Annotated in this window: 64 protein-coding genes and 1 tRNA gene (2 of these 65 only partly in view); 29 read left to right on the forward strand and 36 right to left on the reverse strand. The window is 31.9% G+C overall.

Annotated elements, in window-relative coordinates:
• From nspC to H6589_05185, 7 genes are all read left to right on the forward strand, one after another.
• Positions 1–937 carry the 3' portion of a carboxynorspermidine decarboxylase gene (nspC, locus tag H6589_05155; protein MCB9173976.1) on the forward strand. The gene continues 200 nt to the left of window position 1, outside the view, so the window shows 937 of its 1,137 coding nt (coding positions 201–1,137); its start codon lies off the left edge, out of view; it ends in the stop codon at positions 935–937.
• 45 nt (positions 938–982) lie between these two features.
• Positions 983–1,447 carry a small multi-drug export protein gene (locus H6589_05160; GenBank protein MCB9173977.1) on the forward strand — a complete coding sequence of 155 codons (465 nt, stop codon included), beginning with the start codon at positions 983–985 and terminating at the stop codon, positions 1,445–1,447.
• Between the two features lie 10 nt (positions 1,448–1,457).
• Positions 1,458–2,237 (forward strand): tRNA 2-thiocytidine(32) synthetase TtcA, encoded by a 780-nt coding sequence (ttcA, locus tag H6589_05165; GenBank protein ID MCB9173978.1) that lies wholly within the window; start codon positions 1,458–1,460, stop codon positions 2,235–2,237.
• Positions 2,238–2,305: 68 nt separating this feature from the next.
• Complete coding sequence (locus H6589_05170) at positions 2,306–2,899, forward strand: T9SS type A sorting domain-containing protein (GenBank protein ID MCB9173979.1); 594 nt, start codon at positions 2,306–2,308, stop codon at positions 2,897–2,899.
• A 4-nt stretch (positions 2,900–2,903) separates the two neighbouring features.
• A complete protein-coding gene (locus H6589_05175) occupies positions 2,904–3,296 on the forward strand; it encodes a hypothetical protein (protein ID MCB9173980.1) in 393 nt (130 codons plus the stop codon).
• 10 nt (positions 3,297–3,306) lie between these two features.
• Positions 3,307–3,837, forward strand: a complete 531-nt coding sequence (locus tag H6589_05180; GenBank protein MCB9173981.1) for a YceI family protein — start codon at positions 3,307–3,309, stop codon at positions 3,835–3,837.
• A gap of 10 nt (positions 3,838–3,847) precedes the next feature.
• Positions 3,848–4,747 carry a hypothetical protein gene (locus H6589_05185; GenBank protein ID MCB9173982.1) on the forward strand — a complete coding sequence of 300 codons (900 nt, stop codon included), beginning with the start codon at positions 3,848–3,850 and terminating at the stop codon, positions 4,745–4,747.
• 101 nt (positions 4,748–4,848) lie between these two features.
• On the opposite strand, the gene H6589_05190 is transcribed toward H6589_05185, so the two are convergent.
• Positions 4,849–5,538, reverse strand: coding sequence for a DUF2461 domain-containing protein (locus H6589_05190; protein ID MCB9173983.1), 690 nt, complete (start codon positions 5,536–5,538; stop codon positions 4,849–4,851).
• Between the two features lie 99 nt (positions 5,539–5,637).
• Between H6589_05190 and H6589_05195 the strand changes: the two genes are divergently transcribed.
• Positions 5,638–6,900, forward strand: coding sequence for an MFS transporter (locus tag H6589_05195; protein MCB9173984.1), 1,263 nt, complete (start codon positions 5,638–5,640; stop codon positions 6,898–6,900).
• 107 nt (positions 6,901–7,007) lie between these two features.
• Positions 7,008–7,466, forward strand: a complete 459-nt coding sequence (locus tag H6589_05200) for a cold shock domain-containing protein (GenBank protein MCB9173985.1) — start codon at positions 7,008–7,010, stop codon at positions 7,464–7,466.
• Between the two features lie 101 nt (positions 7,467–7,567).
• Here the strand turns inward: H6589_05200 and H6589_05205 are convergent, their stop codons facing one another.
• The 4 genes from H6589_05205 to H6589_05220 all read right to left on the reverse strand — a co-directional run bounded on the left by H6589_05205 (position 7,568) and on the right by H6589_05220 (position 10,188).
• On the reverse strand, positions 7,568–8,350 hold the full coding sequence (locus tag H6589_05205; protein MCB9173986.1) for a peptidylprolyl isomerase: 783 nt from the start codon (positions 8,348–8,350) through the stop codon (positions 7,568–7,570).
• A gap of 139 nt (positions 8,351–8,489) precedes the next feature.
• Entirely contained in the window at positions 8,490–9,167 is a 678-nt protein-coding gene (locus tag H6589_05210; GenBank protein ID MCB9173987.1) for a hypothetical protein, read from the reverse strand.
• Positions 9,168–9,212: 45 nt separating this feature from the next.
• Complete coding sequence (locus tag H6589_05215) at positions 9,213–9,722, reverse strand: methylated-DNA--[protein]-cysteine S-methyltransferase (GenBank protein ID MCB9173988.1); 510 nt, start codon at positions 9,720–9,722, stop codon at positions 9,213–9,215.
• A gap of 133 nt (positions 9,723–9,855) precedes the next feature.
• Positions 9,856–10,188 (reverse strand): hypothetical protein, encoded by a 333-nt coding sequence (locus H6589_05220; GenBank protein MCB9173989.1) that lies wholly within the window; start codon positions 10,186–10,188, stop codon positions 9,856–9,858.
• Between the two features lie 186 nt (positions 10,189–10,374).
• Between H6589_05220 and H6589_05225 the strand changes: the two genes are divergently transcribed.
• Both H6589_05225 and H6589_05230 read left to right on the forward strand, forming a co-directional pair.
• A complete protein-coding gene (locus tag H6589_05225) occupies positions 10,375–11,724 on the forward strand; it encodes a DEAD/DEAH box helicase (protein ID MCB9173990.1) in 1,350 nt (449 codons plus the stop codon).
• A gap of 6 nt (positions 11,725–11,730) precedes the next feature.
• Entirely contained in the window at positions 11,731–12,228 is a 498-nt protein-coding gene (locus H6589_05230; GenBank protein MCB9173991.1) for a hypothetical protein, read from the forward strand.
• Here the strand turns inward: H6589_05230 and xth are convergent.
• From xth to mscL, 3 genes are read right to left on the reverse strand one after another with little or no spacing between them, the layout of a single operon-like run.
• Positions 12,215–12,985 carry an exodeoxyribonuclease III gene (gene xth / locus H6589_05235; protein MCB9173992.1) on the reverse strand — a complete coding sequence of 257 codons (771 nt, stop codon included), beginning with the start codon at positions 12,983–12,985 and terminating at the stop codon, positions 12,215–12,217. The two genes, H6589_05230 and xth, sit on opposite strands and share 14 nt — an antisense overlap.
• 4 nt (positions 12,986–12,989) lie before the next feature.
• Positions 12,990–13,952: a DUF3078 domain-containing protein gene (locus H6589_05240; GenBank protein MCB9173993.1), complete on the reverse strand. Its 963-nt coding sequence runs from the start codon at positions 13,950–13,952 to the stop codon at positions 12,990–12,992.
• A 21-nt stretch (positions 13,953–13,973) separates the two neighbouring features.
• Complete coding sequence (mscL, locus tag H6589_05245) at positions 13,974–14,402, reverse strand: large-conductance mechanosensitive channel protein MscL (protein MCB9173994.1); 429 nt, start codon at positions 14,400–14,402, stop codon at positions 13,974–13,976.
• Between the two features lie 190 nt (positions 14,403–14,592).
• On the opposite strand from mscL, the gene H6589_05250 reads away from it, so the two are divergent.
• Both H6589_05250 and H6589_05255 read left to right on the forward strand, forming a co-directional pair.
• The gene (locus H6589_05250; protein ID MCB9173995.1) at positions 14,593–15,051 is read left to right on the forward strand and encodes a DUF4268 domain-containing protein; all 459 of its coding nucleotides are present in this window, start codon (positions 14,593–14,595) and stop codon (positions 15,049–15,051) included.
• Positions 15,051–15,815, forward strand: a complete 765-nt coding sequence (locus tag H6589_05255; protein MCB9173996.1) for a hypothetical protein — start codon at positions 15,051–15,053, stop codon at positions 15,813–15,815. Before H6589_05250 ends, H6589_05255 begins: the two co-directional genes overlap by 1 nt.
• A 168-nt stretch (positions 15,816–15,983) precedes the next feature.
• On the opposite strand, the gene H6589_05260 is transcribed toward H6589_05255, so the two are convergent.
• Together H6589_05260 and H6589_05265 are read right to left on the reverse strand one after the other, a co-directional pair.
• A complete protein-coding gene (locus H6589_05260; protein ID MCB9173997.1) occupies positions 15,984–16,700 on the reverse strand; it encodes a hypothetical protein in 717 nt (238 codons plus the stop codon).
• Positions 16,701–16,788: 88 nt separating this feature from the next.
• A complete protein-coding gene (locus tag H6589_05265) occupies positions 16,789–18,009 on the reverse strand; it encodes an NAD(P)/FAD-dependent oxidoreductase (GenBank protein MCB9173998.1) in 1,221 nt (406 codons plus the stop codon).
• A 225-nt stretch (positions 18,010–18,234) separates the two neighbouring features.
• Between H6589_05265 and H6589_05270 the strand changes: the two genes are divergently transcribed.
• Positions 18,235–19,428, forward strand: coding sequence for an aminotransferase class I/II-fold pyridoxal phosphate-dependent enzyme (locus H6589_05270; GenBank protein ID MCB9173999.1), 1,194 nt, complete (start codon positions 18,235–18,237; stop codon positions 19,426–19,428).
• A gap of 85 nt (positions 19,429–19,513) precedes the next feature.
• On the opposite strand, the gene H6589_05275 is transcribed toward H6589_05270, so the two are convergent.
• The 5 genes from H6589_05275 to H6589_05295 all read right to left on the reverse strand — a co-directional run bounded on the left by H6589_05275 (position 19,514) and on the right by H6589_05295 (position 25,525).
• A complete protein-coding gene (locus H6589_05275) occupies positions 19,514–20,377 on the reverse strand; it encodes a hypothetical protein (GenBank protein MCB9174000.1) in 864 nt (287 codons plus the stop codon).
• A gap of 27 nt (positions 20,378–20,404) precedes the next feature.
• On the reverse strand, positions 20,405–20,692 hold the full coding sequence (locus H6589_05280) for a hypothetical protein (GenBank protein MCB9174001.1): 288 nt from the start codon (positions 20,690–20,692) through the stop codon (positions 20,405–20,407).
• Between the two features lie 96 nt (positions 20,693–20,788).
• Positions 20,789–22,165 (reverse strand): HAMP domain-containing histidine kinase, encoded by a 1,377-nt coding sequence (locus H6589_05285; protein MCB9174002.1) that lies wholly within the window; start codon positions 22,163–22,165, stop codon positions 20,789–20,791.
• Positions 22,162–22,860: a response regulator transcription factor gene (locus tag H6589_05290; GenBank protein ID MCB9174003.1), complete on the reverse strand. Its 699-nt coding sequence runs from the start codon at positions 22,858–22,860 to the stop codon at positions 22,162–22,164. Before H6589_05290 ends, H6589_05285 begins: the two co-directional genes overlap by 4 nt.
• Positions 22,861–22,969: 109 nt before the next feature.
• Positions 22,970–25,525 carry an ATP-dependent Clp protease ATP-binding subunit gene (locus H6589_05295; GenBank protein MCB9174004.1) on the reverse strand — a complete coding sequence of 852 codons (2,556 nt, stop codon included), beginning with the start codon at positions 25,523–25,525 and terminating at the stop codon, positions 22,970–22,972.
• Between the two features lie 223 nt (positions 25,526–25,748).
• Here H6589_05295 and gyrA point away from each other — a divergent pair, with 223 nt between their 5' ends.
• Positions 25,749–28,325 carry a DNA gyrase subunit A gene (gene gyrA, locus H6589_05300; GenBank protein ID MCB9174005.1) on the forward strand — a complete coding sequence of 859 codons (2,577 nt, stop codon included), beginning with the start codon at positions 25,749–25,751 and terminating at the stop codon, positions 28,323–28,325.
• 11 nt (positions 28,326–28,336) lie between these two features.
• Complete coding sequence (locus H6589_05305) at positions 28,337–29,617, forward strand: tetratricopeptide repeat protein (protein ID MCB9174006.1); 1,281 nt, start codon at positions 28,337–28,339, stop codon at positions 29,615–29,617.
• 68 nt (positions 29,618–29,685) lie between these two features.
• Here H6589_05305 and H6589_05310 read toward each other — a convergent pair whose 3' ends face one another.
• Positions 29,686–30,300, reverse strand: a complete 615-nt coding sequence (locus H6589_05310) for a LysE family transporter (GenBank protein ID MCB9174007.1) — start codon at positions 30,298–30,300, stop codon at positions 29,686–29,688.
• A gap of 73 nt (positions 30,301–30,373) precedes the next feature.
• On the opposite strand from H6589_05310, the gene H6589_05315 reads away from it, so the two are divergent.
• Positions 30,374–31,555: a hypothetical protein gene (locus tag H6589_05315; protein ID MCB9174008.1), complete on the forward strand. Its 1,182-nt coding sequence runs from the start codon at positions 30,374–30,376 to the stop codon at positions 31,553–31,555.
• Between the two features lie 3 nt (positions 31,556–31,558).
• Complete coding sequence (locus H6589_05320) at positions 31,559–32,566, forward strand: metal-dependent hydrolase (protein ID MCB9174009.1); 1,008 nt, start codon at positions 31,559–31,561, stop codon at positions 32,564–32,566.
• Positions 32,567–32,610: 44 nt separating this feature from the next.
• On the opposite strand, the gene H6589_05325 is transcribed toward H6589_05320, so the two are convergent.
• The 9 genes from H6589_05325 to H6589_05365 form a co-directional block, all read right to left on the reverse strand.
• On the reverse strand, positions 32,611–33,111 hold the full coding sequence (locus H6589_05325) for a DUF1761 domain-containing protein (GenBank protein ID MCB9174010.1): 501 nt from the start codon (positions 33,109–33,111) through the stop codon (positions 32,611–32,613).
• A 30-nt stretch (positions 33,112–33,141) separates the two neighbouring features.
• Positions 33,142–33,456, reverse strand: a complete 315-nt coding sequence (locus H6589_05330) for a hypothetical protein (GenBank protein MCB9174011.1) — start codon at positions 33,454–33,456, stop codon at positions 33,142–33,144.
• Positions 33,457–33,514: 58 nt separating this feature from the next.
• Positions 33,515–33,880: an RNA-binding S4 domain-containing protein gene (locus H6589_05335; GenBank protein MCB9174012.1), complete on the reverse strand. Its 366-nt coding sequence runs from the start codon at positions 33,878–33,880 to the stop codon at positions 33,515–33,517.
• A complete protein-coding gene (locus H6589_05340) occupies positions 33,870–34,598 on the reverse strand; it encodes a pseudouridine synthase (protein ID MCB9174013.1) in 729 nt (242 codons plus the stop codon). The genes H6589_05335 and H6589_05340 overlap by 11 nt, the downstream gene beginning before the upstream one ends.
• Before the next feature lie 812 nt (positions 34,599–35,410).
• Positions 35,411–35,797: a hypothetical protein gene (locus tag H6589_05345; GenBank protein MCB9174014.1), complete on the reverse strand. Its 387-nt coding sequence runs from the start codon at positions 35,795–35,797 to the stop codon at positions 35,411–35,413.
• 44 nt (positions 35,798–35,841) lie between these two features.
• Complete coding sequence (locus H6589_05350) at positions 35,842–36,423, reverse strand: hypothetical protein (protein MCB9174015.1); 582 nt, start codon at positions 36,421–36,423, stop codon at positions 35,842–35,844.
• A gap of 79 nt (positions 36,424–36,502) precedes the next feature.
• Positions 36,503–37,345 carry a hypothetical protein gene (locus H6589_05355; GenBank protein ID MCB9174016.1) on the reverse strand — a complete coding sequence of 281 codons (843 nt, stop codon included), beginning with the start codon at positions 37,343–37,345 and terminating at the stop codon, positions 36,503–36,505.
• A gap of 50 nt (positions 37,346–37,395) precedes the next feature.
• Positions 37,396–37,941, reverse strand: a complete 546-nt coding sequence (locus H6589_05360; GenBank protein ID MCB9174017.1) for a hypothetical protein — start codon at positions 37,939–37,941, stop codon at positions 37,396–37,398.
• 600 nt (positions 37,942–38,541) lie between these two features.
• Positions 38,542–38,745, reverse strand: a complete 204-nt coding sequence (locus H6589_05365; protein ID MCB9174018.1) for a hypothetical protein — start codon at positions 38,743–38,745, stop codon at positions 38,542–38,544.
• Between the two features lie 465 nt (positions 38,746–39,210).
• Here H6589_05365 and H6589_05370 point away from each other — a divergent pair, with 465 nt between their 5' ends.
• Entirely contained in the window at positions 39,211–39,636 is a 426-nt protein-coding gene (locus H6589_05370; protein MCB9174019.1) for a TerB family tellurite resistance protein, read from the forward strand.
• A 55-nt stretch (positions 39,637–39,691) separates the two neighbouring features.
• Here H6589_05370 and H6589_05375 read toward each other — a convergent pair whose 3' ends face one another.
• Positions 39,692–40,480 (reverse strand): helix-turn-helix domain-containing protein, encoded by a 789-nt coding sequence (locus H6589_05375; GenBank protein ID MCB9174020.1) that lies wholly within the window; start codon positions 40,478–40,480, stop codon positions 39,692–39,694.
• A gap of 69 nt (positions 40,481–40,549) precedes the next feature.
• Here H6589_05375 and H6589_05380 point away from each other — a divergent pair, with 69 nt between their 5' ends.
• A complete protein-coding gene (locus tag H6589_05380; GenBank protein MCB9174021.1) occupies positions 40,550–41,602 on the forward strand; it encodes a PA0069 family radical SAM protein in 1,053 nt (350 codons plus the stop codon).
• Here the strand turns inward: H6589_05380 and H6589_05385 are convergent.
• A complete protein-coding gene (locus H6589_05385; protein ID MCB9174022.1) occupies positions 41,599–42,045 on the reverse strand; it encodes a hypothetical protein in 447 nt (148 codons plus the stop codon). The genes H6589_05380 and H6589_05385 overlap by 4 nt on opposite strands.
• Positions 42,046–42,175: 130 nt before the next feature.
• Between H6589_05385 and H6589_05390 the strand changes: the two genes are divergently transcribed.
• From H6589_05390 to H6589_05400, 3 genes are read left to right on the forward strand one after another with little or no spacing between them, the layout of a single operon-like run.
• Positions 42,176–43,126, forward strand: a complete 951-nt coding sequence (locus H6589_05390; GenBank protein ID MCB9174023.1) for a tRNA-dihydrouridine synthase family protein — start codon at positions 42,176–42,178, stop codon at positions 43,124–43,126.
• A gap of 21 nt (positions 43,127–43,147) precedes the next feature.
• On the forward strand, positions 43,148–43,525 hold the full coding sequence (locus H6589_05395; protein MCB9174024.1) for a lactoylglutathione lyase: 378 nt from the start codon (positions 43,148–43,150) through the stop codon (positions 43,523–43,525).
• A gap of 14 nt (positions 43,526–43,539) precedes the next feature.
• Complete coding sequence (locus H6589_05400; protein ID MCB9174025.1) at positions 43,540–44,121, forward strand: tRNA-(ms[2]io[6]A)-hydroxylase; 582 nt, start codon at positions 43,540–43,542, stop codon at positions 44,119–44,121.
• A 4-nt stretch (positions 44,122–44,125) separates the two neighbouring features.
• Here H6589_05400 and H6589_05405 read toward each other — a convergent pair whose 3' ends face one another.
• The gene (locus tag H6589_05405) at positions 44,126–45,520 is read right to left on the reverse strand and encodes a DUF4403 family protein (GenBank protein MCB9174026.1); all 1,395 of its coding nucleotides are present in this window, start codon (positions 45,518–45,520) and stop codon (positions 44,126–44,128) included.
• A gap of 116 nt (positions 45,521–45,636) precedes the next feature.
• On the opposite strand from H6589_05405, the gene H6589_05410 reads away from it, so the two are divergent.
• Complete coding sequence (locus H6589_05410; GenBank protein ID MCB9174027.1) at positions 45,637–47,502, forward strand: U32 family peptidase; 1,866 nt, start codon at positions 45,637–45,639, stop codon at positions 47,500–47,502.
• A 42-nt stretch (positions 47,503–47,544) separates the two neighbouring features.
• On the opposite strand, the gene H6589_05415 is transcribed toward H6589_05410, so the two are convergent.
• Positions 47,545–47,632, reverse strand: a tRNA-Ser gene (locus H6589_05415).
• A 164-nt stretch (positions 47,633–47,796) separates the two neighbouring features.
• On the opposite strand from H6589_05415, the gene H6589_05420 reads away from it, so the two are divergent.
• The 3 genes from H6589_05420 (at position 47,797) to H6589_05430 (ending at position 50,549) form a co-directional block, all read left to right on the forward strand.
• Positions 47,797–49,245 carry a GWxTD domain-containing protein gene (locus H6589_05420; protein ID MCB9174028.1) on the forward strand — a complete coding sequence of 483 codons (1,449 nt, stop codon included), beginning with the start codon at positions 47,797–47,799 and terminating at the stop codon, positions 49,243–49,245.
• A gap of 8 nt (positions 49,246–49,253) precedes the next feature.
• On the forward strand, positions 49,254–50,261 hold the full coding sequence (locus H6589_05425; GenBank protein ID MCB9174029.1) for a glycosyltransferase family 2 protein: 1,008 nt from the start codon (positions 49,254–49,256) through the stop codon (positions 50,259–50,261).
• Positions 50,262–50,351: 90 nt separating this feature from the next.
• Positions 50,352–50,549, forward strand: coding sequence for a hypothetical protein (locus H6589_05430; protein MCB9174030.1), 198 nt, complete (start codon positions 50,352–50,354; stop codon positions 50,547–50,549).
• On the opposite strand, the gene dacB is transcribed toward H6589_05430, so the two are convergent.
• Together dacB and H6589_05440 are read right to left on the reverse strand one after the other, a co-directional pair.
• Positions 50,550–52,010: a D-alanyl-D-alanine carboxypeptidase/D-alanyl-D-alanine-endopeptidase gene (gene dacB, locus H6589_05435; protein ID MCB9174031.1), complete on the reverse strand. Its 1,461-nt coding sequence runs from the start codon at positions 52,008–52,010 to the stop codon at positions 50,550–50,552.
• Positions 52,010–52,486 (reverse strand): hypothetical protein, encoded by a 477-nt coding sequence (locus H6589_05440; GenBank protein MCB9174032.1) that lies wholly within the window; start codon positions 52,484–52,486, stop codon positions 52,010–52,012. The genes dacB and H6589_05440 overlap by 1 nt, the downstream gene beginning before the upstream one ends.
• A gap of 87 nt (positions 52,487–52,573) precedes the next feature.
• On the opposite strand from H6589_05440, the gene H6589_05445 reads away from it, so the two are divergent.
• Positions 52,574–54,229, forward strand: a complete 1,656-nt coding sequence (locus H6589_05445) for a mucoidy inhibitor MuiA family protein (protein ID MCB9174033.1) — start codon at positions 52,574–52,576, stop codon at positions 54,227–54,229.
• Between the two features lie 38 nt (positions 54,230–54,267).
• On the opposite strand, the gene H6589_05450 is transcribed toward H6589_05445, so the two are convergent.
• From H6589_05450 to H6589_05470, 5 genes are read right to left on the reverse strand one after another with little or no spacing between them, the layout of a single operon-like run.
• Complete coding sequence (locus H6589_05450; protein ID MCB9174034.1) at positions 54,268–54,705, reverse strand: hypothetical protein; 438 nt, start codon at positions 54,703–54,705, stop codon at positions 54,268–54,270.
• An 18-nt stretch (positions 54,706–54,723) separates the two neighbouring features.
• Complete coding sequence (locus tag H6589_05455; protein MCB9174035.1) at positions 54,724–55,125, reverse strand: arsenate reductase ArsC; 402 nt, start codon at positions 55,123–55,125, stop codon at positions 54,724–54,726.
• Positions 55,126–55,129: 4 nt separating this feature from the next.
• Complete coding sequence (locus H6589_05460; GenBank protein ID MCB9174036.1) at positions 55,130–55,792, reverse strand: aquaporin; 663 nt, start codon at positions 55,790–55,792, stop codon at positions 55,130–55,132.
• A gap of 13 nt (positions 55,793–55,805) precedes the next feature.
• On the reverse strand, positions 55,806–56,639 hold the full coding sequence (locus tag H6589_05465; GenBank protein MCB9174037.1) for an arsenite methyltransferase: 834 nt from the start codon (positions 56,637–56,639) through the stop codon (positions 55,806–55,808).
• 11 nt (positions 56,640–56,650) lie between these two features.
• Positions 56,651–56,980 (reverse strand): winged helix-turn-helix transcriptional regulator, encoded by a 330-nt coding sequence (locus H6589_05470; GenBank protein ID MCB9174038.1) that lies wholly within the window; start codon positions 56,978–56,980, stop codon positions 56,651–56,653.
• 124 nt (positions 56,981–57,104) lie between these two features.
• Here H6589_05470 and H6589_05475 point away from each other — a divergent pair, with 124 nt between their 5' ends.
• Positions 57,105–57,206 carry the beginning of a septum formation initiator family protein gene (locus H6589_05475; protein MCB9174039.1) on the forward strand. It continues 192 nt past the right edge of the window, so 102 of the gene's 294 nt are visible here — the first part of the coding sequence; its start codon is at positions 57,105–57,107; its stop codon lies beyond the right edge, outside the window.

Raw genomic sequence — 57,206 nt, forward strand, 5'->3', positions numbered from 1 at the left:
TGAGGCAAGGTTATGTTTTGAAGAAATGAAAACCAAAGCGCATTCGTATGTTGTGGCTATTGCACCAAACGAAATCGACGAGTTGTTGGATTATTCAGAAGTTCTGACGTTTAATTCTTTAACGCAATTTGAGCAATATAAAAGTAAATGTATAGCTAAAGGTGTGGGGATTGGAATTAGGGTAAACCCTGAATATTCTGAAGTAACTACTGAATTGTACAATCCTTGTTCTCCAAACTCTCGTCTAGGTGTTACTTCCGAGCATTTTGGAGATAAATTACCTGAAGGCATTGACGGACTTCATTTTCATGCATTGTGTGAGAACGATTCTTATACTTTGGAAAAAACATTAGAAGCTTTTGAAAAAAAGTTTGGACACCTAATAAAACAGGCCAAATGGGTGAACTTTGGTGGTGGACATTTGATGACACGAAAAGATTATAATGTTGAGCATTTAATTAGTGTATTAAAAGCTTTTAAAGTTCGTTACCCAAATGTTCATGTTATTCTTGAACCAGGCTCAGCTTTCGCGTGGCAAACAGGTTATTTGGTTTCTCAAGTGTTAGATGTAGTTGAAAACAATGGAGTAAAAACTGCCATGTTAGATGTTTCATTTACTGCTCACATGCCCGATTGTTTAGAAATGCCTTATCGTCCAAAAATATGGGGAGCAACTGATCCTGTTAAAGGAAAACCAACGTATCGAATTGGTGGAACAAGTTGTTTATCTGGTGATTACATGTTTGAATATTCGTTTGAAAACGAGCTAAAAATAGGCAACCGAATGGTTTTTGACGATATGATTCATTATACCATGGTAAAATCAAACATGTTTAATGGAGTTTCACACCCTTCAATTGCAATTTGGACGAAAGAAAATAAGTATCAGTTAGTAAAAAAGTTCACTTACGTCGATTATAAGTCAAGATTATCTTAATGTGAAGGAAAAGTTATTAAATTTACTCTCCTTATATATTGTTTAATGTTTGCCGATATTTTATTTACTTTCTTATTAAGTTTATCACCTTTAGGCGAAGGAAGAGTAGGTATTCCTTATGGAATAATCAATGATTTAAATCCGTATTTAGCTTTAACAGTAGGTGTTATTGGTAACTTATTAGTTTTCCCTTTATTACTTGCTTTAATTACTTATTCCAACAAAAAATTGTGGAGTGTTCATTTTTATCGAAGATATGTGGTGAAATTGGCTCGTCGTTCTAAAAGATTAATGGGAGATAACATAAAAAAGTATGGTATTTGGGGGTTAATGATTTTTGTAATGATTCCGCTGCCCGGTACTGGTGCTTACATGGGCACTATTGCTGCATCTATTTTAAACTTAAATCGTCGACAGTCTTTTATAGCAGTTAGTACAGGTGTAATTATATCTTCAATAATTATTGCTACAGGTACTCATTTTAGTATGTTAGGAATAAAAATGTTCTAAATTTGCATATATGCAAACATTAGAAACAATCGACTATCAAAAACTTACCAAAAAACTTCGAGCAGCAACATGGAATGCCATTGTAGATTATTCTATGCTACAAAATGGTGACCGTATAATGGTTTGCTTATCGGGAGGAAAAGATAGTTACACCTTGTTAGATGTATTGATGCACTACCAAAAAACAAGCGATATTCAATTTGATTTGGTAGCAGTTAATCTTGATCAAAAACAACCCGGTTTCCCTGAAGAAGTACTGCCTAACTATTTATCTAAATTAGGTGTTGAATATAAAATAGTTGAACAAGATACTTACTCGGTAGTTAAAGAAAAAATAGCCGAAGGAAAAACAACATGTAGTTTATGTTCTCGTTTAAGAAGAGGTAGGTTATACACTACAGCTCAAGAACTTAATTGCAATAAATTGGCTTTGGGTCATCATAGAGAAGACATTATAGAAACCTTTTTGTTGAACTTATTTTTTGGAGGAAAAATAGAAGCCATGCCGCCAAAATATACAACCGATGATGGTAGGTTTGAAGTAATTAGGCCTTTGGCTTATTGTAAAGAAAATGACATTGAAATTTTTAGCAATTACAAAGAGTTTCCAATAATACCTTGTAATTTGTGTGGGTCGCAACCAAAATTACAGCGGCAAGAAGTAAAAAAAATGTTAAAAGAATGGGAAGAAAAATACCCTGATCGATCTTCGATTATTCTAACCAGTTTAAAAAATGTATCTCCTTCTCATTTGTTAGATGTTTCGCTTTACGAAAACTTTCACAAATAAAATATGACGGCTATCATATTTTAGCTATTTTTGATTAATAAGTTATTATTAATCAAAATCAATTAACCATGAATAAAAATACATTTTTCGCTTTAATCACATTAAGTTTAATCATCGCTTCTACCAGTGTTAAAGCACAGGTAAAATACACTGTTGTTGCTTCAGGTATGACGTTTACACCTCCAACTCTAAATATAAATCCAGGAGATACGGTTCAATGGAACAATATTTCTGGATTTCATAATGTAAATGGAACTCAAGCAACATACCCATCAAACCCTGAAAACTTTGGTAATGGTGCAGCTGGTGCTCCATGGACTTATACTCACGTATTTAATACAGTTGGTTCATATAATTATCATTGCGATGTGCATGGTACTGGAATGTCAGGAACTATAAATGTCCAAACAGGTACGGCAATAAATGAATTGAATGATGATAAAATGGTAAGTGTTTTTCCGAATCCTTCGCGTGAATACTTTACTGTTAGCTCAAAAAAATCTTACCAAAATGTAATGTTATACAGCGTTACGGGCGAATTAGTTAAAACATTTAAACCTGCTGAAAAATATTTTATTAATGATTTATCAAAAGGTATTTATATCTTATCAGTTGAAATTGATGCAAACAATACGTTTGAAGATAAATTAATAATTGAATAATTCGATGAGATATTTGAAATTAACATTGTGTATAATCTTATTTTCGTTTTTTACTAGTTGTGTTTACAATACCTTAGAAGAGGCAGAATTACAGAAGACGCAAATAACTCCAACAAACACTGTAAATCAGAAACATACGGTTACTGCATCTGGAATGGTGTTTACTCCAGCTTCTTTAACCATAAATCAAGGAGACACTGTTCTTTGGGATAATATTGCTGGTTTTCATAATGTTAATGGAACACAGGCTACTTATCCAAGTAATCCTGTTAGTTTTGGTAATTCGCCTGCTGCAGCTCCTTGGAATTATTCATTTGTTTTCAATACACCTGGTAATTATTCTTATGTCTGCGATGTCCACGGTATAAGTATGTCGGGTACAATTGTTGTTAACTAAAAAAACAATCATGAAAAATTTATTTTTACTTCTGCTTGTATTACTTGGTATTGAGTTATCGGCACAAGTTATAAAATCTTCTCAAACAGAAATAGCTTTTTTTTCGGCAACTCCTGTTGAAGATATCAAAGCTGTAAATAACGATGCTAAAGCATTAATTAATATCAAAACAAACGAATTTGCTTTTGTAGTTCCAATTGTTGGTTTTAAATTTGAAAAAGAATTGATGGAAGTTCATTTTAATGAAAACTATATGGAAAGTGACAAGTATAAAACGGCTTATTTTAAAGGAACTGTAAAAGGAGTTGTTGATTACTTAAAAGACGGAACTTACAATGTTATTGCATCTGGAATTTTAAATATACACGGAGTAGATCAACCAAGAGATATTGATGTTGAATTGATTGTAAAAAATGGGATTGTTAGTGTTAAATCAACATTTAAGGTAAAACTAAATGACCACAAGGTGAAAATACCTAAAGTAGTTATAAAAAATATAGCAGAAGAAGTAGAAGTAACTGTTTCATCTACACTAAACTAAAAATATTACGATGAAATTAATTCTAACAACACTATCAATGTTCATGAGCTTCACATTATTTGCTCAGGCTGATTTGATGGACCAATTAAATAGTGAATTTTCTAACGATAAGCCAGAAAAGATTCAAACTACTTTTAAAGGTATTAAATTGATTAATGCAAACACGATAGAAACAACCAAAAAGAAAACTTTAGAGTTTAGAATTACACACCGTTTTGGCAACATGGAAATTGGTAACCCAGTGGGCGACCATACACTGTATGGATTAGATAATGCGTCAAACATTCGTTTTTCGTTTGACTATGGTTTAACTGATAAAATAAGTATTGGAATAGGTAGAAGCAAAACATTAGAACACATTGATGGAAACATTAAGTATCGATTTTTGGAGCAAAAAACAAGTGGAATGCCTATTTCTGCTGCTTATTATGGTTGTGCCGCTGTTACTCCAATACAAAACATTCCACAAGATAAATTTGTAAATAGGTTTTCGTTTACTCATCAGTTAATTATAGCTAGTAAAATCAGTAATGCCATTTCGTTAGAAGTTCTTCCAACTTTTGTTCACCGAAACTTTGTAGATAAAACTAAATTGCACCCTGAAAATAAATCTACAGATAAAAATGACTTGTTTGCTTTAGGTTTTGGAGGTAGGTTTAAAATTACTAAACGAACATCTTTTGTTATTGACTACTTTTTACCCTTTGATGAGTTTAGAGATAGTAAAAACAATTATTACGATGCTCTAGGTGTTGGTTTTGAATTTGAAACAGGAGGTCATGTTTTTCATGTAAACATTACAAATTCGGCTGGAATTATAGAAAACGATTTTATTCCAAATACCAATTCATCATGGGATAAAGGAGAATACAAGTTAGGATTTAATATTTCAAGAGTATTTAATTTCTAGTGTTTCTATTGTCATCCTGAGCCTGTCGAAGGATAGAAGAAACGATTTGTTTTCGATATAAAAATCTTACAGATTTTCACTCAAAATGACATTGTTAGCGTCTACAAATCACTCAACAGCTCACCGTTTTCGTTAGTCGTTAATGCAGTACTCATAAAGTCCAAAAACGGACGCATGGCTTTAAACGTTTCGTTCACTTTTAAATAAAAGTCTGGCGATGTAGCTTCTTTATCGGTAAATGATTTGGAGATTAAAAATTGTTTGAATTGAAGCAGATCTAACGCTTTATCTTCTTTGTCAAATCCTTTCGGAACGGTTTTAAGTTTTTCGCCTTGCAACTCACCAAAAATGCTTTTAAACGATTTATTGGTAATGATTTTTCTAAATTCTGCCGAGTTCATCGATATTTCTTGTCTTATTCTAAGTAAATCGGCAGGGTTAGGTGCCCAAAATCCACCTCCAACAAAACAAGCACCAGGCTCAATATGAAAATAATAACCACCTCTCAACATTTTTGTCGCACGTTTAAATCCGCCTCCCCAGTTGTTTTTGTAAGGTGATTTATCTTTCGAAAAACGAATATCACGATAAATACGCATCAAGCTTTTTTTACCGTTCATGGTTTCAATGTTGTCGTGTTTTTGCATTTCTGCTAAAACAGCATCAGCAAATTGAATGGTTTCAGCATGATGTTTTTCGTACTCTTTCTTGTTTTCATTAAACCAATCGCGGTTGTTGTTTTTCTTTAAATTTTGTAAAAACGCTAGGTTGGATGTAGAGATTGCTGTCATAAGTTGAAATTGTTGTTAAAAACCGAAGTTACTGAATTATTTTTTATTTTTTGAAACACTTAATTCTGCTATTACCGTTAATACAATTACCTTTGGCTCATGGCAAAAAAAGACCCATATGCAGCACTTCGGTTTAGAGAGTTTAATATTTTCTTGATTGTTCGGTTTGCGTTGGTTTTTGCTTGGAGCATGCAATTCATCGTTATAGAGTGGGAGGTGTATAGTTTAACCAAAGACCCTCTATCTTTAGGATTAATTGGTTTGATGGAAGTTATTCCAGCCGTTTCTTTTGCTTTGTTAGCTGGTCATATAGTCGACCAAAAAGAAAAACGTGGCATGTTGATGTGGTGTATTTTAGGTTTTATAATGGTTTGTTTAGGAATGTTTTTAATTACCAACGCTACTATCCAGCAACTTTTTGAGCAGAATACTATTGTTTGGATTATTTATTTTTTGGTATTTTTTGGTGGCTTGGTGCGTTCGTTCATTAGCCCAACGGTGTTTTCGTTGTTTGCTCAAGTCATTCCAAAAAATGTTTACTCCAATGCAGCAACATGGAGTAGCTCGGTTTGGCAAATTGGTTCTGTTTTAGGTCCCATGATAGCTGGTTTTTCCATACTTTGGTTAGGAGTTAATTGGTCGATGTTTGTTGTGTTTGTTTTTGCCCTTATTGCATTAATAGGCTTAACACAAATTGAAAAGAAGCCGATTTTAAACACCAAAATTGGAGAACCCATTGGTAAGAGTTTAAAAGAAGGAATTAAGTTTGTTTACAATACCAAAGAAATATTAGGAGCTATAACTCTAGATATGGTGGCTGTTTTGTTTGGTGGAGCAATTGCTTTACTGCCTATTTATGCACAAGATATTTTACAAGTGGGTTCTAAAGGTTTTGGTGTTTTACGAGCAGCACCAGCAGTAGGCTCATTTTTAACGATTATAACGGTAGCTTATTTCCCGCTTACAAAACAAGCTGGTATTAAATTGTTGGTTTCCATTTTTGGATTTGGGTTAAGCATTATTCTTTTTGGTGTTTCTACCATTTTTTGGATTTCGTTAATTGCATTGTTTTTAAGCGGTGTATTTGATGGTGTTTCGGTGGTTATTCGTCAAACCATACTACAATTAAAAACTCCCGATAATATGCGTGGTAGAGTAGCAGCAGTAAATTCTATGTTTGTAGGTTCGTCAAACGAGCTGGGTGCTTTTGAAAGTGGAGTAGCAGCAAAGTTGCTCGGAACGGTTCGCTCGGTGGTGTTTGGTGGCACCATGACTATTTTAATTGTTGTTTCAACGGGTATATTTTCTCCAAAATTGCGTAAGCTCGATTTAACAGAGGAAGAGGAAGAATCAATCAATTAACTGCATTAGTAAATCTGATTAATAAAACGTAACTTTGCACCGGTAAATATTCAACTACGACTGTTCTACTTGTTTTTTTGCCACTTATACTAATACTAAACTTATTTATGGCAAAATCGCAACAAACCTGGAACAAAAAAGAAAAAGAGAAAAAAAGACAAAAAAAGAAAGAAGATAAAGCCTTGAAAAAAGAAGAAAGAAAATCTAATTCTTCTAGCTTATCAAATTTAGATAGTATGATTGCCTATGTTGATGAATTTGGCAATATTACCGACACTCCACCAGATCCAAACAAGAAAAAGAAAGTTGTTGATGTTGATTCCATTCAGTTGGGAGCAGCAAAACGTGAAGATATGGACGATGACAATCCGATTAAAAGAGGTACGGTTACGTTCTTCGACGAATCAAAAGGTTATGGTTTTATCAAACAGAAAGATAGTCAAGACAGTTACTTTACTCACATTAACCGACACATTGACCCTATTAAAGAAGGTAATGTGGTTACTTTTAGCTTAGAAGCAGGACAAAAAGGACCTGTTGCTGTTGATGTAAAACTGGATAAATAAGTTTATAACTCTGAATTCACTCCCTCTAGCCTCTGCCAGTGGTCGGACAGGCGTCTCTAGAGGGGGTGTTAAACTTCTGCCTTCCGGCTTCGGTCTTCTGACTATTTTATCACAACCACTTTTTCAATTAAAATATCATCGTGAGGCCAATCACGACTATCGGTTCTAACATGGGTTAGTTTTGGAACTACATTAAACCCTTCAATAATTTCGCCAAAAATGGTATGCTCACCATCAATATGAGCAGCACCTTTGTTGGTTTTGTAATAATCGCGCTGTGTTTGGGTAAATGTATACTTGTTTTCGTATTCGTAATGGTCTAAAGCAGCATCGGTGTAAGTGGTGCCTTCTACCAAATAAAACGCATAAGGGTCGGAACGTTTATCGGGGTTGCTTAAATAACTGCGTGCAGCACCCAAAGCTCCTTTTTTATGGAAACGATTTTTACTAATTTCGTTAGGAACGGTATAATGCCCAATTTGTTTTTTTACTTCAACTTGTTCGTCGTTGTATGTTCCGCCACCTTGAGCCATAAAATCTTTAACCACACGAGTAAAAACAGAGCCTTCAAAAAAACCTTTTTTTGCCATCATTACAAAATTTGCTCGGTGTAGGGGAGTATCTTCAAAAAGGCGAACAGTAATTTTACCTTTTGTAGTGTATATTTCTAGTATGGTTTCAGGGTTTTCTTTACCGTAAGCCAATAATTTTTCGGTAACGTTTTCATCGGTTATCAGTTCTGGTGCTGCTTCAATTGCTGGTTGTGTAGTGGTTACTTTTTTAGCGGTATCTATTTGGGGAATAGCTTGTTCTATGCTTTTATCTGTTACCGAATTACAAGCTGAAATAATTAAAATAAAGAAGGCTAAAACAAATTTATACATGCGGTAAAGTTAACCGTTTTTGAGAAATTAAGTTGTTGTAAAAACTGTTTCAAGTATTCGCTTGGAACTTTAGTACAAAATCACAAGCGGATGCTTGCGATAGAAATGGTAATATAAAATTTGTTAGTATTAGTTTTCATTATTCAAAGTCAATAATATGTCCTAAACTAGTAATGTAGTGAGTAACAATTTTCTTTGTCTCGGCTTCTATTTTTAATATTTCTATTTCTCCCCAACATCTTCCTTCTTTGTCAATTTCATGACATTTTTCTTTAGAAACATTCCAAATGTAAGTTTGCCTTTTTTCGTCGAAGCTTAAATTCATAAAGAGCGAATCTGTTCCAAATTTGAGACCTTCCTTTTCTACTATTTTTTTTATTTCTGATTTCGATAATATTTTACAACTATCATCAGTAAAATAAGTTTCAGGAATGAATTTAAGTTTTGGTTTCTCAATGATGTTTAACTTATTATCAAATATGATATGAAATCGTCCAAAAATAGTATCTAAGGCTAGGCACTTAGAGTAGGGTATTCTCAAATATCCGCATAATTTTGCAGATATGACTTTGATTTTTTTTGAAGGGAGTTTTAAATCTTCTAGTTTGTTAACCCATTCAAACCTAGGTTCACTTTGTCTTAACTTATACCAAACACCTATTTTACTATCAATAGAAGCATATGTAATTAGATTAGAGTCTATTAACTCAGCTTTTAAATTTTCAATACCAAATAATCTTACTTTATCTAAATCAAAATCTTGTGATAGAGCATTTACCACAATTAAAAAAAAAATAGATGATAAAGTGAGTTTCATATTTTTTCTATTAATGCTAACAAACAAATATACCCTTTTTACCAATCAAAACATTTTGGTTTGAATAGATTCTAACTCCAATAATTGTTGTTTACGCCAAATACCGCCTCCATAACCGGTTAAACTACTATCAGAGCCTATAATTCTGTGGCAAGGTATTACTATAGAAATTCTGTTTTCACCATTTGCTGTAGCTACAGCTCTAATTGCTTTTAAATTACCAATGGCTAATGCTTGTTCTTTGTAACTTCTGGTAACACCAAAAGGTACTTTTAGTAATTCGTTCCATACATTGATTTGGAAATCTGTCCCCACCAAATCTAATGGCAATTTAAACGTAGTTCTTTTGCCATTAAAATATTCGTCGAGTTGAAGTTTTGTTGTTGTGGTTGTTTTGGTTTCTTTCTCCTTCAAATCAAATTCCCAATACTTGTTAAATTGTTTAAAATGCCCATCTATTCTTTTTTCATCATCAAACTCTAATAAACACAAACCTTTTGTGGTAGAAGCTAAATAAATAGTACCAAGCGGAGAATCAAACGAAGTAGTGAATATTTTTACTTTCAAAGTTGTTGTTTTTGTAAGAAAATTTGCTTTCTCGATATATCCCGCGTAATTCGGGGGCACTCGAATTGACAAATTTTCTAATAAAGGTAAATAAAAAAGCCGCTTTTCAGCGGCTTCGTTATTAGTTTTCTTTAATCTCTTCTTTTTTTATAATCTTCTTTTCCACTTTCATGGCTTTTTTACCATTTGCTTCAGTTACAATGGTTTTTGTTGTACCCGATTTTTCTGCGTCCAACTCTTTAAGTTTAGCATCTGCTTCAGCGCCTTTGTAAACTTCGTTGGTAGTTTTACCATTCTCTGTTGTTGCAATGGTTAATACTTTTTCTCCGTTTTTTTCTTCAACATTAACTTCTTTGGTTACTTTCATTTTTGTTGCAGAAGATTGTGCTGATGCTGTTCCGCTAAAAATAGCTAATAATGCTATTGCAGAAATAAGTGTAGTTGTTTTTTTCATGGTCTTATATTTTTAATATTCAATGTAAAGGTAAAAGTTCTAATTATTGATTAATAAAGGGTTACTGTTAAAAAAGGTTAATATATGTTAATTGAAAATTACTCATTTTAAAGTTGTTAAGCAAAACATCATCAAATAAAACGGTTAGATTATATATCTTAACTTTGCAATAAATATACTGAACCAATGAATACTTTCAACAACCTAAATTTATCTAAACAGTTAATTCGTGCTATCGACGATTTAGGGTTTAAAGCTCCAACACCAGTTCAAGAAGAAGCTTTTCCTGTAATACTTTCTGGTAAAGATGTAGTAGGTATTTCTCAGACTGGAACGGGTAAAACATTGGCGTTTGTATTACCACTGTTGCAAGAGTTGAAATTTTCAAAACAAATTCATCCTCGTATTTTAATTTTGGTGCCAACCATTGAATTGGTTACTCAAACGGTAGAGAAAATAGAAAGCTATGCGAAATTCGTAAATGTTCGAGTGTTGGGTATTCATGGTGGAGATAACATCAATACACAAAAAATACAAGCCGCAGAGGGGACTGATATTGTGGTTGCTACCCCTGGTCGATTGTACGATTTATCATTAAACAGTTCTCTACAACTAAAATCGATTAAAAAATTGGTAATTGATGAAGTAGATATTATGTTGGACTTGGGTTTTCGATTTCAATTGACCAATATTTTTGAGTTGTTGCCAGAGCGTCGTCAAAATATTATGTTTTCGGCAACCATGACTGAGGAAGTGGATGAACTAATCAACGATTTTTTTATTGCTCCAGCTAAAATTTCGATAGCTGTAAGCGGTACGCCGTTAAACAATATATCACAACAGTGCTATTCGGTAAAAAACTTCTTTACCAAGGTAAATTTATTGAAACACATTTTGAGTAACGAAGAGGAGTTTACCAAAGTGTTGGTGTTTGTGTCAAGTAAAAAACATGCCGATAGAGTTTTTGAACTTTTGAGCGAAGAGTTTGGTTCGAGCATAAGTGTAATGCACTCCAATAAAACGCAAAATTATAGAGCAAAAGCCGTTGAGCAATTTGATAGCGGAAAAAGTAGAATTTTAGTGGCTACCGATGTTATTGCACGTGGATTAGATTTAAATGAAATAACCCATGTAATTAATTTTGATGTGCCTATTTATGCCGAAAATTACATGCACCGAATTGGTAGAACAGGTAGAGCAGAGAAGAAAGGAAACACTATATTGTTTTACACCGAAAAAGAAAAACCGTTAAAGGATGCGATTGAAACCTTGATGTCGTATAAAATTCCTGAAACGCAATTTCCGAAAGAGGTAGAAATTACCAATCAACTATTGGCAGAAGAGGAACCAAAAAGCAAAGAAAACCACAATAAAAACCTAAAGTTAGCTGAGCATGGCGAAGGTTTTCATGAAAAGAAAGAGAAAAACAAAAAGGTAAATTTAGGCGGTTCGTACCGAAGAACATTGGCTAAAAAATACAAAAAGCCAAAAACCAAAGGTGATAAAAACTACAACAAAAAGAAACGAAGAATGTAATATTCTATGAGTAAAAGGGATTTAAAGGTTTATTTAAAAGAGCTCAAAAAAAAGCAGTTAGAAGAACAAATACTCGATTTGTATGACCGCTTTAATGAGGTGAAAACCTTTTACAACTTTGTGTTTAAACCCAAAGAAGATAAGTTGTTGGAAGACGCCAGGTTTAAAATCTCCAAAGAATATTTTCCTGTAAACAATCGTAAACCTAAAACAAGACGTTCGGTAGCTCAAAACATTATCAAACATTTTATGCAATTGGGTGTTGATGCTTATATTGTTGCTGATGTAATGCTTTTTAATATTGAAGTTGCACAACGATTTTCGGCACAAAAAGAAATTAAACAAGAATCGTTTTATAAAAGCATGCTCAAAAGCTTTGAACAAGCTGTCGAATTCATTGATGAAAACAAGTTAAGAGCAGAGTTTAACGACCGCATTTTAAACATCATTACAACTACAAAACAACAAAATTGGATGAATTTTGAGGAGTTTATCCAATTGTAATTTCTATACTAACAGGACAGTGGTCAGAACCCTCTTCTTCGGGTAAAATAGCTGCCGATTTCACATTTTTAATAAACGATTGGCTCACTAAAAAATAATCAATTCTCCAGCCTACGTTTCGCTCTCTTGCTCCACCACGGTAACTCCACCAGCTGTAAGCACGTTCTTTAGTAGGGTAAAAGTGTCTAAACGTATCTACTAAACCAGCATTAATAAAGTTTGTCATACCATCAATTTCTTCTTGCATGTAACCAGCAGATTTGTTGTAGTTAGGTTTTGGATTAGCTAAATCAATAGGAGTATGGGCTACATTCAAATCACCACATACCACAACTGGTTTTTTCTCTTCTAATTTTTTTAAGAACTTTAAAAAATCGGCATCCCAAGTTTGTCGGTAATCCAATCGTTTTAACTCACTACCAGAGTTGGGAACATACACCACGGTTAAATAAAAATCATCAAACTCGGCGGTCAATACTCGTCCTTCATCATCGTGTTCTGCCATGCCAATATCAGGAAACACATTAAGTGGTTTAATTTTAGTAATGATTGCAGTACCCGAATATCCTTTTTTAGTTGCTGAATTGGAATAAATATGATAACCACTTAATTCTTGTAAAGTTTCTTTCACTTGGTCGTCTTGCGCTTTGGTTTCTTGCAGACAAAGCACATCTGGGTTTAAGCGTTTTATTTGTTCAAAAAAGTCTTTTTTTGCAACAGCTCTAATGCCGTTTACGTTCCAAGAAATGATTTTCATATTATTAAAATTTATAGTTTAATCCAATTCCTAGAACTTCTTTAAATTGTGTTCTTGGACCAACTCTATCAACAATACCATCATTATTTGAGTCAACCGCAATATCTACATCATGGTCATATATTAATTGTGTAGATATGGTTGCAGAAATATATTTGTTTACTTTCATTGCTATTAAAACTTCCCAGTTAACATCAATATGAGTAGGTTCTTCAGCATAATTAGAGAATAATTCTAATTTGGTTTGGAAATTTATATTTTCCATGATGTCTTTTTTAAATATACCTCTTAAATAACCACCATATTCTGACCGAATGTTTTTACCTTTCTTTAAAATGTTACCTAAATTATCATATTCAGCTTTTTCTACTCCATATGCACCAGCATTTGCTAATGTTTGCACATTTACTATGGTTGTTTTCATAGTTAATGGGGCTAAAAACAAAGTAAAATTATCATTAGGTTTAAAATCCATACCAATAGCACTCAAAACATACGCTGGAGCTAAAAAATTTGAAATTTCAGTCGAATCATCAGGATAATTATAACCAGCAGCAAATTGAGATTTAAAGTTTACTAAGCCAGCATAATACCAATGTTTAGTAGCTTTTTGTCCATATTTAGACATAAAATCTATTTTATCATCAGTTTTTCTCACGTTATCACTTCCTTGTTTTACTATTCCATATCCTAAATCTAAAGAATTATCCCAAGTAGAATTTCCTTTTTTTAAGTTGGCAAACAAACTCATTATTCCATTTACAGAAATAGAATTTTGACCACCACCTGCCCAGTTGGTTAAGCTTACTTGAGTAATATTCAAGGAAAACACACCTCCAGTTTTCCAACCATCTAATGAATCTTTGCTTTGTTTTTTTAAATCATCTTCTAGTTCAGTAGTTTGTGCCTTTATTACATTATTTGAAATAGAAAAGAGTAATAATAATATTAATATTTTTTTTAACATACTTGTACAGTAAATTCTTGATTATTTTTTTAATAAATCTCTAATTTCAGTTAAAAGAATTTCTTCTTTTGTTGGTGCGGGAGGAGCTGCTGGAGCTACTTCCTCTTTCTTAATTGCTTTTTCTTTCATTTTATTGTATGCTTTTACTACCATAAATATGGCAAAAGCAACAATAATAAAAGTAATAACAGTATTTATAAAAGCACCGTATTTTATTGCAACTTCTGCCACAGCATCACCTGCACCTTCAGAAGTTTCTGTCATTTCATCTTGTATTACAATTTTTAATTGAGAAAAATCAACTCCACCAAGTAGCTTTCCGATAGGTGGCATTAAAATATCATCAACTAGTGATTTTACAATTGAACCAAAATAGGTAGCCATAATTAAACCTACAGCCAAATCTATAACATTTCCTTTACTTATAAAGTCTTTAAATTCTTTAAACATGATATTAAATTTAAGTTTGTATTTGTTTTCGCGAAAATATTAATAAAAAAAGATAAAATTAAATTTACTCGTCAAACCATAATTTTATCTCGATGAATAAATATAAATACAGATTCTATTTGCTGTTTAAAATCAATGATTATTATGGTATTTTTGTTTGAAGTCTATTAAGGATATTTAGTCGAATTATATGTACACCAAGGAAGAGAAAAAAAACATAAAAGTAGAGTTCTGGACCAACTTTGGTTTTTACATGAAAAAACACATTAGAAAGCACGGTAATGTGCATTGGACGAACTACAAAACCAAAATAAAGGACTTGTATTTTCGGTTAGAATTTAATGAAAAAGAAGCCGTTTTTTCTATTGAACTTCAACACCCAGATAGTATTCGAGAACTTTTTTACGAGCAATTCTGCGAGCTCAAAACCATCTTAGAAGACACATTAAATACAAAACTCATTTGGGAAGAGTTGTATGTTAACGAATTTGACAAAGCCATTTCAAGAATTTACATTGTATTGCCAAATGTAAACTTGTTTAACAAAAATGATTGGCAAAAAGTGTTTGTGTTTTTTGATTCTAAAATGGTAAAGCTTCATTCTTTTTGGATAGAATACAAAGAGATTTTTAAAAACCTCGAAAGCTGATGAATCAAGATTTTATTGATGAATTAGAACTATTAACCCACCAAAAATTAGTTGCTAAACCCACCGAATTGGGTTTTTTGGTAGAATTAACAGCATCCTTAACCCTTCATTTTATATTGTTGGACAACATTAAAACCAACCTTAATTTATTAGAATGGAAGGCTCAACACCAATTACATGATGCTATTACCATTTTTGAAGATGAATGGTTAAATAAAAAAGCATTTGTTTTGTCTCGAATTAAATCGAAATTAGGATTAAACACCACTGTTTTTGCGAGAAAAACAACAATAAAAAAACTAAATAGGAGCGAGGCTTACGATTTTCTGTTAGCCAACCACATTAACGATGCATTAAAAGCTAAATACAATTTTGGCTTAATGTTAAACAATCAAATTGTTGCAATAGCTTGTTTTGGACCAATCATGCACAAAAAAACTGAAGGGAAAGGTGACATGTCGGGCGAATTGATTCGTTTTTGCAACAAACTTGACATTACGGTAGTTGGCGGTTTGAGTAAACTCTTAACTCATTTTATTAAAACCTACCAAGTAGATGATGTAATGACTTACATTGATAGGGATTGGTCGGATGGAAAAAGCTTTATACAATTAGGGTTTGAAATTGTCGGTGAAAACACCCGTTTTACACATCATTTAAATGTAAAAACCAATCAATTTGAACTTGTTGATGATTTAAGTGAAAACCAGTTAATTATTTGTAAGTCAGGCTCTTTAAAACTGTTGTTTAAAGTGAAAAAATAATTGAATTCCTGTTTCCGCTTCGCTACACAGGAATGACGATTTCACAAACTTCCCCTTTCTTTTCGTCACCTTCCTGCTTTCTCTACGTCATTCCTGCGTAGGCAGGAACACGAAGTCTCATCAATTCAATTATTTTAAATAAAAAAGCATTGATAATCTAGTTTAATATTACTCACCAGCGGACGCTGGCGAGAGATTTAATTTAAATTTATATTTAGTAGAAATTTGATTTATTACTTTTCCATGTTCGTAAGATACAGTTAGGAATAAGTTGCTATCATTATCAAACCATTTCCAAGTCCCAGTCTCTTTTCCATCTAAATATTGACCATTAACCCAAATGGTTTTTCCTGTTGAGTCTAAAAGGTGTTCTATAGTTTGACCAGAATATTTACCTTCTACATAATTGTATATCACCCACTTTTTTTTATTGTAAAAACGTTTCCATTTACCTATTCTTGTTCCATTTTTGTAATTTCCAATTAATATAGTATCACCATCATTATCCCATATAGTTTCTAACCCATTTTTAACACCTTCATTCATATTACTTTCTTTACTCAAAACTCCATTGTCAAACCAGCATTTTATAATACCATGTTCTTTCCCATTCTTCATATACCATTCTGCTGTTTGAACACCATTTTCATTCCATGATTTGAAGAGTCCATCTTTTACCTGGTTTTTTATAAAACCAATACTTCCAATTTGTCCGTTTTCAAAATAATAAGTTTTAATATAGGTTGTTGTATCTGAGCAATCTGGATATTTATAAACAACTTCTTTTTTACCATTTTCATACTGACTGATAATCTTTTCACATTCTTGATTACAAGAAGTAAAGATTGTCAATAAGGTTAATATTAGAATTATCGTTTGTTTCATGCTTAAAAAGCTCAACAGCCTAACAAAGAACCCTAGTATTCTTTGTGTTCGTACTATATGTTTATCAAAAATACAACAAAAAATTAATTTATCTTGCAACCTCCTGAGCAACAATCCATGCACCCGTCCAAGCAGCTTGAAAGTTAAAACCACCAGTTAAAGCGTCAATATCCAGCACTTCACCAGCAAAATACAAACCAGGTACTTTTTTGCTTTCTAGTGTTTTAAAATTTACTTCGTTAAGTTTTACGCCACCACAGCTAACAAACTCACTTTTAAAAGTGGTTTTACCTTTAGAATGGTAAGTGTCCCTAATTAAAGCTTCAACCAACTTATTCAGTTGCTTTTTTGAAACATCAGCCCATTTTTCTTCATCAGTAATACCAGCTTTATTAATTAAATACAAGGCTAGTTTCTTAGGTAATCCAAAATCGAACTGATTAATCACTTTTTTGCTTCCAAACTGCTGTTTATTTTGATTAAAAATTTCGTGCAACGCCTCATCTTTCTTATCCATTAACCAATCTACCATAAAATCAAACTCATAATTTTTTTCAGCCAAGTGTCTGGATGCCCAAGCCGAAAGCTTTAAAATTACTGGTCCGCTCATTCCCCAATGCGTAATAAGCAGTGGCCCTTGCTCTTCAAATTTGGTTCCTAACAATTTTACTTTTGCAGGAGTAGCAATACCTTGTAGTTCAATAATGGGGTTGTTGGGTAGGTTAAAGGTAAATAATGATGGAGTAGGAGGTTCAATTTCAATTCCTAGGTCGGCGATAAACTGATAGTTTTCTATTTTGTTAAATCCACCAGTAGTAATAAGCAGTTTTTTAGAAGTGAAATTGGCTCTGTTGGTGGTTAACTCAAATCCATTATCAACAATTTTAATGGTTTCTACTTTGGTGCTATAAACAATTTCAATGTTGTATTTACTGAGTTCTCCCACAAAACAATCAATAATGGTTTGGGAACTGTCGGTTGTCGGAAACATTCGTCCATCCGCTTCTGTTTTTAATTCAACTCCTCGCTCTTTAAACCATGCAATGGTATCGGTAGGCTGAAATTGATAAAAAGCACTCAACAATTCTTTGTTTCCACGAGGATAAAATTTTACCAACTCTTTTGGGTCGAAACAAGCATGAGTTACATTGCATCGACCACCACCAGAAACCTTTACTTTCGAAAGCAATTGCATGGTTTTTTCAACAATAGCAATTTTTAAAGCAGGGTTGTTTTTAGCTGCATTAATTGCAGCAAAAACACCAGCAGCACCACCACCAATTATTAAAACATCAAAGCTTTTGTTCATAAAGGCAAAACTACATAAAATATTTACCCACTATCTAAGCCAAATCATTTGAAAATGTAGTTTCGCTTTGACCAATATAATTACAATATACAACCTCAAAGGAAATATAATATCAAAAATAGGGTTGTTGCCCTAAATATTCAAAACAATATTTTTAGCATATAATTAGATTATTATTCTTTAAATACTAAACTTTGTAAAATATTATTCTTTAAAATAAAACAAATGAGCAATTTTAATCCAGCAAACAATATTCAAGATTTACAATTTTTTGGTGAATTTGGAGGAGTAAACCCTTCAATAACAGATTCTTCTACCTACACCTTTTTACAAGCAGGTAAAATGGAAGAAATTTTTGAGAAAGAAATTGAAGGTTGTTATCTGTATTCTCGTCATTGGAACCCCATGAACAAATTTTTGTCGCAAGCTCTCGCACAAATGGAAGGAACAGAAAGTGCTTCGGTAACAGGTTCAGGTATGGCAGCTATAACCAATGTTATTTTACAAATTTGTTCGGCTGGCGATGAAATTGTTTCGAGTAGAACCATTTATGGAGGAACGTATGCTTTCTTTAAAAATTTCTTACCAAAATTTGGTATTAAAGTAAGGTTTGTAGATTCAACTGATATTGAAAAAGTAAATGCAGCAATTACATCTAAAACTAAAATTATCTATTGCGAATCCATTAGTAACCCCATGTTGGAAGTAGCCGATATGCCAATGCTAGCAAAATTGGCAAAAGCCAACAATTGTAAGTTGGTGGTCGATAATACTTTTTCACCATTAATTTTTTCTCCAGCTAAATTGGGTGCCGATGTTGTAGTGCACAGTATGACCAAATTTATCAATGGAATGAGCGATTGTGTTGCTGGTGCTATTTGCGGAAACAAAGAGTTTATTGATTCGCTTTCGGATGTAAATTCGGGTGCTAGTATGCTTTTAGGACCTGTTTTAGATAGTTTTCGTTCGGCAAGTATTCTTAAAAACTTGAGAACTTTACCTATTAGAATGAAACAGCATAGTGCTAATGCTTTGCATATAACTAAAAAACTGAGTGGTGATGGTTTAAAAGTAACTTATCCTGGTTTGGTTAAACATCCGCAACATCAATTAATGCAAAACACATGGAACGAAGGTTTTGGTTTTGGAGGCTTGTTTGTGTTGGATATGCAAACAAAAGAAAGAGCCAACAAATTAATGGAATTGATGCAAAACAATAATGTTGGCTATTTAGCGGTAAGTTTAGGAAATTATAAAACCTTGTTTAGCGCACCAGGAGGAAGTACTTCATCAGAAATTCCTGAACAAGAACGTTTAGAACTTGGTTTAACCGAAGGTTTGGTTAGAATAAGTATTGGATTGGATAACGACCCCGAACGAACTTATCAAACTATAAAAATGTGTTTAGCACAATTATAAAAACAAAAAAACTCCGATTTTCATCGGAGTTTTTTGTTGATGGTCAACTACTCCATCAACGGCAACCTAACCTAATCTAAAATAATTAACGTAATTTAACATTGCAAGAACCTATATATCTGTCTTTGTTGTATATTTCAACCTTGTATATACCAGATTTTAATCTTTCTTTTGGCTCATAAGTCATTTCTATTCGTTTAGAAACTTTTATTTCACTTTTCCCTAAACTAGCGTACAAAACATCGTTATTGTTAGAAATATTAACCGCTATTTCTTTACTGTTTCCTTCTATGATATTACCGTCAGGTTTAATCACTTTAAATGAAATGGTTTCTACCATATTTTCTGGCACTTTAAAGTTAACACCTAGTTTTTTTGTTCTTTTTGCAACAACAGTTAACTTTCCTTTTTTTCTGGTAGTCTCCATTAAATAATTATCAGCAGTAATAGAGCTTAACAATTCCAAATTTGCCGCCAGTTGTTTATTTTCTTCTGTTAATGAGGCTAAAGACTGGTTTAAAAAGTTATTATCATTATTTAATTTATCTATGGTTTCTTTTAGTGCTAAAATTTTAGTCTCCTGTTCTTTTTTTAACTTGTTAAGTTCTGCTAATTGTTTTTTTAGCTGGTTTACTTTACCATTTTCTTTATTTAACCTTGAAATTTCAATTTCTTTAGCAGAAATAGCCTTATTAATTTGCGAGATGTTTTGTTCTAACTCTCCATTAAGTTTCTTTAAAGCATTATTGTTAAAAGCATAATCTTCAATATCTTTAAATAGTGCTAGTTTTTCTGACAACATTAATTCATTGGCAATTTTTTGCTCATTTAAATTACTTTGCAACTCATTATTGTTTAAATATAAAGTAGAAGTAGAGATAATTGATGCGGCTAAAACAATACCTAATCCTAGTGTAATTGCTTTTTGTTTTTGTGTTAAATTTTCCATTTTATTAAAATTTAATGTGGTAAGTAATTAAAGGGTATTTATAACAACATCTTCAATTGCTGATATTGGAATAATTGTTCCTCCTTTTATTTGGATGTATGCTTCAGAAACAAACCAAACTGTGGTGTACACCATCCAAGAACCTTCGATGGAATGAAACATTATTTTAAGCTTGTGCTTGTACGAGTTTCCTAAAATTTCTCCTTGTTTCAGCAAATCATACCTCAAATGAATTTTATCGGATTCATTTAAAACATCTGATTTTTTAAATTTCAGGTTTTTGATTTCCTCTTTTTGAATTAATGTTGTTTCCATAGTTTCTAGTATTAATTATGAAACAAATTTTGGAAACCTAAATTAAAAGGACATTAATTACAAATTAAAAAGCTATTAAAAAAAAAGGTTGTTGATTTAATTAGAAATTGGAATGATCATTTTAACTGTTGTACCATTATTGATTTTGGAGACAATATCTAATTGTCCACCATGAATTTCCATTATTTTTTTAGTTAAAGGTAATCCTAAGCCACTTCCAGAAATATTTTTGGCATTTTGAGCCCTATAAAATGGTTGGAAAACCTTCTCCAATTCGTCAGGTTCGATACCAATACCATTATCTATAAATTCTATAGTAAACAACTTATCAATTACAGAAAGATTAATACTAACAGAATTATCAGCCGAATACTTACAAGCATTGTCCATTAAATTAAAAATGGCGGTTTTGAGGAGGTGCTCATTTCCATTAATGGTAAGCAAGCTCTCATCATCTATTGAAGTAATAAATTGAATAGCAATCTTATATTCTTTTTTTCTGTTTAATAATTCCGTTCTTGCAGACCATAATAATTCATCAATCCGAACTTTTTGTTTAGTAATTGCAGATATGTCTGAACTGGCTTTTGCTAAATCAAGCAACCCATTAGAAATTTCATTTAAGTTTTTTATATCATCTAAAATAGATTTAAGAATATCTTTATACTCACCCTGACTTCTGGCTTTCATTAGTGTAACCTCAATTTGTCCTGTTATAGCCGTTAAAGGAGTTCTTAATTCATGTGAGGCGTTAGAAACAAAGCTTTTCTGCATACCAAAAGCAGATTCTAATTGTTCTAACATTCGATTAAATGTGATGGCTAATTGAGATATTTCATCTGTCCCATTTCCTTCATCAACCCTTAAATTTAAACTAGAAATGGTTATCTTTTCTACTTGATTTACAACCTCCGACATTGGTTTTAATGCTCTTGCAGCAAACATTTTACCTAAAAACACTATAATACCTATACTCAATAAAAAACCAAGAATAAGCACCCATTTTAAGTTGTTTAGTTTGTTTCTACCATAAATATCTAAAGCAGAAGCAATCACAACAAACCTATCAAATTTATCAGTGTATAATAGACCTAAAACCTCATGGTTTTTATAAACTAATCGAACTTCATTTTCAAGTCTTATTTGATTAAGCAATTCTTCTGTAACAAATAAATTGTTTTCATCAGAACTGTTGTAGATTAATTTATTCTTGTAATCAAAAATCATTACCTTTTCATCATACAAAGAAACATTGGTGTTTTTATCAATAATTTTCAATAAATCATGATCAACTTCTTGAACATCTACAAGAAGTCTGGCTGTGCTGATAGCTTTGTTTTCAAGTCGTGAATAGAACTCAGATACTCGATAAGTTGCAGAAAAATAATAGACGCTAACTGAAAACAATATAAGAATTAGCGATACTATTAAGGTAAACTGAAGGGTTAACTTGGTTTTAATGTTTAAATTCATTCTTTACCTTCTTTTAACACATATCCAATACCTGTTTGAGTATGAATAAGTTTAGGAGAGAAATCTTTATCTATTTTTTTACGTAAAAAATTCACGTAAACATCTATAACATTTGTTCCTGTATCGAACGAAATATCCCATACTTTTTCAGCAATATCCAATCGAGTTAACACTCTACCTTTATTTCGTAATAAGTATTCTAACAATGCAAATTCTTTCTGGGTTAAATCAATTTTAATTCCATCTCTTTTTACCTCATAAGTATCTAAATTCATTTCTAGATTTAAAAAAGTGATTAGATTACTACCATTTTCTATGTTTGAATTACGCTTTAGTAATGATTTTATTCTTGCCAACAGTTCCCTAAATTCAAATGGTTTAATCAAATAATCATCAGCTCCAGCATCAAACCCAGTTAATTTATCCTCAGTTGTACCCAAAGCTGTTAACATTAAAATAGGCACTTTAATGTTTTTATGTCTTATTTCTTTACAGAGTTCTACTCCGTTTTTTAAAGGCATGTTCACATCTAGTATAATTAGATTGTAATTTTTAGAATCAAACATTCTTTTACCAATATTGCCATCGTAGGCAATATCAACAACAAAACCATTTTCTTCTAATCCTAACTTTATAAAAGAAGCTACTTTTGGTTCATCTTCAACGACTAGAATGTTAATTTCTTTTTGTATCATCTTTTTGATTTATAAGTGCAAAGTAATGTTATAATTAAATGCAGGTAAATTAAAATACCATTAATTTTTACTTCATAAAAAAGCCCCACCATATTGCGGGGCTTTTTTTTTATTCTTTTTCTGATTCAGAACTATTTTTTTTCTTTTTTGCTTTCTGAACAGAAATAACAAGTTCTTCCTTGTTTTCGTGCAAATCAACCATTATGGTGTCTCCTTCAGTTAATTTAGACTGAATAATTTCTTCTGCTAAAGGATCTTCCAAGTATTTTTGAATAGCACGTTTTAATGGGCGAGCACCAAATGCAGAGTCATAACCTTTATCCGCAATAAAATCTTTAGCGGGTTCGGTTAAATTAATTTGGTAACCCAATTCAATGATTCTCTTGTACAAACTTTGTAATTCAATATCAATAATTTTATGAATGTCTTCTTGTGTTAAATGATTAAACATTACCACATCATCAATTCTATTTAAGAATTCGGGAGCAAAAGCTTTTTTAAGTGCATTTTGTATTACAGATGCCGAATGTTCATCAGCACTTTCTTTTTTAGCTGCTGTAGAAAAACCAACGCCTTGTCCAAAATCTTTTAATTGACGAGCCCCAATGTTAGAGGTCATGATAATGATAGTGTTTTTGAAGTTTATTTTTCTTCCTAAACTATCTGTCAACTGACCATCATCTAACGCTTGTAATAAAATATTGAACACATCTGGATGAGCTTTTTCAACTTCATCTAATAAAACAATAGAGTAGGGCTTTCTTCTCACTTTTTCTGTTAATTGTCCGCCTTCTTCATAACCAACATACCCTGGAGGTGCGCCAACTAAACGAGAAACAGCAAATTTTTCCATGTACTCACTCATGTCAATACGAATTAATGCATCTTCTGAGTCGAACATTGTTCTAGCCAATACTTTAGCTAACTGTGTTTTACCAACACCTGTCGGACCTAAAAATATAAACGAACCAATTGGTTTGTTTGGGTCTTTTAATCCAGCACGGTTTCTTTGAATAGCTTTAACTACTTTTTTTACTGCTTCATCCTGACCAATAACTTTACCCATCATGAGTTCACTCATTTTGAATAATTTATCTCCTTCAGCTTGAGCAATACGTTGAGTAGGTATTCCAGTCATCATACCTACAACTTCTGCAACATTATCTTCAGTAACAGTTTCTTTGTGGTTTTTCGTTTCTTCGTCCCACGCATTTTTAGCGTTATCTAAATCTCTTAATAGGTTTCGCTCTGTATCTCTTAATTGAGCTGCTTCTTCATATTTCTGACTTCTTACAACTTGGTTTTTCTTCTCTTTAATGTCTTCAATTTTCTTTTCAATATCCAAGATGTTTTTTGGAACTTTTATGTTGGTTATGTGAACACGAGAACCAGCTTCATCTAAAGCATCCAAAGCCTTATCAGGCAAATGCCTATCGGTTATGTATCTATCGGTTAATTTCACACAAGCTTCAATAGCTTCAGGCGTGTAAATTACGTTGTGATGGGTTTCGTATTTTTCTTTTACATTATTTAATATGATAATAGTCTCCTCAACTGAAGTTGGCTCAATCATTACTTTTTGGAAACGACGCTCTAGAGCTCCATCTTTTTCTATGTACTGACGGTATTCATCTAAAGTAGTAGCACCAATACATTGTATTTCACCTCTTGCCAATGCAGGTTTAAACATATTAGAAGCATCTAATGAACCTGATGCTCCACCAGCCCCAATAATGGTATGAATTTCATCAATAAAAAGGATAATGTCAGGAGATTTTTCCAACTCGTTCATTACCGCTTTCATTCGTTCCTCAAACTGACCTCTGTATTTTGTTCCTGCAACCAACGAAGCCAAATCAAGTGTTACAATTCGTTTTCCGAATAAAACCCTTGAAACCTTTTTTTGAATAATTCTTAAAGCCAATCCTTCAGCTATAGCAGATTTACCAACACCAGGTTCACCAAGCAAAATAGGATTGTTCTTTTTTCTACGTGATAATATTTGAGAAACACGTTCTATTTCTTTCTCACGACCAACAATAGGGTCTAATTTACCTTCTTCGGCATATTTGGTTAAATCTCTACCAAAATTATCTAATACAGGAGTTTTTGATTTCGCATCTGTCGATTTTGCAGCGCCAGAACCCGAACTACCCATAAAACCCTTTCCGTCATCGTCATCTTCATTATCAGATGGAAATTCTGCTTTTGGAAGTTGATCCTCTTCAACTAAATTTAATATCATAATTTCTTCTTTAACATCGTTATAATTTACATTCAATAAGTTTAAAACTTTTGAAGCAACACTATTTTCTTCTTTTAATATCGATAACAAAAGGTGTTCAGTACCAATAATGTTATTTTTAAACATCTTTGCCTCTAAATAAGTTATCTTTAATACCTTTTCGGCTTGTTTAATCAAAGGTATATTAGCCATTGTATGTGTTGCAGCATCGCCAGCCTTAGTTGATTCTTCAAGTTTTAATCGAAGCTCTTTAATATCAACCCCCAGCGATTTTAATATTTTAATGGCTAAACCATTTCCTTCTCTTATAATACCTAATAAAAGATGTTCTACACCAATGTAGTCATGACCTAAACGTAAAGCTTCTTCTTTACTGTAAGTGATAACATCTTTAACTTTTACTGAAAAATTCGCATCCATAAATTTAGTTTTTAGACTCAACTCGATTAATAAAGTTAAGACTTATTGGCTTAATTCAAAAGTAAATATATATCAAATATTTAACCGTTTATGAAGATGTTCATTTTTCAACAAAAATTTGTTAGTAAGTAAGTCTTTTTTTTAAGGGGAAAACCTTTTTTTAATGTGTATTTTCGAAGGTCTAAAAAAAAGGTATTTTATTGAGTTTAAATAAGGAAAAATTATGGCTGAAGGAGAAAAAATAATTCAGATAAATATTGATGATGAAATGAGATCAGCGTACATCGATTATTCGATGTCGGTTATTGTTTCTCGTGCTTTACCTGATGTGAGAGATGGTTTAAAACCAGTACACAGAAGAATTTTGTACGGTATGATGGATTTAGGTGTACGTTCAAATAGTGCACATAAAAAATCAGCAAGAATTGTAGGTGAGGTTTTAGGTAAGTATCACCCGCATGGCGATACTGCAGTTTACGACTCTATGGTGCGTATGGCACAAGAATGGTCGTTACGATACATGTTGGTTGACGGACAAGGTAACTTTGGATCTGTTGATGGTGATAGTCCTGCTGCAATGCGTTACACAGAGGCTAGGTTAAGAAAGATTGCCGAAGACATGTTGGCAGATATCGACAAAGAAACGGTTGATTTTAAATTAAACTTTGATGATTCGTTGGAAGAACCAACGGTATTACCAACAAGAATACCTGCTTTGTTAATAAATGGAGCGTCGGGTATTGCTGTAGGTATGGCAACTAATATGGCCCCTCATAACTTAACAGAGGTTATTGATGGTATTGTTGCTTACATTAATAATAAAGATATCGATGTTGAAGGCTTGATGCAACACATCAAAGCTCCTGATTTCCCAACAGGTGGTATTATTTATGGTTACGGAGGTGTTAAGGAAGCATTTGAAACTGGTAGAGGACGTATTGTAATGCGTGCAAAAGCGGAGATTGAAGAAGTAGGATCGGGTAGAATGCAAATTATTGTTTCAGAAATACCTTATCAAACCAACAAGGCTGAAATGATTAAGAAAACAGCCGATTTAATCAACGATAAAAAAATCGAAGGGATTTCTGATATTAGAGATGAGTCGGATAGAAATGGTATGCGAATTGTTTACGAATTAAAACGTGAAGCAATTGCGAATGTAGTATTAAATAATTTATTTAAATATACAGGGTTACAAACCTCATTTAGTGTAAATAACATTGCTTTAGTTAAAGGAAGACCTGTAATGTTAAACCTAAAAGATATTATTGTTGAGTTTGTTGAATTTAGACATGAGGTTGTAGTAAAAAGAGCTCAATACGATTTAAGAAAAGCAGAAGAAAGAGCTCATATTTTAGAAGGTTTAATTATTGCTTCTGATAACATTGACGAAGTAATAAAAATAATTAGAGCATCAAATAGCCCAGATGAAGCAAGAGAAAGCTTAATGGAGCGATTTAATTTATCTGACCTACAGTCGAGAGCGATTGTTGAAATGAGATTAAGACAATTAACAGGACTGGAGCAAGATAAGTTAAGAGCTGAATTCGAACAAATCATGAATTTAATTAAAGATTTGCAAGATATTTTAGCAAATGAAGAACGAAGAATGCAAATTATTATTGATGAGTTATTAGAAGTTAAAGCTAAATATGGCGACGAGCGTAGAAGTGTTATCGAATACGCTGGTGGTGACTTTAGTATCGAAGACATGATTCCTGATGAAGAGGTGGTAGTTACTATTTCTCATTTGGGTTACATGAAACGTACTTCTTTATCGGAATACAAATTACAAAATAGAGGAGGAGTAGGCTCAAAAGGAACGGCAACTCGTGATGAAGATTTCTTAGAACACTTATTTGTAGCAACTACACACAACTATTTGCTAGTGTTTACTGAAAAAGGTAAGTGTTATTGGATGCGAGTATTTGAAATTCCAGAAGGTACAAAACAATCGAAAGGTAGAGCTATTCAAAACCTAATCAATATTGAGCCTGATGATAAAATTTTAACATACATCAATGTTAAAGATTTAAAAGATGATGATTACATTAACAACAACTACATTGTAATGTGTACCAAAAAAGGAATCATCAAGAAAACTACTTTAGAAGCCTATTCTCGTCCAAGAGCCAATGGTATTAATGCCATTACAGTTAGAGAAGGAGATTTATTGTTAGAAGCAAAATTAACTTCAGGTAAGGACGAAATTATTATGGCGATTAAATCAGGACGTGCAATTCGTTTTAACGAAGAAAAAGTTCGTCCAATGGGTAGAAACGCTTCAGGTGTAAGAGGAGTTACCATTCCTGAAAATGGCGAAGTAATTGGTATGATTACCATTACTGACCCAGAATCGCAACATATTTTAGTAGTTTCAGAAAATGGTTACGGTAAACGTTCTGATGTTGAAGATTATAGAGTTACTAACAGAGGTGGTAAAGGTGTTAAAACCATTAATGTTACCGATAAAACAGGTAATTTAATTGCAATTAAATGTGTTACTGACGAGGATGATTTAATGATTATCAACAAATCCGGTATCGTTATTCGTTTAGCTGTAAAAGATTTACGCGTAATGGGTAGAGCTACTCAAGGTGTTCGTTTAATAAACTTACGTAACGGCGATTCTATTGCTGCAGTAACTCGAGTTGAACACAATGAAGATGAGGAGACAGATCAAATAGATGAAGAAGGAAATGTTGTTGCAAAACAAGTTTCTGATGCTGATGTAGCTGACGAAACTGATAGTGGCAAGGATATTGATAATACAGAAGAAGATTTAAACAACGAAGAATAAAATTAAAATTTATGAAAAAAACAGTTTTAACAATAACCACTATTGTTGTAGCTTCCTTAGGATTTGCTCAAAAAGCTAAAGTGGTGAGTGCTTACAATTACAATAAAGCATTCGAACGTTCATTAAAATGTAGCGAATTAGTTGATGGTTTAGCTGCAATTAATGAAGCAATTAATGATGCTGAAGCTCAAACATGGGCAAAAACGTGGTATTACAGAGGTAACCTTTACTTTAATGTTTTAGCAAGTAAAACAAGCAAAGAATCGTGTGTGAGTTTAGATGCAGATGCTCTAGAAAAATGTACTGATTCGTATATGAAAGCTATGGTATTAAATTTTCAAGACCCAGAACTTAAAAAACTTGACTTAGAAAAAGATGAAGATGTAATGAAGTTTATGATGGCCATTAAAGAGGCATTTGAAGGTAAAATCAAAGTTGATGATGAAACATACAATATGGATATCATTAGCAGAAAAATACCTGGTTTATCTGGAGAATATGGTAATAAAGGTATTGGTCAATTCCAAAATAAAGATTACAAAGGCGCTCAAGAAAGTTTTGGTAAATCATTAATGTTGGGTCAATTTACAGGAAAGATGGATACCATGATGATGTACAATACTGCTTTAGCATCTGAATTAGCTGGTGATAACGCTACTGCAAAACAAGTTTACGAAGGTTTAATTATGTTAAAGTACAATGTTGATGGTAACGGACCAAACCTTTACATGTCTTTATCAAAAATCTACAAAAAAGAAGGCGATACTGCAAAAGCTGATGAAATTGTAAAAAAAGGTAGAAAAGCTTATCCTAACGATTATAATTTAATTGTTACTGAATTAGATGGTTATTTAGCATCAGGAAAGCACCAAGAAGCTTTAACTAATTTAGATTTAGCGATTACTAATAATCCTAAAAACGAAGTGTTATATTTTGCTAGAGGTACAGTTTACGAAAACTTAAAAAACGAAGATAAAGCTGTAGCGGATTATAAAAAAGCGATTGAAATCAAACCTGATTATTACGATGCACACTTTAACTTAGGAGCTTATTTCTTTAATAAAGGTGCAGAAAAAATTAACGAAGCAAATGCTTTGCCTTACAACGAAACCAAAAAGTTTGAGGCAATGAAATTAGAGGCTAAAAAATTGTTTGAAACATCAATACCATCAATAGAAAAAGCTAATGAGCTTAATCCAAAAGATGTAGATACGGCTAACATGCTTATTAAAGTATATACTCAAACAGAGCAATACGATAAAGCAAAAGCAATTAAAGCAAAATATCAATAATTGATAGGTACTCGTAATCAAAAAAAAAGGGAAGATAAATTATCTTCCCTTTTTTTGTTTTCCATCATTTATTTAAAACAATAAACAATTGCCCAAATACCAAATACAAGGAGGATTAAACCAAAAACTCGATAAATGTTAATTAAATGTTTTGGACTTAAAAATTTTTTAATTCGATGTGCAGTAAGCACTTTTAATAAATCGGTAGAAAAAATACCCAGCAATGCTGCACCTAAAAACATAAACAAATCGTTGGTATTAGGATACTCTGCTTTAGCCACACCAATTACTCCAATCCACACCACAAAAACAAAAGGATTGATAAAATTGATTAAAAAACCCTGAGTAAAAAAGGCAACATAATTGGCTTTCGATAATGTTATTTTTTTTGCAGCCACCTCAGTGTTTATTTGAGGTTTAAAAATAAATTTTAGCCCTAACGCTAATAAAATTAACCCTCCAACTATACCTATCCAAAACTGATTTTTAGAGTTTTCAAAAAAAGCTATTGCACCCAACGAGCAAATAATAATACATACTAAATCGGCAAAAACAATACCTAAAGCTACTGATAACCCAGAGAAGAAACCTCCATCGAGGGTAGATTTTAGTAAATAGAAAAACACAGGACCCAAGAAGATCACAAAACCTAACCCTAACAAATAACCATGCAACAGTGCCATTTATACAAAATTAACAAATTGATAAGATTTTGAACAGTTTAAAAACTTAAATTTAACCTCTAATCAAATTTAAATGAACCAAACCAATAAAAGTAAAGCCGAACACCAACTTTCTTACAGTTTTTACGACTCCATTTATGCTGTAAACGATAAACATTGGAATGAAATAAACAACAATATTTATTTATCAATCAACTATTTAGGAGCATTAGAAAGTGCTTTAAAATTTCAACTTAAATTTAAATATATACAGTTTTATAAAAACAACAAACCCGTTGCAATTGCTTCTGTTCAACTTGTAAAGTTTATCGATAAAGGCTCACCTTATCAAGAACAGTTGTGTATATTAACCAATCACATTAAAAACAAGTTAATCCAATCGCTCGAAGTAGGGTTAATGGTTTGTGGCAATGTATTTTGCTGTGGCGAAAATGGTTTTATTTATTCAAATGAGCTAACCAATGAAGAAGCATACATTGGCTTGAATAACGCCTTAAAAGAATTGCGTAAACAAGAAGAATCTACATGGAAATCATCAGTAATATTATTAAAAGAGTTTTGGCCCGATAATTTTAATAAAAGCGACCAGCTTAAAAAAGATGATTTCAGGGATTTTATGATTGATGTCAACATGATTTTACAAATACATCCTTCATGGAATAATTTAGACGATTACTTAATGAGTATGACCACTAAATTTAGAACTAAAGCAAAAAGTGTGGTTAAGAAATCGGCTGATATTGTTCAGCGAAATTTAACTGATGAGGAAATTTTAATACATCAAAACCGCATTGAAGAACTGTATCGTAATGTATTAGATAAATCAGATTATTCTTTAGGAGAACTAAACGGACAAGCATTTGTTAACTTTAAACGAGAATTGAAAACTCAATTTATTGTAACCGGTTATTTTCTAGAAAATAAATTAATTGGATTTAGTTCAGCTTTTTGGTTTAACAATGTTTTAGATGCCAATTATGTTGGTATTGACTACGATTACAATATTGAGTATGCCCTTTACCAACGTATGTTGTACGATTTAGTGGCAGTTGCCATTCAGAAAAAAACAACAGAAGTACGCTTTGGAAGAACTGCTGAAGAAATTAAAAGTTGTTTAGGTGCTGTTCCTACCAATATGAAATTATATGTAAAACATAAAAATTCGGTAAAAAACAAACTCATCAAACCCATACTAAAAACCATAACACCAAGTGAGTTTGAATTAAGGAAACCATTTAAAGCCAATTTTGTTTAAACGATGGATTCCTTAACCCAGATAGTTTTAGGCTCGGCTGTTGGTGAAGCAGCTATTGGGAAAAAAGTAGGAAATTGGGCTATTTTATGGGGTGCTGTTGCAGGTACTACCCCTGATTTGGATGTGTTTGCAAAACATTTTACCGACAATGTTACGGCACTAGAAATACATCGTGGTTTTTCTCATTCTATATTGTTTAGTGTCATTTTCGCACCCATTTTGGGTTGGATTGTCAGTAAAATTCATCGTAAACTTAATGCTACTTGGAAAGATTGGACGTGGTTAATGTTTTTAAGTTTAATTACTCATCCCTTATTAGATGCTCATACTACCTGGGGAACACAACTTTTTTGGCCTCACGAATACCGTGTTGCTTATAAAAACATATTTGTTGCCGACCCTTTATATACCTTACCTTTTATAGCTTTTTTAATTGCAGCAATGTGCTACAAAAAAGGCACCGTAAAACGCAAAACATTAAATAACTTAGGATTAATAGTTAGTAGCTTTTACATGGTATTAACACTGGGCTTCAAATGGATAAGCTATCCTAAATTTATTGCATCGTTAGAGAAACAACACATTGAATATATTGAAGTTAAAACTCGTCCAACACCTTTAAATTCGATATTATGGAGCGCCAATGTAATGTTAGACGATGGTTTTTTGGTGGGTTATTATTCCTTGTTAGACAAACAAGATGTAGCATATTCGGAGATGATTCCCAAAAACCATCATTTGTTGGGTAACATGATAAACGAAAAGAAGATTAAACAACTAATAAAAATATCGGAAGGATGGTTTACTATTGAAGAACGTGATGGTAAATTGTTGTTTAACGATTTACGATTCGGACAAAATGGAATAGATGCTAAAAATTCGGAGTTTATTTTTAGTTTTGAATTGATGTACGATGAACATGGAGAATTTCAAGCTATTGAACGACCACGTACTTTTAAAGAGGGTGGTAAATTAATTGGTTCGCTTTGGGAGAGAATTAAAGGAATATAAAAAAAGCAGCCAATGGCTGCTTTTTTATTTAATGATGATATGTGTTAAGCCCACTGACAAATGATTCCGCCCATTAAACCAATGGTGATAATCCAATATCCACCGTTAATGGCAATGTATTTAAATCCTTTTCTTTCAAACATGGCATTGGTGGCTAAAATTGGTAAAGCAAAAACAATTCCGTCTAATATACCATGAAATAAACCGTGCTTAAATGTTCTAAAGTTTTGACCATATTTAGTCATAAAATCTTGAGCAAAAGTCCAAGCTTCTCCAGTTTGATCTTGCATACCTGGCTCGTTCATTAAAGCCGAAAAAATGTGTGCTTGATGTACAACAATGAAATATACAGCTAAAGCTAACATTAAGCTAAATACATAACTTAATCCGAAAATTAAGCCCATATTAGCTCCTTTCATTTTTTCTTCGGTTACATCTGCAGCTTTCATCCAAGCATTACCTAAGGTTTTCGGATTGTACCAGATAAAACCCATTACCATTGGTACTAATGCTGCTGCTAATAAAATTAAAAAATTTGGTCCCATATTATTGTTGTTTTAAAGTCAATTAATTCATTATTTTTTTTCATCAATCTCTACTTCAATAACCTTTTTAACTACTTTATCACCATCTTCCGATGTCCACTCCATAGTTTTCGTGCCTTTTTCACATGATGATTTAGCACATTTTTTTTCTTTTCCACATTTTGATTTACCAGAACAAGCTGATTCCGATTTGCAAGAAGAAGACTGTTCGCAATGCGATTTTGCTTTTGAGCATGATGATTTTCCACCACAATTACCACAACACAGGTGCATAATTACCGCCACAATTAACATTGTTGCTAGTGTTGTTATTACTGATACAATGATTGTTTTTTTAGTTTCCATTTTTTGTTCTTTTATTGGTTAGGTATCTGTAAATATAACGATTTTATAAAAGATTTAATTAATCGGTTAATTTATCTAAATCTCTACGGTCTTTTTTAGTTGGACGACCTTTTATTCCAAGTACTTTGTTTTGATGATTTTGCAATTGAATTTGTTCTAGTTGAACCAAATCTGCTTCAAGAGTAGTTTCTACAATGTATTGACTAACTAATTTTGCGCCAACTCTCGATTTTGGTAAGTCTAATACCTTAAAAGTTCGCCAAATAGGTATCACTTTTAAAGCTATTTCATCGCTAATACTAACTACTTTACTCGGTTTTACGAAAGCTCCATTAAGTTTTACTTTTTCGCCATCGCAAGCTTTTGCTGCTAATGTTCTGGTTTTAAACAAACGTACCGCCCAAATAAATTTGTCAATTCTCATTAATGTTCCAATTAAAAACGTTAAAAATAAGCATCCAATCTAAAGGAAACTCGGCTGTTAAACTTATTTTTTTAAGGGTTAGGGGGTGAGTAAACTCAATTTTATAAGCGTGCAAAAAAAGATAGTTGCAGTTAAACTGTGTTTCGAACATACGGTTATGAAACCGATCGCCGTATTTATAATCACCAACAATTGGATGATTAATTTTGTTCATGTGTTTACGCAATTGATGCATACGACCAGTTTCAGGTAATAATTTTATTAAACTGTAACGCGATTTATCGTAAGGTGTAACTGGAATGTCTAATTCTATACTGCAAATGGTTTGGTAATTGGTTAACGCATCTTTATAAACACCCGTATCGTCATTTTTTACTGGAGTATCAATTTTACCCGTATTTGGCGAAAAACCACGAACAATAGCAAAATATGTTTTGTGAATATCGTTTTGATTAAACAGTTCTTGAAACGGAGCTACAAATTCTTTTTGTTTAGCTAAAAGTATAATTCCAGAGGTTTTACGGTCTAAACGATGTATAGGGTAATATTCAGTACCTAATTGATTGGTTAACTGTTCTAACAATGTTGGTTCTTCAATATTTCTGGCATAATGTGAGTGGTGTACCAAAAAGTTATTGGGTTTATTTACAGCAATAATATAATCGTCTTCAAAAACAATTTCTATAGCCTCAATTTTCGGTTGGATGGAAGTGTTCATTTATATTACAATGATACGATATAATTAGGTGTAAAAAATATTCTATTTAACATAATATTAATTATAGGACAAAACGCTATTCTTATTTTTTTAAGTCTTTAACGCGTTTGTCAACTATAATGGATATTATGTCTGCGTTCGTTCCTCACTTGCTTTGCTTATGGCAGCAAAGTAAATAGAACACACATTCCAACGCTTCTTTAAATTCTCGTATTCAAAGTAATTCTCCGTAAATTTAAAAATATTCGATTATTCGTGAGTTGTTTATTTTTTTAATGGAACTCATGAACTCCATTTCATTCCGTTTCTCAGGAAGTTTAGATTTTAAGCGGTATATCATTTTACTCATTCTTTTTTATTTTAAATTAATGTATTCGTGAATTCCGTTTCCCTCCATTTGTCCTATAATTAGCCATTATGTGTAAATAGCCGCACATGCCTTTCTTTTTTAAAAAATTTATTCTTTTGCCATCGCTCAAAAAAATTATGTGGTAGTTCACTTGCATACAAAAAATGCTATTTGCCTTAATAAGGCTTTTTTTCGCATTTTTCTATGCTGCGTCACTGAGTTGGTTTGATTTATTCTTTTTTCTTGATAAAAAAGAACCAAAAAATCAAGAAAGAAATATGCTTCAACGCTCTCTGTACAAATGCAAGTAATTCTATTAAAGTAAGTTCCCCGCTAAGGCGGGAAAAACGTAAACGCCTTTAATGTATTACTAAGCATTTGTCCATTCACGCCAAACGCTTGCCCGCATTTCTTTCCTGCCAACGCTCTTTAAATCCTGCTAATAATTATGTTAAATAGAAAACTATAAACTTTGTAACATATTATCTAAAGCAAACTTGCTCAACTCTGGAATTGCCTTGGTAAATACCTTTATTTCCCAATTTGACAAGTGTTTGAAGCGTTCGCCTTGGTCGTTATTGATAAATATGTAATCATCGGGCTTTGCGAGTTGTGTTGATGGTATTAAATACAATACCGGTTCAATGTCTTTCATAAACAGCACCAACGCCACCCAAAGGTTGTCTTTTGGTTCTCCTAAAACGGTTTTTGTGATTTTAACGCTTCTTTCTATTTCTAAGTTGATGGGCTGCAAATACAATTCGTGATAATTACCTGATTTGGTTTTAACAATAAAATCTACTCCCTCTCTCCCACTTTCATTTTGGAATACTTCTAACCGAGCTTTCATTAGTTCGAGCTTGGTAAAATGCTGGGCATATTTGTAGAGTTTACTCATCCTTTGTCAGGTCTAATTATGTGTTTCTTGTTTTTAAAGATTAATTTTTCATTTATGCTTCTAACTTCATTTTCAATAAATTGAACTTCATATAATTTAATTCCTGCTTCAATATATCTACTTAACACTAAGTCTTCTGTGGCATTTTCTAATGTATAACCCTTAGGTATTTTTTGTCGTAAGCCAATTTTATTAATCTTATCATCTTCTTCCTTTGTAACAATTGCAGCAAATTCATAATTATTTATTACCTCTAGAATTAACTCGGGTGTAGGTTGTTTTAAACTTTCTATGCTATTTCTAATTAAATTTTTAGGTATTAAATGTTCATGTCTTAAACCTTTATTAATATCAACTTTATCTTTGATATTCTTATTTCTTTTCTTTATTGCTTTTTCTGTCCAATATAATTTTTTGTATTTAATATCGTCAACCTTACCATTATATGAATCTGTAGTTACAGACCATAAAAGGGTATTAATTAATCTTTTGTAAATATTTATTGGGTAATCTTTTAATCGTAAATCGCAAATTAAATTTGCAATTGCTATTCTGTTTTCTGGGTTATCTATTTTCATAATATAAATATTGTTATAAACCTTTTATACTATTTGTTAGAAGTAGCGTTTTCTATTTTAAGGTAGTAATTATAAAAAACTAATCTATTCCACTAATTTTTCCTGCAGCTAGCGCTGCTGTAGATGCTTTCATGCAGTTAACAAAAATTGATTTTTCTATAGCACCTAAGCTCTCGTATGACTTCATGACTTCATCATAAGATTCATTGTGTTCCTTTTTCTGCAGGATAGTATTCCATTTCTTAATCTCTAGAAATTCATGTTTATCACTTTCATTACTTAGTGCTAAACATTTACTATTAATCATATTTGTATTATCTACTTGATTGGAGTAAAAATAAGCAGCTTCAATTAAAGCAGATTTACCTTCTGAATTCGATGTTTCAACAATTCTTGATGGTAATTCCATTGTGTATTGCTTTTTACAGTAATGACATTGAAGAATAGAATGGAGTTTATTAATGGAATAAACAATATAACTTGGAGTGTTATCCGTTTTACTACTAGTATTTAATGCGTTTGTAAAACCAGTAAAATTGAATCCTGCACAGATATCTATGACTTGGTCTGAATTCTCTATTATGTATAACAGATTTTTTCCACCATCTAAGATCTTTACATAAATTGTATATTCATTAGGTGTGCCAATTTCAATCACGTTCCATTTATGCATTTTTGCACCTTTAAATTCTGATGGCACTACTCCGTAATATTTAACTATTCGAAAGTTAAGAATACCAACTGTTATTTTATTCTCATTTATATTAAAAGTAATAGGTTGCACTCCATCTTTCCAACTAGACCATGTTGTTTCACCAGGCTCTCTTATACTATATGAAATATGTTCGGTTTTTATTATTTGTGCATTTAAACTAAATGGGAAAAATATAAAGATGATAATGAATTTTCTAATTAGCTTCATAACATTATTATTATACACTCCTAACATATGTCTAATATAAGAATTAATAATCAATCAAATACAATGGTATTAAAAATATTATAACCATCTTTAGATTCTACAGTAGCGATACCTGTTAACTTGTACCTTGGATGTAATAATAATTCTCTATGTCCTTTTGAGCTTAAATATAGATTTACTATAGTTTTAGAAAAAAACTTATAAATTTCAAATTCAGTTTCATTTCTAAAAGGTATGAAATATCCATTTTTCTTATACCCATATCCTGTTTGTAAACAAATTTCTGATTTTAAATTTGTTTTAAAATATTTTTCTCTATCTATTAAGGTTTTTAAAATGGTATCTACCTCTACTTTAATTCCATTATAATATGGATATTGTTCATGTTCTGCTTTATTAATCTCATAGATGTAATTTACTTGGTGTTTTGCAGCTTTAATTAAATTACTATCTTGTTTTAAGACATTAACAATGACAGTATCTTTTGCTAATGTATCTGTTTTATAATAACCATATTTCTTAAATAATGGTTTCACCCACCTTTCTTTTGTTTTATATTTATTCTTGGCGTTTAAAGAATCTCTTACATGATTCATATAATTAAGTATATAATTATTTAATGTGTCAACATTTAATTTTTCAAATAGTATCTCTTGTGAATAGCAATTTGAAATGCTGAATAGAATTATACAACTAATTAAATATTTCATTTTTAAGTAAATACATTGAGATTAATACCTAAACGAAAAATATAGAATATTTATTGTTATGGATTTAAGGCAAAGTTGAATTTTTAGGGCGTACCCTAAAGGTCGGGCTATCCGCTTATACGCCTCGCTTCGCTGTGGGGTATCGCTTCTATCCCTCACGCAGCTAAAAAATAAGTAAAGCTAAAAAGGCTTTACCCATTTTTTGCTAAAAGAAAGAGGTAGGTAAGAGTTTAAAATTTGCTTTAATTGGAGTAAAACGGAAATCATGAACTCCTATTTAAAAAAATAGAAAAGTGTGAATAACTGAACCGCAAATTTTAAACCCTTACTTGATTTTGTTTTAATAATTTTTTTTTTGCCCTTTTAAAAGAATTAATTCTTTAAAAACCTAAGCTATATTAACATAACGCAATACATTATAGGACAAAATTATGAGTGTTACTAAAAAAATAAGAACATTAAGAAAAAGAGCCTTGCAGTTTGGCTTTATTGACGATTTTGTCGAAGCAAAGAAATCTCTTCGTTAATATCTTTTAGAATTTGATTCTCAGATTCTAATTTTCTAAATATTAACTCATACTCATTAAATATATTTTCATCAACTTTTTTTAGAGCCTCAGCTAATGCTCTAAACTTAATACTATGTATTGTTAATAGCTTTGTAGTTTCTAAATGTTCTATTTTTTCCATTTGTTATAATTTTTTCCTATAATTAGTCGTTATGTTAAATAACCGCACGGGCAACGCTTTAACAATTAATTTCCACTACTAAAAAAACACCGTTCGTTCCTCACATTTTTTTATTAGTGGTCGTTTAAAATCTTCCAACAAATTTTAACAATGTTTTCCGCTTTTGAAAAACAAAGCTACTTAAAACATATAAAATTTGTTGGAAGATTTTAAACTAAATTAATTATTAACCAAAGTTATGTTAACATAACGCAATACATTATAAGACAAATAAATAAGTCATATAATTTGACATTATGCTAAATAACCGCACGGTAGTAAATACTTGATTTGGTTCATGTTTCAAAGATAAATTTTAATTGTTTTTATTTCGAATTAAAAATGCAAATAAATTGAAAGTATATAGTTCTTAATTAGTAATAAATTGAGTTATTTTGCGAAAAATTAATTTAAAGAAAAAACATTATGTCAATTATAGATTTATACGAATCAAGTGAACATAGAAACAATTTAGCACATTTTGCAGCTATCGTAAACTTGGCTTATGCTGATGGTAATTTTAATTCAGACGAAGAACAAATTGTTAAAAAATTTGCTCATAGATTAGGAATTACAGCTGATGAGTATGTTCAAATTGTTGAAAACAGAAAAAACTACCCGTTGATACCACCTGTTCGTTCAGAGGTTAGATTGGAAAGAATTTATGACTTTTTTAAGATGATGGCTGCCGACCATAATTTGGATGAAAAACAAATTCAATTAATTGAGCGTTATGCTATTGGATTGGGCTATCCTGATGCACAAGCTAGAACTATTATTGACAAATCAATGAAACTATTTGGTGGTAAAATTGATTTTGATGATTATGAGTTGTTAATCAACAAAAAATAGTTTCGTATAATCGTAATAAATTAAAAAGACACTTCATTTGAAGTGTCTTTTTTTTTTATTCTTCTAGCCTCCCTACTCTACTTTTTAAATCCTTTAATTCAATTCCAACACTTCTCATTAAATTTAAAATGCTGGCAGGATTTAACTCGTCTTCTTGGTATTGTCCTATACACAAGTTGAGTTTAAATTGCCAAATTTCTAACACATCGGATAAATGCAACAAATAAGGTTGGTACATTTTATTGTCAGACGAAAGAGTTAAATATCCCTCCTCTATTTTATCTGTAAAAACACGCTTATACACCAAACCATCATTTTTAGTTAAAATAATGTAACAGTAGCTGTTTTTAACTTGATGAATACTTTCTAAATATTCACAAACCACCACATCTCCATCCTTAACCCAAGGATGCATGGAATCTCCTTTTATTGGAAATGCACGATGTTTCCCTGTTGGTAAAAAATTTAAACTCATGATTGGCAGATTGGCAACAAATTCGGTGTCGGTATAACCTTGCAAGTAACCAGCTGAGGCTTCTTTGGTAACCACCTCTATTACATTATCATTGTTCTCATCCACTCTTATCGGAAATAACACCCGTTGATTCCCAATATCAATAAACGTATCGGTTGAACTTAAACTCAAATCATTTTTAACCAATGCATCAATAGGTAATTTAAAATAAGTTGAAAATTCAATTAATGTGTCTATTAATGGTTCTGACCTACCCTCTTCGTATGAGCCTATTCTCGATTTAGTAATATTTAATTCAATAGCTAACTGTTCTTGAGTTAACCCTTTTAAAGTTCTTAAATGCTTAATGTTTTTAGCTAATTTTCCCATAACTACAAATATAAGTCAAATAAACCAATAATTGTAGCTAACTTTATAAAATATTAAATCCATAATACTATGATACAACAATCCATAAAAGGCAGAGGAAGTCAAATCCAAGTAAACAACCGATTTTTTAAAACTCAATATGTAAATGAACACCTTGAGGGAATAGATGTTCCTTTTTTGGAAAACACAAAAACACAGTATATAGCAGAACATCCTAAAAAGATAGTAAACAAGGTTTATAGTCCTACTGTTCCTTTTATGTATTCAATGAATCCCTATCAAGGTTGTGAACACGGCTGCGTGTATTGTTATGCTAGAGAAAGCCATCAGTATTGGGGTTATGGTGCAGGGTTAGATTTTGAACGTAAAATTATTTACAAACCCGAAGCTCCTAAGTTATTAGAAAAACAATTCAATACTAAAAAATGGATAGTTAGCCCAATTATGTTGTCTGGAAATACCGATTGCTACCAACCCATTGAACGAAAGTTACAAATTACGAGAGAATTGTTAAAGGTTTGTTTAAAATACCAACATCCTGTAAGTATTATTACCAAAAATTCTTTAATTCAACGAGATATCGATTTATTGATACCATTGGCTAAACTTAACCTGGTGCATGTAAGTTTAAGCATCACCTCGTTTGATAATGAATTAAGAAGTGTATTAGAACCAAGAACAGCTTCTGTTCAAAAAAAATTGGAAACCTTAGAAATGCTTGCCGCCAACAACATTCCTGTAAATGTTATGGTTGCTCCTATTATACCCGGCTTAAACAGCCATGAAATACCAAACATTGTTAAAAAAGTAGCTGAATTAGGTGCTTTGTCGGTTGGTTATACCACAGTTCGTTTAAACGGAGAAATTGCAGAGATTTTTGAAAACTGGATAAGAACTACTTATCCTGATAGAGCTGATAAAGTATTGAATCAAATTAGAGAAATTAACAATGGCAATTTACACAGTAAAGGAAAAAACCGAATGAAATTGCATGGTGAAACATCTTATATGATTAAAAATATGTTTGATGTAGCCCGAAATAAATACTTAAAAGATAGAGTTTGGCCAGCCTATAATTTAAAAGCTTTTTGCCGACCAAGCGAACAGTTGAGTTTGTTTTAAGCCCTTTCCATTAAAGTAACTGTATCACCTTCATGAATCATTCCATCGCTTAATACTTTTCCAGTTACACCACCTCTCCAGTTTGGAGTTAGTGCATTTTTTAAGCCTGCCGAAACAGTATCCATTTTGTTTCCGGGTTTTAATTCTGCTGTAATTTCAATATAAAACTCACCAATCTTTAAAATATCTCCTACAGAATCTACTAAATCAACACCTTCAACTAAAACATTAACCTCTCTTTTTGTCCAATGCAATTTACGATTAAGCTCCGCACAAACTTCGTCCCAGCTTTCTAACGACATTATAGAAACCTGTCTATCATCTTTTTTTATTCCACGATAATCATCTCCAATACCTTTTTCTATCGACGCTTTTGCTGAGGCATAAACTACCATGTCTGATCCTGGTTTTTCTTTACCAGCTATTCCTATTACTTTTCCCATAGTGCGAAAGTAAAAATAAAACAATTAAAAATTATGCACGATAGCGGTTTGTTTTATCAGATTTATATTCTACAGACGTAAAAAACATACCTTTGTTACAGTAAAATTTTATCTAAAAAGAATAATTTTAGTGAATCACACACTACTTTCATCGCCTCTCCAAGGATTTACCGATTATAGGTTTAGAAATGCTTTCAATAAATATTTTGGAGGTATCGACACATTTTATACGCCTTACATCCGTTTTAACGGAAAAATGGAAATAAAACCTGCTTTTGAGCGTGATATTTTACCAAAAAACAATACCGTAAAAGAACTTATTCCTCAAATAATGACCAATGATGCTGATGAGTTTTTGTTTGTAGCAAAATATGTACAGCAATTTGGCTACAAAGAACTCAATTGGAATTTGGGTTGTCCCTACCCTATGGTAACTAACCGATGTTTAGGCTCTGGTTTAATTAATGATGCAAAACGAATTGATGCTATTTTAAATAAAGTTCATGCCGAAAGCAATATCATTGTTTCCATGAAAATGAGAATGGGTTACGATAATCCAACAGAAATTTTAGAGGTATTCCCACTTTTAGAAAAATATCCCATTAAAAATATTGCTATCCATGCTCGTATTGGTAAACAGTTGTACAAAGGTGGTGTTGATTTAGATTCGTTTCAACGATGTTTGGAGCATACCAACCATAAAATATACTACAATGGTGATATTACATCTGTTAATGCTTTTAATGAGTTGAAAAATCGTTTTCCAACAATTAATCATTGGATGATTGGTAGAGGTTTAATTGCTGACCCTTTTTTACCCAATATGATTAAAAATAATACAACTAAGTATCCCGAAAACAGATTAGAAATATTTAGTAAATTTCACGATACTTTATTCGATGAATTTAGTCAGGCTTTATCAGGTGATAGTCATACCATTTTAAAAATGATGCATTATTGGGAGTATTTCGCCCCCACCTTTATCAACCCTAAAAAAGTATTTAAAAAGATAAAAAAAGCCAAAAATATTACTGCATACGAAGATGCTGTTAAAAGTATTTTTGATACCGAAAAAGAATAACTTATTTACTATTTTTATGTTATGATAGCTTGTGAATTTATTTTGTACGTTGCCGACCAAGAGAAAAGTAAAAATTTCTACCAACAATTATTATTAATTGAACCATCATTACATGTTCCAGGCATGACAGAATTTACCTTAGCAGACAATTGTAAACTTGGGCTAATGCCAGAAAATGGTATTGTAAAAATATTGGGTAATAGAACTCCACACCCCAATATTGGAAATGGTATACCAAGGTGTGAATTGTATTTAAAAGTAAAACATGCTACTGAATATTTGAATAGAGGAATCAAATTGGGCGCTACTGAAATTAGCCCTTTTATTCAAAGAGATTGGGGTGATAAAGTTGGATACATTAGTGATTTAGATGGACACATTATAGCTTTTGCCGAATAAAAAAACATGAATTTATGCTTGGATTAAAACTAGAAACCGACCCACGTTGGGTAAACATTGTAGAATCGAATATTGAAGAAATTTTAACTGACCATGCGTGGTGTGAGCAGAAAGCTGCTACCAATGCCATTACCATTATATCGTTAAACTCCGAACATACTGATTTAGTAACCGATTTATTAGCTCTTGCTCAAGAAGAATTGCAGCATTTTGAAATGGTACATGAAATAATTAAGAAACGTGGCTATACTTTGGGGCGTGAGCGTAAAGATAGCTACGTAAATGAATTGTTTAAGTTTATGATTAAAGGTGGTAACCGTCAACAAAGTTTGGTAGATCGATTGTTGTTTTCTGCGATGATAGAAGCCAGAAGCTGTGAGCGCTTTAAACTATTGTCAGAAAAAATTAACGACCCAGAATTAGCCAAATTTTATCACGATTTAATGATAAGTGAAGCAGGACATTATACCACTTTTATAGGGTTTGCAAGAAAATATGGAAAAGGATTAGATGTTGATAAACGTTGGAAAGATTTAATTGAATTTGAAGGCGAAGTGATTAAAAACTACGGAAAATCGGAAACTGTTCATGGTTAACCTATTATTTCAACCCATCAATAGCTACATCAATTTTACCATTTATATTTAAAAAAGCAAGAATTGCTTTATTGGTCAACTGAATTTTTTTAAACTCAATATCACCAATTTCACCATTTACATAAACGCCTTGCATTGGCGAATAATTTTGGGTGTATTTTTGCATTTCTTGTTTCGCTTCGTCAAGGTTGGTTGCTATTGAATACCTACAAGCTTCTCTAATTTTTTTCAACACAAAACTTGATGCTAACCAATTTGCGGATTTCAACAATTTGCTTTTTGTATCCAACACATAATCCAATTCATCAAAATACAGTTCCTTAGTAGTTTCGTTATATTGCGGAAACCCTGTTAAATAAATGGTTCCGTTTACACTCCCAAGTAAATCTAATGCAATAACCAATTTTGAATCTTTTTGCCAAATGGCAATACTTTTTACAGTTACTTTCTTTTTACCTTCTCCAAATTCTTGGTCTTTAAAATTTTTCATCATCAAATTTGTAGCTTCTTTATAGGTAGAAACAGCTACAATGTTGGCATTTATTTTATCGGGCATTTTAGAAACAGGTTTTAACACGATATCATTTCGGTCAAATTTTGGTTCAGGTTGTTGTCCAATTAGTGTTTCGATATAACATTTTAAGCCCATGTTTAAACTAATTACACTGTTTTCTAAATTTGATTTTGTAGTATATAATTCTATTGGAACAATCCTTAACCAACTTTGGTATTCTGAACTTATTTCTGAGGGAGTTGAAATTTTATCTAAGGCATCTAAAACATGAGGTTTAAAATCCATTGATTCTTTTATCGCATCATCAATACTTTTTTCAATATCCTTTTTAAACAATCGTATTGCAGGGTTAATTAAATATGTAATGGCTATATTCTTTCCTGCAATATTTATCGTTGGCGAATAGGTCCAATCTAACGATTTTAGTTCGGTTTGAGTGTTTAAATTCCAATTAACCAATCCAACATTACTAACCAAAGTAACTGTCCCGCTTAAATCGATGTCACGAGTATCATACATGGAAATTCCAAACTTGCTAAATCCATAGCGATACTTAACAAGTACTTTTAAAGGTAAGGTTGTTTTTATTTTTCCTTCTTGCTGATTTTCGAGTATTATTGGGGCCAACTTCCAAATTTTAACAGCAATGTCATCATCTTCAATATTGTTATCTTCATAAATTAAGCCGTGAAGCAATTTATTAATTTGATGTTCCACATCTTTAAGTTTAATACTAATAGGCAGACTAATAAAAGAAGGAGTGTTATCGTATACCAAAGGACTAGCATCATCTGGTTCTGGTTTAATGGCTTCAATTTTTTTAACCGACGAACAACTCGATAGAAGAACAACTATTAACAAGAATAAAAAAACAAGTTTGTTCATAGCCAACATGATGAGTTAATAACGCTACGAAATTAAATAATACTCTACCAACTTTAATTTTTCAAATCCAATTTATTATTCGATTGTATTAAATTATTTAGGATTTTTGTAACTGTATGAAAAAGAAAGTTGAGATTCTGGCTCCTGCCAAAAATTTATTTCAAGGCATGGCAGCTATTAATGCTGGTGCTGATGCTGTTTATATTGGAGCACCTCAATTCGGGGCTCGTTCAAATGCAACTAATCCCGTTGAAGATATTGCAGAGTTGGTTCGATATGCTCACTTATTTAAAGCACAAGTTTTTGTGGTAATCAATACAATATTATACGACAAGGAGTTAGATGATTGTAAAAAACTTATTTATGAACTGTATGATATAGGTGTTGATGCCCTAATTGTACAAGATATGGCCATAATGGAAATGGACTTACCTCCTATTGTAATTCATGCTAGTACCCAAGCCAACAATAGAGACCCAAAGCATGTTAAGTTTCTTGCTGACGCAGGAATGAAACGAGTTGTTTTGGCTCGAGAATTAAATTTAGATCAAATAAAAGAAATCCATGATGCAACTGATGTTGAATTGGAATTTTTTGTTTCGGGAGCACTATGTGTTTCGTTTAGTGGAAATTGCTACATGAGTATAGCTGGTGGTGAACGAAGTGCAAACAGAGGTTCGTGTGCTCAAAATTGCCGATTACCATATAATTTAATAGATGGAACTGGTAAAACATTAATAGCTAATAGTCACCTACTTTCCATTAAAGATTTAGATTTAAGCAACCAATTACCAAACTTAATTGAAGCAGGTATTACCTCTTTTAAAATAGAAGGACGCTTAAAAGACCTTGTTTATGTTAAAAACAATGTTTCTTATTTGAGAAAAAAGCTAGATGCTTTTCTAGAAAACAACCCTAATTACCAAAAATCTTCATCGGGTAGAACTTTTTACAATTTTGACGCAGAAATGGATAGAAGTTTTAATAGAGGTTACACCGATTATTTTGTAAACAAACGAACCGAAAAAATTGGTTCTTGGGAAACCCCTAAATCGCAAGGACAAGTGATTGGTCAATTGATAAGTACAACCAACAAAGGTTATTTTATTGAAAATGCAGACAAATTAAACAATGGAGATGGTCTTTATTTTATCAATGAAAATAATGAAGCTGATGGAGCTCAAATTAACACCATTATAAACGGTTTAGTTATTCCAAATACTTTTAAACCTATAAAAGAAGGAACTGTAATATACCGAAATGCTGACGCTTCATTTAACAAATTGGTTGAACGTGAAGATAGCGCTATTCGTAAAATTGGGGTTAACTTCATTTTTTCTGAAACAAATAAAGGTTTTAAACTAGTAGCTACTGATGAAGATGGTCATCAGAGCATTGCTAAAATTGAAACAGAAAAAGAGAAAAGTAAAAATGAAGAATCTGTAATTCTAAACATTAAAAACAACCTATCAAAAACAGGAAATACCCCTTTTATTGTTGATGGTATTAAAATAGATTTTACTAGTAATTGGTTTTTACCCATTTCTAAAATAAACGAAATAAGAAGAAAAGTTCTTGACCAATTGATAGATATAAGAGTAAATGAATATCATCGAGAAGAATATCAAATAAAAAAAACTGACCATCCCTACCCCGTAACTCAATTAGATTTTACCTATAACGTTGCCAACAAATTAGCTCGCTCTTTTTATAAACGACATGGTGTTACTGAAATTGAAAAAGCTTTTGAATTACAATGGGATCCTGGAAAATCTCGTGTAATGACAACCAAATATTGTGTGAAATATGAACTAGGTAAATGCCCTAAATTTCAACGAGAGAGTATGGGTGATAAAGTGGTTGAACCGCTTGTTTTAAAGCATGGTGAAAACGAGTACAAATTGAAATTTAACTGTAAACCTTGCGAGATGGAAATCTGGGAAAAAGATGCTGATTTGGTGTTTGAAGACGATGAATTTTGACACAACAAAAAAGCCTCACAAATGTGAGGCTTTTTTGTTTTCTGGCGGAGAAAGAGGGATTCGAACCCCCGGTACCTTGCAGTACAACAGTTTTCAAGACTGCCGCATTCGACCGCTCTGCCATTTCTCCGCTGCAAAAGTAGCAATACATTTTAAAAAACAACATTTTTTATAATTTTTTTCACCTAATTTTTTAAAAACCTTTCATTACCAGTTTTTTACCTTTAATCAAATAGCCTATTTTTATTCGTTATTTTAATATTAACTTTACCTACAAATTAATTTAATACAAAAATGAAGAGGTTTTTCACACTTTTATTACCTACCCTATTATTGATTAATAATGGTTTTGCTCAAAAAATCAAAGCCAACTTTTCTTATAGTACTTTTTCATCGCCAAGTAACGCAACTTATTTAGAGACCTACCTTAATTTTAATGGTACCTCGTTAGAATATGTTAAAATTGGAAATGTTTGGCAAGCAACCATTGAGATTACTTATGTGTTTAAACAAGATGATAAAATAATTGATTTCAAAAAATACAACCTTAAAAGTCCTGAATATGCTGATAGCAATAGTATAAAGACAAATTTTTATGACCAACAACGTATTCCTATCCCATCAGGTAAATATGAATTTGAAATCACTTTAAAGGACATTAACTCAAGTGAAAAAGCATTTTCAACGATACAAGAATTAGAATTAAATTACATTGAAAACACTATTCAACTTTCTGATATTACCTTAATTGAATCGTTTAAAAAAACAGAAACAAAAAACATTTTAAGTAAAAGTGGTTATGATTTAATGCCTTATACCTCTGATTTTTATCCTGAAGAATTTGAGAAACTGTTGTTTTACGCTGAAGTTTATAATACAGATAAGGTAATGGAAAAAGACGAAGCTTTTTTAATTAATTATTTTATTGAGTCGTTTGAAAGCAAACAAATTATTGGAAATTACCGAAGTTTTAAAAGAGAAACTCCAAAGCCTGTAAATGTTGTGATGAGCTCATTTGATATTAAAAAACTACCTTCTGGCAATTACAATTTAGTGGTGGAACTAAAAAACAAAGACAATAAAAGGATTACACTAAAAAAAGTATTTTTTCAACGTAGCAATGCTTCTGCAAATGAATTATTGGTTTCTGATGACTACATCAACTCTTTTGTTACTACCATGACAGCAACCGAATTAGAGCTTTACATTAAAGCATTAGCTCCTATTTCTACTCAAATTGAATTAAACTTTGCTAAAAACCAGTTGAGTGCAAAAGACCCAGAATTAATGAAACAATATTTTTACAATTTTTGGCTAACTCGAAATGCTACAAATCCAGAAGAAGATTGGAAAAAATACAAGGAATTGGTTAAAATCACCGATCAACTTTACTCCACTTCAATTAAAAAAGGTTTTGAAACGGATAGAGGACGTATTTATTTAAAACATGGTAAACCAAATACCATATCGGAAATTAAAAACGAAACCAGTACTTACCCTTATGAAATCTGGCATTACTACGGAATTGAAGGCAGAAGCAACGTAAAATTTATCTTTTATAGCCCTGATATTATTTCAAACGATTATCCACTGCTTCATTCAACCTTACCAGGCGAAGTTTACAATGCTTCATGGAAAGTAGAGTTGCACAAACGAACCAATCAGCCTCGTGATATAAATGAGACCAATCCAAGAGAATATATGCATGATAGAACTAACGAAAATTTTGAATTACCTCGATAGTTAATCCGTTGAAAAAAGTAGCTGTAGTCATATTAAATTGGAACGGAAAAAATTTCCTTGAAAAGTTCTTACCATCTGTAACTAAATATAGTAACGATTACACAGATATTATTGTTGCCGATAATGCATCTACTGATGATTCCATTGATTTTTTAAAAAACAATTATCCTGATGTAAAACTTATCATTAATGATAAAAATTACGGTTTTGCCCAGGGTTATAACGAAGCCTTAAAAAAGGTTGAGGCAGAATATGTAGTATTATTAAATTCAGATGTAGAAGTAACTAAAAACTGGATTGAACCTATTGTTGAGCTAATGGATGCTGACAAAAGTATTGCTGCTTGTCAACCCAAATTAAAAGATTACAACAACAAAAGTTTTTTCGAATATGCTGGTGCTGCAGGTGGTTTTATTGATTATTTGGGTTATCCTTTATGCCGAGGTCGAATTTTTAATCATTTAGAGGAAGATAAAGGGCAATATGACGATGTTACAGAGATTTTTTGGGCAACTGGCGCTTGTATGTTTGTTCGAATGAAATATTTCAATCAGGTTGGCGGATTAGACAATCATTATTTCGCACACATGGAAGAAATAGATTTGTGTTGGCGATTTAAAAACTTAGGGTATAAAATTATGTTTATGCCAAACTCAACGGTTTATCATGTTGGAGGTGGAACATTAAATAAAATTAAACCTCAAAAGACCTATTTAAACTTTAGAAATAATTTGTTTCTACTCCACAAAAACCTACCTAAAGAAAAACGAAACTGGATTATTTTTCAACGATTAATTTTAGATGGTTGTGCAGGAATTAAATTGTTGTTTGAAGGAAAACCAAAACACACTTGGGCAATAATTAAAGCCCATTTTCATTTTTATAATAACATCAAACAAAATAAAAGTAAACGACAAACCGTTTATAAACCAAATAATGTAGGAATAATTAATAAAAGCATTTTGGTAAAATCATTCATCGAGAAAAAACATACATACAACGAGCTTATACATTAATATATGTTAAAGAGTGTTAAATAATGATGTAAATCCTTGATTATTCGAGATATTAATACTAATTTAGATTAAATTTAAATAAGACACACTATGGGAAGGCCAGCAACAAAACCAACTAAATTAAAAGATGGTTACTATATAGAAGTTAGAAACAAAGGTTCTAAATCTGGAATCAAAATTAGAAGAGATTCTAAAGAAGCGATGTTAACTGCTATTAGAGATTACGAAAGAGTTAAAGATGTAATCGTGTTGGGCAAATCCAAAAACGGTAAATTAACTGAAGCTTAATTACTCATTAATTTCAGCTAGTTTAATCATTACTTTTTCCATTTTCTTTTTCATTTCTGTAGGTGAACAGTTATAATTGTTTACCATAATTGCAAAAGCGAGTTCTTTATTAGACTTTGTTGTGCAGTATCCTGCATAACTTCTCACTCTTGTCATGTAACCACTTTTGGCTCTAATGTTTCCTTCTGCTGCAGAATTTACACCAAAACTCCTAACGGTACCCGATTTTCCTAACACTGGTAAAGACGAATAAAATTGTTCGAAGTTTTTACTCGTTTTCATATAAGTTAAAACATCTACCAAATGTTTTGCACTATAAGAGTTAAATCTCGACAGTCCACTTCCATCATTCAAATACATTCCAGATACATCTATTCCCTTTTGTTTCCAAAACTCCTGTGTAGCTTGTGTGCTTGATTCTGTATCACCACTTCCATACTTTGTAACACCTATTTGATTCATAAAATGCTCGGCATACAAGTTTATGCTGTAAAAGTTCGTTAATTTGATTAAATCAATAAGTCTAGGAGATTTAAGTTCAGTTATTAAAGTAGCTAATTTTATATTTTCAGTATTCTTCTCCATACGTGCTGTAGAATTTTGTTGAGCCACTCCTACTCCATTTTTAGTCAATTCCATAGTTAACTCATACGAAGCTAAAAAAGCAGGGTCTGGCAAGGAACTTTTTACCGAAAAATCTTTACGGTTTAATGGAATTCCTCCTTTAACCATTTTATTGTTTTGATAAGGTCCACCAAAAAAGTACGATTCGTCTTTATTCGTGTTTTTACTTTTTACCAAATTTTCAATTTCTAAATCGGGAATAAATGGCTTAACACACGATATGTAAGTAGAATCGCCACTATTGCTTCCAGAAACAAAATCGATGGTACACGTATTTTCATAAATGGATAAACCCGAAGGACCAGCTCCATAATAATTACCTACATCGCCCCAAATCCAGGTAGAAGGTATCATTTGCTCATTAAAATAGGAGGCGTCTCCTATTACTTTACCATTTATAGAATCTATTCCAAGTGATTTAATGGCATTTGCCCAATCACTTATAAAATTCCCGTAATGTTTTTCGTAACGATTAGAGCCTAAAGCAGGGTCTCCACCACCTTTAATGATAATGTTTCCGTGTAAAACGTGGTTTATGGTATCGATAAAACCATTATAGTAAATAGAAGTGTTAAATTGAAAATTAGCTCCTAAAAGTTCGAGTGCCGTTGCCGTCGTAATCAATTTTGTAACCGATGCAGGAACTACACTTTGTATTGGGTTAAGCTCTGCAACTACTTGTTTAGTACTTAAATCAATAGCAACAAACGAAATACTTGCATTTTTTAAATCAGCATCTTGTAGCAAGTTGTTTAATTCGGCTTTTAAATTAGCAATGGTTTGTGCTTTTAAACCAATAAAACCAAATACCAATAAGACTATAAAAGTTACTCTCATTAGTTTTTTGCTGATTTAGTAGAGTAAGTATAAGCCAATTCAATTTTTTTAAAACGTTCTTCGTCAATAATAGAACAACCCGAATTTAATAATTCAAAAATTTCTTCCTCACGTTGTTTTACATAAGGTTTGGTTGTTTTAAAAATGGTTAAATCATTTTTAAAATCTTCGAAAGTATGCTTAGTAAAATCAATACTTTCTTTTTCTGACGAAATACCAATCAGCACCATTTCTTCTTTATTACAATGAAAAGCACTGATGCCGCTTTTATTCAGGTATTCTAAAAATTTAATGTTGCCCAATGCTTTTTCAAAAACAATGTCGCTAAATTTTTCAATAAGTTCTAATACTCGATTATCATTGGCTTTGTTTAATCTCACCCACTCATCATCATAAACATGATTGGCAATCAAGAAATGTTTAAAATCTTCTTCCAACTCTTTTAGTTCTTCATCTGTAAGGATTCTATACTTCATTTGAATAATAAATTTTAAATAAAAATATGGAATAATTAAAAAAGCATCATCCAATAGAAAAAAAGTTATTAACGAAACTATAAAACCATGAAAAAGTATATTGCTTGCGCACTAATTATTATTTCCATTTCAACAGCATTTGCAAATAATAAAGAACTCTTAAATTCTAAAATTAAAAATGTAACCGTTTTTTTGAATGGTGCTCAAATAAATAGAGAAGCTAATTTTAATATCGGTAAGGGTGTTTATAACCTGACTATTGATAGTTTGCCTCAATATATTAATGCCAACAGTATTCAAGTGAGTGGAAAAGGTGATTTTATTATTTTAGATACCAAATACTTGGTTGAACAACCTGATTACTCGAATCAACAAAACAAATACCCGATTACTGTATTGAATCAATTGGCAATGATTAATGATTCTATTGAACAAATAAACTTCGATTTGGAAGAAATTCGGTTTAATAAAGAGGTGTTGGAAACTGAAAAACAGTTTTTAATCGGAAACAAAAGCATGAAAAGCGATTCCTTAGCTTTATTAAAAGATGCCTTGGCTTTTTTAAGAGAAAAATACAACGATATTAACTCCAAATTGATTTTAGCTAAAAAAGCGGAATCGAAAACTCAAAAAAGATTAACCAAATTGCAAGAAAGACTAAATACTTACAACCAAGAGTTGGTTAAACAATACGCTCAAAAACCAATTTTGCCTAATCATAAAGTAATGGTTACTGTTAAAACGGATTTGGCTGTTAATGGTAAGTTGATATTAAATTACATGGTTTCTGGTGCATCGTGGACTCCAAGCTACGATTTAAGAGCCAACCAAATTAATGAACCTATTGCTTTGACATATAAAGCCAACATTATTCAAAATACAGGTGAAAACTGGGACGATGTTAAATTGAAATTATCGACAAACAATCCTTACAAAAGTAAAGTGAAACCTGTTTTACCTGTTTGGTACTTGAATTACTACAATCCTTATAATCAGCCAACCAGAACCACATCAGTATATGGTGGAGTTGCTCAACCGCAAATGGCAAAAGAAAAAAGTGGTAAATATTTGGATGAAGATGTGATGTTAAGTGATGCCGAAAGCAGTGCGTATTACACCACCATGACGGAAAGTTTTACCAACGTGGAGTTTAATTTAAACACCCCATACTCTATTCCTTCTGATGGCGACAAACACATCGTTGCGGTTAAAGAAGAGAAATTGACCGCCGATTTCAAATACTACTTAGTTCCAAAAATGGATAACAATGCTTTTTTAGTGGCTAACATTAAAGGTTTTGAAGAGTTAAATTTATTGCCTGCCGCTGCAAACATTTATTTTGATGGTACTTACATTGGTCAAACAGCAATAAATACTACCATTACTGGCGATTCGTTAGCCATTGATTTAGGTAGAGAAGAACGTATTTCGGTTAAACGAACTGCTTTAAAAATTGTAGATAAGGACAAAATGCTTGGTGGAGATAAAGTAAAAGATTACGGTTTTGAGATTAACATCAAAAACAATTTGCTCGCTGCTATTGATTTAATTATAGAAGATCAAGTGCCTGTATCAACTGACAAAGACATAAAAGTGGAATTAAAAAATAAAGACAAAGCAGAATTTAAAGAGCAAACGGGTTATTTAATCTGGAAAATAAAATTACCAGCAAAAGAAACCAAAAAACTTAACTTTAATTATGAAGTTCAACACCCAAAAGACAAACAATTGGCGTTGAATTAAAAGAAATAAAGAAGCTAGAATTAATTCTAGCTTCTTTATTATATTGGATAAACTCCCAAATACTCTCTTATTCTTAAAATATCGCGTTTAACATTGTATTTATCAGAGTTTGTTTCACAAGGAATTAAAGGTAATAAATTAGAAATAAAACTCTTCTCTAATGGCCAATAATTATGACTCTTAGCTTTTATACAGTAACTTATTATTAATCCTAATGATATCAAACCTCCGTCATATTTATTTACACCTAAATCAGATGATATAATTTTTGTTAAAGCATTTTTGATTTTTATTAAGTTCTGTTCATTTACATTGCCATCTCTAAGCCAATTAAATAAATGATAAAACATTGTAATCGTATCGTGTTCTCCGGATGTGTAGTCCTTAATAAAACAATCATTTTTTCCAATAAAAACATCTTCAAAATGCCCTTTATTGAATAATAAATTTAGTTTTATTTCTAATGAACTTCCCATTTTAGATTTAATGAATTATTAACTCTTTTCTTTTTTAATCTCCTCAATCAAATCCATCACTTCTCGTTCAATAATATCTCTAACTTGAGCAAATTCTTTTGGTTCCATGTGTTTTGGGTCAGGTAAGCCCCAATCTTCTCTATGGTTGGCTTTTATCATCGGGCATTCGTCGCCACAACCCATGGTTATGGCATAATCCCAATTTATTTGAGGCAATTCATCTAAACCTATAGAGTTGTGTTTACTTAAATCATATCCAACTTCTGCCATACTCGCTATAGCTTTTGGGTTTACAATACCCGATGGCCTTGAACCCGAGCTATATACTTCTATAATTCCTTTTCCATGCAATCTACCAAAAGCCTCTGCCATTTGGCTTCTACACGAATTTTCTACACAAACAAATACTACTTTTTTCATTTTATTAATTTTCTGCTACATGTTCTTTTTTACGTGTTAATTGAAAAGCAAAAACAGCCAAAATCGCACCTAAAATGGTTGCCACAACGTAAACCCATAAATGCTGTGTTTGTCCTGATGCTAACGCCGGACCAATAGATCTTACAGGATTCATTGATGCCCCACAGATTGGACCAGCAAACATAGCTTCCAAGCCTACAGTTGCTCCAATGGCTGCTCCTGCCATTATTCCTTTTTCCTTTGCTCCTGTCGATACATTTAAAATGACAAACATGAGTAAAAAGGTTAAAATAACCTCAAACACAAACGATTGCTGCCAAGTGCCAGAAGGCAAACTCGCACCTAAAGTTTCGTTAAGCGGAAACAATAATTTTAAACTGTAAGCTGCTGCTAATGCACCAATAGCTTGAGCAGTAATGTAAGGAATAACTTCTTTACTATTAAATCGTTTAGCTACCCAAAAACCTAACGTTACTGCGGGGTTTAAGTGTGCCCCTGAAATATCACCAACGGCATAAATCAACACCATAACAATTAAACCCCAGCTCATGGCAACACCTACATGACTAATAACTCCATTCATTTCAGCATTGATAACCATTGCACCACAACCCACAAACACTAAAAAGAACGTGCCTATTATTTCTATCAAGTAATTTCTACTCATTATCTATTATTTTTTAGCAACAACCCGATTTTGGGTCGCAACATGGTTTTTGTCCGTAAACGGTAACGCTAAAAATACCAAATTCTCCTTTATTATATGCTTCAATTTCTTGTGGAGAAAGGTATTTACTTAAAATTTCGTTAGGCAAAACCACTAACTTTTCTTTTTGGTTGCTTACTTCTACAAAGCCAGCTCGATGTATAATGTTCATATAATCGTCTAATTGGATTGCACCTGATACACAACCAGCATACATTTCAGCATCATTTTTTAAATTACCTGGTAAGTCGCCCTTCAACACCACATCCGAAACACTAAAATGTCCGCCAGCTTTTAATACTCTAAACATTTCAGCAAAAGCTTTTTCTTTATCAGGAACAAGATTCAACACACAATTACTAATTACCACATCAATTCTGTTTCCTCCAATTGGTAAGTTTTCAATGTCTCCAAATCTAAATTCTACGTTATTAAAATTCAGTTTCCCCGCATTTTCTCGAGCTTTATCAATCATTATTTCGGTCATATCCACCCCAATAACTTTACCTTTTTCACCCACCAATGCTCTGGCAACAAAACAATCGTTTCCTGCTCCAGAGCCTAAATCTAACACGGTATCGCCTTCTTTTATTTGAGCAAACTCTGTTGGTATTCCACAGCCCAGACCTAAATCGGCATCAGCATTATAACCTCCAAGTTTGGTGTAATCTTCAGCAAAAACAGCATAGTCAACAGTACTGCAACCACCTGCTCCACAACAACTGGTTTCATTTTCTGTTTTTGATTGTAAAGCAATTTCGCTGTATTTATCTTTTACTAGTTGTTTTAATTCTTCTGCGTTTTTCATATTTTTTTATTTTAACAACATTTTTCAATGTATTTATAACTGTTCAAAAATTGTTTAGTTAAATCATCCATTTCGCTCCATATGGTCTGATTGATACAGTAACAAGTCTTTACCCCACTTATATCTCCCTGTATAATTCCAGCGGTTTTTAATGCTTTTAAATGTTGTGAAATGGTTGATTGAGAAAGCGGTAATTCATCAACAATGTCCCCACAAATACAAGCCTGTTTTTGAATAAGTAATTGCAAAATAGCAATTCGAGCAGGATGTGCCAAAGCCTTATATAAATCAGCTAATTTATTCTGTTCTGTTGTAAATTGATTTGATTTAGTCGCCCCCATTAATCGCAATATTACGATAAATATAATTACTTGCAAAAAATACTTATTCATTTTAACAAACACTTGTTAATTAGAATATAATATCAAGTATATAATAACGCCTATTAACATTTAATTTTGGGTTATGTTAAAAAAAATACCCAATTGGCTTAAAAACAAGTACAGCATAACCATACTGGTTTTTGTAGTTTGGGTTGCATTTTTTGATCAGAACAACTTTTTTATT

Source organism: Flavobacteriales bacterium, assembly GCA_020635795.1.
GTDB lineage: Bacteria > Bacteroidota > Bacteroidia > Flavobacteriales_E > Vicingaceae > Vicingus.

What these genes read in the sequence shown, in the direction of transcription:
- H6589_05160 (MCB9173977.1), top strand. Translation starts at nt 983, where the DNA reads ATGTTTGCCGATATTTTATTTACTTTCTTATTAAGTTTATCACCTTTA.
- ttcA (MCB9173978.1), top strand. Translation starts at nt 1,458, where the DNA reads ATGCAAACATTAGAAACAATCGACTATCAAAAACTTACCAAAAAACTT.
- H6589_05170 (MCB9173979.1), top strand. Translation starts at nt 2,306, where the DNA reads ATGAATAAAAATACATTTTTCGCTTTAATCACATTAAGTTTAATCATC.
- H6589_05175 (MCB9173980.1), top strand. Translation starts at nt 2,904, where the DNA reads ATGAGATATTTGAAATTAACATTGTGTATAATCTTATTTTCGTTTTTT.
- H6589_05180 (MCB9173981.1), top strand. Translation starts at nt 3,307, where the DNA reads ATGAAAAATTTATTTTTACTTCTGCTTGTATTACTTGGTATTGAGTTA.
- H6589_05185 (MCB9173982.1), top strand. Translation starts at nt 3,848, where the DNA reads ATGAAATTAATTCTAACAACACTATCAATGTTCATGAGCTTCACATTA.
- H6589_05190 (MCB9173983.1), bottom strand. Translation starts at nt 5,538, where the DNA reads ATGACAGCAATCTCTACATCCAACCTAGCGTTTTTACAAAATTTAAAG.
- H6589_05195 (MCB9173984.1), top strand. Translation starts at nt 5,638, where the DNA reads ATGGCAAAAAAAGACCCATATGCAGCACTTCGGTTTAGAGAGTTTAAT.
- H6589_05200 (MCB9173985.1), top strand. Translation starts at nt 7,008, where the DNA reads ATGGCAAAATCGCAACAAACCTGGAACAAAAAAGAAAAAGAGAAAAAA.
- H6589_05205 (MCB9173986.1), bottom strand. Translation starts at nt 8,350, where the DNA reads ATGTATAAATTTGTTTTAGCCTTCTTTATTTTAATTATTTCAGCTTGT.
- H6589_05210 (MCB9173987.1), bottom strand. Translation starts at nt 9,167, where the DNA reads ATGAAACTCACTTTATCATCTATTTTTTTTTTAATTGTGGTAAATGCT.
- H6589_05220 (MCB9173989.1), bottom strand. Translation starts at nt 10,188, where the DNA reads ATGAAAAAAACAACTACACTTATTTCTGCAATAGCATTATTAGCTATT.
- H6589_05225 (MCB9173990.1), top strand. Translation starts at nt 10,375, where the DNA reads ATGAATACTTTCAACAACCTAAATTTATCTAAACAGTTAATTCGTGCT.
- H6589_05230 (MCB9173991.1), top strand. Translation starts at nt 11,731, where the DNA reads ATGAGTAAAAGGGATTTAAAGGTTTATTTAAAAGAGCTCAAAAAAAAG.
- xth (MCB9173992.1), bottom strand. Translation starts at nt 12,985, where the DNA reads ATGAAAATCATTTCTTGGAACGTAAACGGCATTAGAGCTGTTGCAAAA.
- H6589_05240 (MCB9173993.1), bottom strand. Translation starts at nt 13,952, where the DNA reads ATGTTAAAAAAAATATTAATATTATTATTACTCTTTTCTATTTCAAAT.
- mscL (MCB9173994.1), bottom strand. Translation starts at nt 14,402, where the DNA reads ATGTTTAAAGAATTTAAAGACTTTATAAGTAAAGGAAATGTTATAGAT.
- H6589_05250 (MCB9173995.1), top strand. Translation starts at nt 14,593, where the DNA reads ATGTACACCAAGGAAGAGAAAAAAAACATAAAAGTAGAGTTCTGGACC.
- H6589_05255 (MCB9173996.1), top strand. Translation starts at nt 15,051, where the DNA reads ATGAATCAAGATTTTATTGATGAATTAGAACTATTAACCCACCAAAAA.
- H6589_05260 (MCB9173997.1), bottom strand. Translation starts at nt 16,700, where the DNA reads ATGAAACAAACGATAATTCTAATATTAACCTTATTGACAATCTTTACT.
- H6589_05265 (MCB9173998.1), bottom strand. Translation starts at nt 18,009, where the DNA reads ATGAACAAAAGCTTTGATGTTTTAATAATTGGTGGTGGTGCTGCTGGT.
- H6589_05270 (MCB9173999.1), top strand. Translation starts at nt 18,235, where the DNA reads ATGAGCAATTTTAATCCAGCAAACAATATTCAAGATTTACAATTTTTT.
- H6589_05275 (MCB9174000.1), bottom strand. Translation starts at nt 20,377, where the DNA reads ATGGAAAATTTAACACAAAAACAAAAAGCAATTACACTAGGATTAGGT.
- H6589_05280 (MCB9174001.1), bottom strand. Translation starts at nt 20,692, where the DNA reads ATGGAAACAACATTAATTCAAAAAGAGGAAATCAAAAACCTGAAATTT.
- H6589_05285 (MCB9174002.1), bottom strand. Translation starts at nt 22,165, where the DNA reads ATGAATTTAAACATTAAAACCAAGTTAACCCTTCAGTTTACCTTAATA.
- H6589_05290 (MCB9174003.1), bottom strand. Translation starts at nt 22,860, where the DNA reads ATGATACAAAAAGAAATTAACATTCTAGTCGTTGAAGATGAACCAAAA.
- H6589_05295 (MCB9174004.1), bottom strand. Translation starts at nt 25,525, where the DNA reads ATGGATGCGAATTTTTCAGTAAAAGTTAAAGATGTTATCACTTACAGT.
- gyrA (MCB9174005.1), top strand. Translation starts at nt 25,749, where the DNA reads ATGGCTGAAGGAGAAAAAATAATTCAGATAAATATTGATGATGAAATG.
- H6589_05305 (MCB9174006.1), top strand. Translation starts at nt 28,337, where the DNA reads ATGAAAAAAACAGTTTTAACAATAACCACTATTGTTGTAGCTTCCTTA.
- H6589_05310 (MCB9174007.1), bottom strand. Translation starts at nt 30,300, where the DNA reads ATGGCACTGTTGCATGGTTATTTGTTAGGGTTAGGTTTTGTGATCTTC.
- H6589_05315 (MCB9174008.1), top strand. Translation starts at nt 30,374, where the DNA reads ATGAACCAAACCAATAAAAGTAAAGCCGAACACCAACTTTCTTACAGT.
- H6589_05320 (MCB9174009.1), top strand. Translation starts at nt 31,559, where the DNA reads ATGGATTCCTTAACCCAGATAGTTTTAGGCTCGGCTGTTGGTGAAGCA.
- H6589_05325 (MCB9174010.1), bottom strand. Translation starts at nt 33,111, where the DNA reads ATGGGACCAAATTTTTTAATTTTATTAGCAGCAGCATTAGTACCAATG.
- H6589_05330 (MCB9174011.1), bottom strand. Translation starts at nt 33,456, where the DNA reads ATGGAAACTAAAAAAACAATCATTGTATCAGTAATAACAACACTAGCA.
- H6589_05335 (MCB9174012.1), bottom strand. Translation starts at nt 33,880, where the DNA reads ATGAGAATTGACAAATTTATTTGGGCGGTACGTTTGTTTAAAACCAGA.
- H6589_05340 (MCB9174013.1), bottom strand. Translation starts at nt 34,598, where the DNA reads ATGAACACTTCCATCCAACCGAAAATTGAGGCTATAGAAATTGTTTTT.
- H6589_05345 (MCB9174014.1), bottom strand. Translation starts at nt 35,797, where the DNA reads ATGAAAGCTCGGTTAGAAGTATTCCAAAATGAAAGTGGGAGAGAGGGA.
- H6589_05350 (MCB9174015.1), bottom strand. Translation starts at nt 36,423, where the DNA reads ATGAAAATAGATAACCCAGAAAACAGAATAGCAATTGCAAATTTAATT.
- H6589_05355 (MCB9174016.1), bottom strand. Translation starts at nt 37,345, where the DNA reads ATGAAGCTAATTAGAAAATTCATTATCATCTTTATATTTTTCCCATTT.
- H6589_05360 (MCB9174017.1), bottom strand. Translation starts at nt 37,941, where the DNA reads ATGAATCATGTAAGAGATTCTTTAAACGCCAAGAATAAATATAAAACA.
- H6589_05365 (MCB9174018.1), bottom strand. Translation starts at nt 38,745, where the DNA reads ATGGAAAAAATAGAACATTTAGAAACTACAAAGCTATTAACAATACAT.
- H6589_05370 (MCB9174019.1), top strand. Translation starts at nt 39,211, where the DNA reads ATGTCAATTATAGATTTATACGAATCAAGTGAACATAGAAACAATTTA.
- H6589_05375 (MCB9174020.1), bottom strand. Translation starts at nt 40,480, where the DNA reads ATGGGAAAATTAGCTAAAAACATTAAGCATTTAAGAACTTTAAAAGGG.
- H6589_05380 (MCB9174021.1), top strand. Translation starts at nt 40,550, where the DNA reads ATGATACAACAATCCATAAAAGGCAGAGGAAGTCAAATCCAAGTAAAC.
- H6589_05385 (MCB9174022.1), bottom strand. Translation starts at nt 42,045, where the DNA reads ATGGGAAAAGTAATAGGAATAGCTGGTAAAGAAAAACCAGGATCAGAC.
- H6589_05395 (MCB9174024.1), top strand. Translation starts at nt 43,148, where the DNA reads ATGATAGCTTGTGAATTTATTTTGTACGTTGCCGACCAAGAGAAAAGT.
- H6589_05400 (MCB9174025.1), top strand. Translation starts at nt 43,540, where the DNA reads ATGCTTGGATTAAAACTAGAAACCGACCCACGTTGGGTAAACATTGTA.
- H6589_05405 (MCB9174026.1), bottom strand. Translation starts at nt 45,520, where the DNA reads ATGAACAAACTTGTTTTTTTATTCTTGTTAATAGTTGTTCTTCTATCG.
- H6589_05410 (MCB9174027.1), top strand. Translation starts at nt 45,637, where the DNA reads ATGAAAAAGAAAGTTGAGATTCTGGCTCCTGCCAAAAATTTATTTCAA.
- H6589_05420 (MCB9174028.1), top strand. Translation starts at nt 47,797, where the DNA reads ATGAAGAGGTTTTTCACACTTTTATTACCTACCCTATTATTGATTAAT.
- H6589_05430 (MCB9174030.1), top strand. Translation starts at nt 50,352, where the DNA reads ATGGGAAGGCCAGCAACAAAACCAACTAAATTAAAAGATGGTTACTAT.
- dacB (MCB9174031.1), bottom strand. Translation starts at nt 52,010, where the DNA reads ATGAGAGTAACTTTTATAGTCTTATTGGTATTTGGTTTTATTGGTTTA.
- H6589_05440 (MCB9174032.1), bottom strand. Translation starts at nt 52,486, where the DNA reads ATGAAGTATAGAATCCTTACAGATGAAGAACTAAAAGAGTTGGAAGAA.
- H6589_05445 (MCB9174033.1), top strand. Translation starts at nt 52,574, where the DNA reads ATGAAAAAGTATATTGCTTGCGCACTAATTATTATTTCCATTTCAACA.
- H6589_05450 (MCB9174034.1), bottom strand. Translation starts at nt 54,705, where the DNA reads ATGGGAAGTTCATTAGAAATAAAACTAAATTTATTATTCAATAAAGGG.
- H6589_05455 (MCB9174035.1), bottom strand. Translation starts at nt 55,125, where the DNA reads ATGAAAAAAGTAGTATTTGTTTGTGTAGAAAATTCGTGTAGAAGCCAA.
- H6589_05460 (MCB9174036.1), bottom strand. Translation starts at nt 55,792, where the DNA reads ATGAGTAGAAATTACTTGATAGAAATAATAGGCACGTTCTTTTTAGTG.
- H6589_05465 (MCB9174037.1), bottom strand. Translation starts at nt 56,639, where the DNA reads ATGAAAAACGCAGAAGAATTAAAACAACTAGTAAAAGATAAATACAGC.
- H6589_05470 (MCB9174038.1), bottom strand. Translation starts at nt 56,980, where the DNA reads ATGGGGGCGACTAAATCAAATCAATTTACAACAGAACAGAATAAATTA.